The following is a 50,242-nucleotide window of genomic DNA, read 5'->3' as shown; positions in this document are numbered from 1 at the left end:
TCGGGTCCGTCTTCGGATCCGTCGGGTCCGTCTTCGGGTCCGTCGGGTCCGTCTTCGGATCCGTGCCCGGCTCTCCCGGCTTACCGGGCTCCCCAGGCTTGCCCGGCTCCCCAGGCTTACCCGGTTCCCCAGGCTTACCCGGCTCCCCAGGCTTACCGGGCTCCCCAGGCTTACCCGGCTCCCCAGGCTTACCGGGCTCCCCAGGCTTACCCGGTTCCCCAGGCTTGCCGACCTGGCCCTCGTCCTTCCAGTGGTCCTTGTCCTTGGTGTTCCAGTGGTCCTTGTGGTGCTTCCAGTAGTGGTGGTTGTTGTGGGTGTCCCAGAAGTAGTACGCATGGTTGCCCTGCCACACGTAGTAGCACTTGTGGTGGTCGTCCCAGTAGTACTTGTAGTGGTCGCCCCAGCAGTAGTGCTTCTTGTGCTTCTTGTCCCAGTGACCCTTGCCCTTGTTCCAGCAGTAGTGCTTGCCCTTGCCCTTGCCGTGGTGTGCGGCGGCATTGGTCGCCATCGAGGCGTCGGACATCGGGGCCGCCGATGCGGCCGCGGCCGGCAGAACCACACCACCGGCGACCACGACGGACGACGCCACGATCGTGGCGATGTTCAGCCGGCGCTTAGGACGGACGGCGCCGTGCTTTCGGATGATACGGGCCATGATTTGTTTCCTCCTGGCGATGGAATTCGCTTCGTGCGACTCGGAGCCTCGTTTTCTTTCCGGTCTTTCCGGTGAGCTCCGCACCACCAGTAGGCCCGAATCGCGCAGCAGGATCACGTTCCGAGGGTTCGGGACTTGACGAGCGCCAGGACAGCGGGTAAAAGCCACATACGGGGCACTTCCGCAGATCATCGCCACTCCAGAGAACTGGCATCTGAGCTGCGATGATGACCTCGATGGCATGCCGTCCCCGTATTCCGAAACCGCTCGGCACCGAAGCGCACCGCGGAGGACACCGGGGCGATCCGGATCGTGGAGGCACCGCGCAGGGACCGGCCGGGAAAAATCAATCCACTCCAATATCGAAGAAATCCGGAATGGGCTCGGCGATTTCACGGACGCGACCGTCGCCATGCCGTCATCACCACGCCGTTGTCACCGCGTCGCCATCGTCACGTGACAGGAACTCCCGGTCGGGTCAAGGCCGTACGCCGGCCGGACGGCCACTGCTCCGCCCGGTCTCACCCGCGGTGAGTGATGTCCTGACGACGCCAACGCGACGCCCACCATCGTCGGCACCAACCGGGCCGGCCTCCTCGTCGGTACGCCCGGTGACGACGTCGTCCTCGGCCTCAGCGGCACGGCATCGACGCCCTCGACGGCGGGGCCTCGCTCGACGTCTGCGTCCGCCCCCTCAGCGGCCCCGGCTCTGCACCATCTGACGCCCCCGGCACAGCACCGAGCCCCCTACCCGCGGGAGAACCGTCGGTAGGGGGCTTCTTCAGGCGTGCTTGCTTCTTCTTGCCCTGGGTCTGGCGGGCCTGTGTCTTCGACCAGGCCAGCGGGACTCAAACTCTCGCTGACCAGCGTCGAAAGAGGGGAGTCGCCCTACCAGTGGTCGTAGTGATCGCAGTGCTTGTCGTTCTGGTGACGCTTGATCTTGGTGGGGTCGGTGGCGGTGTTCGTGACGGCGCCGGGGCCTTGCAGGAGACGTCCGCCTTGAGGGTGATGGGTGGGTAGCCCCGCACCAAACCGCCACTGTGGCTCTTGCCGATGGCCAAGCTCGGGCCAGGGCGGCCGTAGGAGATGGTCACCTGGCCGTTGTTGTTCGCCGTCCCGATCGTGGACGGCGCATACCGTGTACCGGTGCTCGACGTGGTGGCGAAGCTGCTGCCCCCCACCACCACCGCCACCACCCGCCGAGGTGCCACTGCTGTTGACGGCGCCGCTGCCGCCGCCCCCGCCGGCGAAGTACCCACCCCCGCCGCCCCCACCACCAGCGATGGCAGTGGCGGCGCAGCCGCCGTCGAAGCTGCCCCCGGTGCCACCGGTACCGACCGTGGCACCTGAAAACCTGCCCGGCCCACGTTCACCCCGGATTCATGCGGCGCCGACCAGCCGCAAAGCACCATCAATCCAGGGCCGCTTGGGACGGATGCCAGTCCACTGTCGTGCACCGGTGCACGTGGCTGTTGGTGTCAGGCATTGATGTCCGAGTGTCGTCCCATTCCCGCTGGTCAAGTCGCCGTTAGCGTCTACCTCTGGTCGCTGGGGCGGCACCTCGCCACGGCGCCTACAGGCCTCACTCCGGGGTGCCGTTCGGCATTCGCGAGCGTCAAGGCCGTCAGTGAGTACCTCGGACACTCGGACCCCGGGCTGACTTCGAAGGTGTAGGCGCACCTCATGCCCAGTAGTCGGGACCGGGCCCAAAAGGCTCTCGCTCACGCGCTCCGGCCACAAGATCCGCTTCCTGGCGTGCCCCGCTTGGTTATCCGGGTGGGGATCCAAGCGGGGAGCCGGTAGGCGTGACGGCAGAGCCGGTCAGGGTCTGGAGACCGAGTGCCCAGGAGGGCCGGCAATCATGGGCTTGTGACTACTGCACGTCCACGAAGTCCCCGGTCGCATTGACCGACGGCGTGGTGGAGGTGCCGGCGAAGCTCCAGCGCCAGTAGCCGTCCTCGGCCGCGGTGACCGTGGTCGTCAGGCCGCCGGTGCTGGAGGTGTACACGGTCTTGATGGTGGTGTAGGTGGTCGTGCCCGCCTTACGGAACTGGAGCTTGACGGGCTGGTTGGTGTAGCCCCGGTAGTCAAGCGTGTCCCAGTTGGCCCGGGTGAGTTTGCCGGTGACAGTGAGGGTCCTGCCCTTGGCTATCGGCTCCGGGCCCGCGTTCACCGTCAGTTGGGACTGCCGCTGGAGACGGGCCGTGGTGTAGGCGTTCCGCTGGATCCAGCTGTCGTCGTTGGCCCACGCCGTGACTGCGACTTTCCAGGTTCCGGCATCGGCGTTGGTGAGCCACCAGTCCGGTTCGAAGGTGAAGGTCTTCGAGCAGGTGGAGGTGGTGGCGCTGGAGGCCGCGCAGTCCGCGGGGGTGGTGTTCTCGTTGGGTGTGATGTAGCCGTCGGGGTTGTCGGGGTCGACCCCACGCCACAGGTGGAAATCCGCGTCCCAGATGCCTGACGGATCGGTGGCGGTCACCGAAACGGTGACCGTCTTGTCGGTGGTGCCGACCACGATGTTCTTGCCGCCGTTGACGGAGACGTTGGTGATCTGTACGTCGCCGACAACCTCGTCCGCGTACGCGGAGGGGCTGGTGAATCCGCCCAGCGCGGTAGCAGCGGCCGTTACAGCGAAGATTGCGCGCTTGCGCATGGATCTCCCTTGCAAGGTGAAGACGCGCCCGCCGAATGGACACATGGCGGGCGGATGAAGGCGCTCACCGTAGTGAGAGCACCGCCCGGTCTCAACCAGACGGCGATGTCCCTTATGTTCTGACATCAATCGACTATGTTCTGACATCAATCGACATCCGAGCGAAGCCTGGTGGAAGCGAGCAACGACCCGGCGGACCTCGGGCATGGCGCCTGGAGCCTGGCCAGTGCTCTGACCGGGGATGGTCAGCCGACGACAGTCAGCCACGACGGCGGTGCGCCCCGACCGACCACGCACGCGTATGCCCCGCTCCGCCCCCACGGGCCTCGGCCACACCGTCGGTGCCGTCGACCAGAGCACGCCGTGACGGCCGGCCCGTGACGACAGGGCCCCGGCGTGTTGCGGCCAAGGGGCTCGCATACCTTCACGTCATGGACTTCAACATCACCGCGGGGGAGGAAGCCGTCGTGTTCCACGTGGCGAGCCTCGTCCAGGATGGCCTCTCCCCCACGGACGACGACTTGGCGGGGGAGCTGGGTGAAGAAGTTCGCCCAGTGCTGCAATCGCTCCTGGGCAAGGGTTGGCTCGTGGTTGACGAGGATCGTGAGCTGGCCTTGTCCACGATCGCGCGGCACGTCGTGTCCAGCCGCAGGGATGCCGAGGGGCCGCAGGCATAGCAAAAGAGCTTACGGCCGACCTGGTTCGCCTGTCGCTCTGCCGGCGGGGGTGCCACGACCCGTCATGTGGTGAAGCGACCGGCTGTGGCAACCGCTGCCTTGTAAGGGCGGAAGTGTCGTGCAGCGGGAATGTAGAGGTCACCCCTGTGTAGGCGCAGCCCGGGTGATCAGTGGATCTCAACCGCGGCGAGCCGTCATTGGCCGTGATTGACCGCCCGATGTGGCACGTCTGTGGCACGCGTCGAGTGACCGAGGGCTTGGAGGGCGACGCACCGCACTACAGCGATAACCCCTGAACGCCCGGGTTTGTTCAGGGTGGCCCCTGCGGGCTCAATCACGACCGGCCGTGCGTGCTGCGCTCCAAGGCATTGAGTCTCTCGACAGCTATCTCCACATCGATCAGTGCAGTATGGGCTACGTCCGTCATCTTCTGCAGCCGCTCAAGATCGCTTGAGGCCCCCAGTGCGTATTCTCGCCTCACGCCTTCCCGGACGGGGTCTCCGACGAACCGCACTTTGGCCCGAGGAGCAGGGGCGAGCGCGAAGATTTCATCCCATGCGTCGGCCATACGCGTCATGGCCAGCTTGAGCGTCTCGTCATCGCGGCGTTCAGCGGAGTCTCGCAAGGCCCGAGCGGCCTCACGCCGCTCGTCATGCAAGAACCAGTCCGTGCGACAGTTGCCGGAGGTTACCTCTTCCAAGAGCGCGCGAAACTCAGTGAGTTGCGTGCGCAACTCTTGGGCCTCCGGACCAAGGGCGAGCTGACGCCGACGCGTCCACGTCTTCCGCACCAGCGTGCCCGTGGTCACAAGGAAGGCGAGCCACCCGGGCGCGAACTTGGGCCAGTCAGCCCACCAGGAGGGGGCAGCAGCGGCAATAGTCATGCAAGAGATTCTGACGGGACGGGGAAGGGAGCAGGCTCGCAAGCGGAGATCCGCCCGTTGAACCAACAACCGCTTCGTCCCGAAGCAACTGGGACGGGTGTGCTGCCTTGGGCTGCTGCGCGTCTCACCTGCGCTGATGGTCCACAGACGTTCGCGCTCGTCCGCCGATGTTCGTCGGCGTTGTCACGCAGTTAGACACTCAGTCGGTGCTGCTCTTCCTCCTTCGTATGTCTGAAGCGGACAGCAAGGTGTCCAAAGCCGCTCGGGCCTCGGCAATTCGGTGGCGCCACTCCTCGCCTCGCAGGACCGCAGTGTCCCACTCGACAACCGGTTCGGCGCCAGTCATGCAGTAGCCGTAGACCTGGTGGGCCACCTGGTCGGTGAGGAGTTCGTCGTAGTGGAACGACCCCTCGAAAGCTGCCCAGGCCACTGATCGCGTGTCTGCACAGACACGCTGAAGTACTGCTCGCGTGTACTCGCGCAGATCGAGCGAGACGTCATCGAAGTCGATGTCGTATGACACCAGACCGAGCCGCTCGATGGCTTCGGGTTGCCCCAGCAGGGGGAACGGCAGCATGGCGTCAGGGACCATCCTGGCGAGGTGAAAAGCCTCCTCCGGCAATGGGGTGTTGCCAGAGCCGATGACGAACACGTTCACCGAGACCGGACCTCGCCAGCACAGCAAGTCACGTATGTCACCCGCCATCGTCCTTCCCTCTCTCCTCTGGCCGCCTCCGGGGTGTGCACTGTCGTCGTACCACGCCAGTCACCCGCGGTGTCGCCCGGCCTCGACGCCATCATGCCCGGGGTGATCACTGCCGAGCACCGCTTTAGGAGAGCGGTAGGGCGGTCACGGGACCGAGCTGGGGGTTCCCTGGTCTGGCGCAGTGCGGCCGTACTGCCCGCTGCGTGCCGCGATTCCCCGTGAGCCCCCGCCCGTTCTGGCACGAGAGTGGCACGGTCGGAGATGAGTGGATGGAGTGGCTTGGGCTAAACGCTCATTAGCTGCCACCGTCGTTCATGGTGGGCCGGTCGTCAGGACGGGGCTGTCGTTGGTTGGCCGACCGGAAGCCCGTCACGTGCCCAAAGACGTACGCCGAGAAGATCAGTATTGCAGCCAGCGGGAGCCGCGCCCATGGGTCGTCGATCGCCTTCCATGCCAGCATGATCAACAGGTAGCCCGCCAGTGCCACCTGGATCCACCGCGCAACGCCTCTGCGGTTCCGCTCGGTCATTGAACCCCTCCTCGTTCGGCACAACATGGCGTGGTCGATGGATTTCTAATGCCCGGGTCAATCCTTCGTAGGTCGATCAACGGGGACGTCGACGTCGGCCAACCCGCTTTGTGCCTCGACTGGCTGTCTACTGAGGTCCAGCGTCGACCGCGGCTGTTCGCGCCTGTTGGTGTCAGCTGCTGACGTCGGGAACCGGGGTGTTCGACGAGTTCGGGCTACTTGCACGCCGGATCATCTCCACAACGCGCACCGCCTGCTCCGGGTAGGCCCATAGCCGTACAGGCACCGCAGACGATTCACACTCGATCACCAGCGCTCTGGTCGGGACCCACAACACTTCGCGGAAGGACGGATGGCGTGCGCGGATGTACCGCAGATCTTTCGGGAGTTCACGGAGCCGCGTCCTCGACCAGCGAGGCTTCCATTGGAACTTGCCTCCGGCGCGTACCTGGCCAAGGCTGTATCGGGGCCCCTCGTCCGGCAGGTTGGCCCCGACTTGGAAGAAGACTATTTGCCCCGCTTCGGTCTGAGTGGCTGTTCGCCGCGCTCGCCGCGCAAGGAGAAGCCTCCCGATCACGCCGCCGATGAGGGCACCGCAAAATGCCTGAATCATGCGTGAAGATAACAAGCGGCCAACTCATCGCCAAGGGGTTCGGCGCACCTCGGACCCGGTCAGCGCTTCTGCTTGTAGCGGTCGACGAGTTCTCCGGCGGCGATGGCGATCCCTGCGAGAAGTGCACTCGTGTACCAGCTCTTCGGGCTGCCGAGCACCTGGGCAAGTGCCCGGAACATCACGGTGACAACGATCCAGGCTATGACCCAGACCAAGGGTTCCGGCACGGCCGGGCGATCTTCACGGGGTGAGGCTACGTGCCGCCGGCCCGGCACCCGACCTCTTTCCCCAACCCACTACTTCCCCAGCTCCCATCCCGTCCACCGTCGACCCACACGTCTGTGGAGCGGGCGTGGTTCCTGGCGTCCAGGTGGAGCGCGCCACTGTACGAACGACCTGGACGCCATGGGCCGCGTCTGCTCGGCTCTGCCTGGGGCGATGGTGGACGGGATGGGAGCCCACCACGCTCACCACGATCCGGCCGGCACCCGCGTACGGCGCCCCTCCCATCCCAGAGTCTGAGCGCCCCCGCCGGAGGCATGTTTTGGGCCCGCGGCTGGCGTTCTCGCTTCCGCCCGCACGCACGTAGCGCGCCGCCTGGCGCGGCCAGCCGGGGCGAAGACAGAGGCAGGCCGCGCCGCCGAGGCGGTGTGCGCCCGCGCCGCGCGCGGGTCTTGAACCAGTAGAGAAAGTTGTAACTCAGTAGGTCTGTTGGAGCTTGAAGGACCGTCAGACCGGCGAGATCGCCAAGGACGTCAACAGCGGAGAGGCGCTGATGACGATCGGCGTCGTCTACATCGAGGAGGGGGAGTCATCGCTGATCAAGGTCACGGTTCCGGAGAGCGGGGTGTCTGAGGGGCTCGCGCTCGGGGCGCCGGTCTCGCTGCCGGGGCTCGTGGCCCGTCCGTGGGAGAGAGTGTTCAACGGGCAGCAGCGGCACGGCATCGCCTACCGCTCCGCTGCCGTCACTCCGGCCGCGTTCCCGGCCACCATGGGAGCCACGGCCTGATGACCGATCTGACAACGCTCCTGGAGGTGGGTGGTCCTGCCACCGCGCTCGGCGGCGGGGCTGCCTACGCCCGGGCCAAGCATCCCGGGGTCTACTGGTCGACGTTCGGACTGCCGATATCCACGGCCCGGCTGCTCAGCTCGTACAGCTCGGTCATGGAGGCGTGCGGTCTGACCGTGGCGCCGTCCCGGCTGCGGGCCCTGGCGGTCAAGGCCACCACCCGCCGTGAGGTTCGGCCCGTGCCGCCCCGCCGGGGCATCATCCGCCCCACGTCGACCGGGTTACGCCTTCGTCTTCGGCTTGCTCCAGGGCAGGAGCCAGCGGATGTCGCCGCCTCGGCCGAACGGCGCGGCACGCCTGGGGAGTTCACGCCGTGTACGTCACGACCGTCACCTCATGCCGTTCAGCCAGGAGCGCACCCGAAAAGCTGTGGCTGCCGTCTTCGATGCCGCATACGCTCCCGCTCGCTGAGGCAGGAGGGCGAGATGTCCGACGAAGAGTCCACCGAGTACTACACCCTGCTCTGCGACGACCTGTCCCACGAGGTGGTGCTCATCGACTGCGGCCCCCGCGAGATGGATGTGATCCTGGCAGTGCGCAAGGTGACCGGGCAGAGCTTGTGGCACAGCAGGGTCCTGGCGCGCCAAGCGCCCGTCACCCTCCTTGGGGGGCTGTCTGCGTACAGGGCCCAGTCCGCTGTCGCTTTGCTCCAGAGCGCCGGAGCCAGAGCGGAGTGGAGACAGGAGCCGGAGCCCGGAGACCGCACGGCCCCAATGCCCTGACGGCCCAGAGACGGCCCAGAGGCAGAGAAAAGCCCCCTACCCACGGAGAAACCGCAGGTAGGGGGCATATTCGTCGGCAGTTACTTCTTCTTGCCCTGGTTCTTGACCGCCTCGATGGCGGCCGCGGCGGCATCCGGGTCGAGGTAGGTGCCGCCGGGCTTGACCGGCTTGAAGTCGGCGTCCAGCTCGTAGGCGAGGGGGATGCCGGTCGGGATGTTCAGGCCCGCGATGTCGGCGTCGGAGATGCCGTCGAGGTGCTTGACGAGGGCGCGCAGGCTGTTGCCGTGGGCGGCGACCAGGACCGTGCGGCCGGTGAGGAGGTCCGGGACGATGCCGTCGAACCAGTACGGAAGCATGCGGACGACGACGTCCTTCAGGCACTCCGTCTGCGGGCGCAGCTCCGGCGGGAGCGTCGCGTAGCGCGGGTCGGAGAACTGGGAGTACTCGGCGTCACGCGCGAGCGGCGGGGGCGGGGTGTCGTACGAGCGGCGCCAGAGCATGAACTGCTCCTCGCCGAACTCGGCGAGCGTCTGCGCCTTGTCCTTGCCCTGGAGGGCGCCGTAGTGCCGCTCGTTCAGGCGCCAGGAGCGGTGGACCGGGATCCAGTGGCGGTCGGCGGCCTCCAGCGCGAGCTGCGCCGTGCGGATCGCCCGCTTCTGGAGCGAGGTGTGGACCACATCGGGCAGCAGGCCGGCGTCCTTGAGCAGCTCACCGCCGCGGACTGCCTCCTTCTCGCCCTTCTCGTTGAGATTGACGTCCACCCAACCGGTGAACAGGTTCTTCGCGTTCCATTCGCTCTCGCCGTGGCGGAGGAGGATCAGCTTGTACGGTGCGTCGGCCATGGCCCCGAGCGTAATCGAACCCGCTGATCGCTCGCGCCCTCGCCCGGCAGGCGGACAGTGCGGCCCCGTCGTCGCCGGTCGGTTGACGGCATCTGTTAATCGAGTGGCTTTCCGACTCCCTCTCTTCGTAAGTTGTGCTCACCGCTTGAGCCGCTTACTCACCTTGCCTGACCGGGGGGTCCCGCATGTCACTCGTCTCGCTGAGACGCGCCGCCCGAGAGACCGTCTCGGGGCTCCCCCGCGAGTTCTGGTGGCTGTGGACCAGCACCCTCGTGAACCGGCTCGGCGCCTTCGTCGCCACCTTCATGGCGCTGTACCTCACTCTGGACCGCGGGTACTCCGCCTCGTACGCGGGTCTGGTGGCGTCCCTGCACGGCCTGGGCGGTGTCGTCTCCTCGCTCGGCGGCGGTGTGATGACCGACCGCCTGGGCCGCCGGCCCACCCTGCTGATCTCCCAGCTGTCGACGGCCTTCGCGGTCGCGCTGCTCGGCTTCGCGCACGATCCCGTGGCGATCGCCGCGGTCGCCTTCCTGGTGGGCATGGCCTCGAACGCCTCCCGGCCCGCCGTACAGGCGATGATGGCCGACATCGTCCGCCCGGAAGACCGCGTGCGCGCGTTCTCCCTCAACTACTGGGCGATCAACCTGGGGTTCGCCGTCTCCTCCATGGGGGCCGGATTCATCGCCGAGTTCAGCTACCTGGCGGGCTTCCTGATCGAGGCCGGAATGACGCTCGTCTGCGCCGTCGTCGTCTTCGTGAAGCTGCCGGAGTCCCGGCCGGTCCTCACCGACAAGGCCTCGGCGGAACCGGCTGTCGGTCTCGGGACCGTGCTGCGCGACGGCCGGTTCATGAGCGTCGTCGGGCTGTCCTTCCTCGTCGCCCTCGTCTTCCAGCAGGGGTCCGTGGGGCTTCCGGTCGCGATGGGCGAGGCGGGCTTCACCCCGGCCGACTACGGCATGGCGGTCGCCGTCAACGGCGTCCTCATCGTCGCCCTCCAGCTCCCGGTCACCCGTTTCATCGAGCACCGGGATCCGAAGCGGCTGCTCGTGGTCTCGTCGCTGCTCGCCGGGTACGGCTTCGGCCTCACCGCCTTCGCCGGCTCGGTCGGGGTCTTCGCCCTGACGGTGTGCGTGTGGACGCTCGCGGAGATCGTCAACGCGCCCACCCAGACGGGGCTGGTCGTCCGTCTCTCCCCGGTGCACGGCCGTGGCCGCTACCAGGGCATGTACACCCTGTCCTGGTCCCTCGCCGCGCTCGTCGCTCCGCTGATGTCCGGCCTGGTCATCGACCGGTTCGGCGCGGAGTGGCTGTGGGGGCTGTGCGCCGTGGTCGGCACGGCGGCGGGCCTGGGGTACGCGATGCTGACGCGGAGCCTGCCCGCGGAGGAGCCCTCCTTCACGGAGACGCCGGTCGCGTCCTCCGCCGCGCCGCCGGTCTCCCCGGCGACGGAGGTCGGAGCCGTCTGACGCCGGGCACGGACGCCGAGGCGCGGACGCCAGGACGCCGGTGCGGTGGGGGCCGGGCGGGGACACTCCTGTGCGGCCCGCGCCGGGAGACCCTGTCGGCGCCGGGGGTTGCGGCGTGCACGTCCGCACCGGCGTCCACGTCCGGCCCGCCCGTGCTCAGTGGTGCATCCGCGCGCCCTTCATCACCTTGTCCACCCCGTTCCGCGGCCCGTACACGGCCATCCCCACGAGGTCCAGGTCCGCCGCCGGCACGGCCCGCACGGCCGCCCGGTTGTCCCGGTCGTTGCCGGTGGCGAACAGGTCGGAGGTGAAGACGGCTCGCGGCAGCTGCCGGGACAGCGCACGGCCGTGGGCGGAGGTCAGCGTCTCCTTGGACCCCTCGAAGACGAGGACGGGCTGCCGGAACATGGACAGATAGGCGGTCCCGTCGGCGTCCTCGTAGGGCTCGCCGATCACCTCGGGGACGGCGCTGCCGAGGCCGCTGACGAGGAACGCCGTCACGTTGAGCCGCTGCCAGGGCTCCAGGTCGTCCCGCAACAGGACGGCGATCTTGGTGTCGAAGCGGATGGGTTCGATGTCCGGGCTGCCGGTGCTGCTGCTCATACGTCGAGACTGCCGACCGCCGTACCGCGTCGTCTTGTACGTTCTTTGCATGGCCCCGCATCGGGAGATCACGGCGTGGCGTCCGGGAGTCCCGGGTGTCGTGGAGGTCTTCCACGCCCACTACACCGAGTACGCGTACCCGATGCACGTGCACGAGGCGTGGACGCTGCTGATCGTCGACGACGGGGCGGTGCGGTACGACCTCGACCGGCACGAGCACGGCACCCCGCACGACACGGTCTCGCTGCTCCCGCCGTACGTCCCCCACAACGGTTCGCCGGTCACCGAGGACGGTTTCCGCAAGCGTGTCCTCTACCTCGACCTGAGCATGCTCGACGAGAGCTGGATCGGGCCCGCGACGGACGGGCCGGACCTCGTCGATCCGGTGCTGCGACGCCGCGTCGGGCAGATGCACACCGCGCTCGCGCACCCCGGGGACGAGCTGGAGGCGGAGAGCAGGCTGACGCTGGTCGCGGAGCGGCTGCGCGGCCGGCTGCGCCCCCGGGTGGCCGGCACGCCGGCGCGCCGCGACCGCCCGCTCGCCCGCCGACTGCGCGAACTCCTCGACGAGCGGCTGGTCGCGGGCCTCACCCTCGACGAGGCGGCCGGGCTGGTGCACGCCCATCCCGCCCATCTGGTGCGGGCGTTCAGCGAGGCGTACGGCATCGCCCCGCACCAGTACCTGATGTCCCGTCGCGTCGACCGCGCCCGCCGTCTGCTGCTCGACGGCGGGGCGCCGGGCGAGGTCGCCGCAGCGACCGGCTTCTACGACCAGTCCCATCTCGGCCGCCATTTCAAGCGGTTGGTGGGCGTGACGCCGGGCCGGTACGCGCGCACCGGCATCGGCAGGCCGGCCGCAGGACCGTTCTAGAGGTCGCGCTGGGCCTCGTACAGATTGCGCGGGCGCACCACGTCCGTGGTCCCGTATAGCTCCAGGCGGGAGTGCAGGTCCCCGGTGAAGTCCGCTACGTCGATCTGGTCGAACTCGCTGACCTCGTTGACCCCGACGGTGGCGCTGCGGGGAGCGAGGCCGTCGATCTTCATGAGGCCGGCACGGCCGTTGGTCACGCGGATGTTCCAGTGGGTGAAGCGCGCGCCGAACAGCGGTCCGGCGGAGGCGTCGCCGCCGTGGCGGCCGTTGTTGTTCACCGTGATGTCGGTGCGGACGTTCGCGAACGGCAGCCCGCGGTGGCTGTCGAAGGTGCCCATCTGCATGTCCCCGCGCGACCAGACGTTGTACGAGGACAGGCCTTCGACGTTGATGCCGTGGAGCTGCGTCCCGGCGGGGGCGGGCACCGTGCGCTGCTCGACGGTGAAGTTCTCGACGAGGTTGTCGTGCGAGCCTTCGCGGCAGAAGTACGGGTGGTGCGAGCCGCGGCCGGCGACCGTGGTGCGGCGCAGGGTGCAGGCGGAGGCGGCGACGAGACCGAAGCCGTTGTCCACGTGGCGTACGACGACGTCGTCGGCCCAGCATTCGTAGGCACACTGGAAGACGACGCCGTTGTACCCCTTGTCGAGCAGGTGCGGTGACTGCGGGGTCTCGACGGCCTCCAGGGTGAGTCCCTCGACCCCCGAGCCGGTCAGTTCCGGCACGTGCGTGGTCAGGCGCGGGTCCCATTCGGGCCGGACGTCCAGCGGGAGGGGGCGCTCCAGGGTGACCTTGCGGCCGCGGACGTGCGTGATGCGCACGGGCCACTCGTAGGGGACGTACGACGTGAGTTTCGTCTTGTCGTCCCAGTAGTACGCCTCGGGGCCGGGGCCGCCGCCCGACACGTGCTCCAGGAGCGTGTGGCCGGCGTCGTCGGCGAGGCGGAGCAGGACGAGCCAGCCGGGCCGCAGCCGGGACGCGTCGGCGACCGTCACGGTCCAGGAGCCCTGGCGGGCGGGTTCGACCGTCGTGAGAGTCTCCCACTCGTCGCGCCTGTTGCCGGTCCAGCCCTCGAAGGGCCAGGCCTTCGCCCTGATCGCGGCGATGAGCGACTCCCAACGGGCGGTCGGGGCCAGCCAGATGAGACCGCCCGCCCAGGACCAGGAGGATTTGTCGCCGCCGTAGCGGGAGCCGTAGGCGCCGATCAGCTCGGTGAGATTCCGGGTCGCGTACAGCTTCGTACGGTCGCTGCCGGCACCGCGCAGGACGACGTTCGAGTGCCCGAGGCGAATCAGGTCGTCGATGCGGAAGGTGCCGGGCGGGATGAGAACCGTGCCACCGCCGGCCCTCCCGGCAGCGGCGATGGCACGGTTGATCGCGGGGGCACAGTCGGTGCTGCCGTCGTCCGTCACGTCGCCGTGGTCGCGGATGTCGGCGACGACGGGGCGGCGGGGGAAGCGGGCCGCCCCGCCGCCGCGGCCGGACCGGCCGACGAACGGGATCTGCGGGTGGGTGAACGGCGTGCGGGTGAACTCGTGCCAGAGGGCGGGGACTTGGCCCTGTCCTGCGGCGGGGGCGTGGCCCTGTTGCGCGGGGGACGCGGCGGCCGTCCCCGCCGCGCCGGTCACGGCGACGGCGGCCACGGCGGTGGCGCCGGCGAGCAGGCGCCGTCTGCTGACGGTGCCGCTCCCGATGTTCCCCTCGCCGCGGTCGAGCGCCGCGCTCTCGCCGTTCCCGCCGTTCCCGTTGCTCCCGTTGCTCCCGAAGATCTCGTTACTCATGCCCGTCCGCCCCCCACTATTTCCATGGATGTGAACGATGTTCAGATCTGCGTCGGCGGCGAGCATGCCACGAGGACTCCGGGCGGGGAAGAGGGTGCGCGAGCCCTAATTGCCGAGCGGCGTCGGTCAGTTGGCGGGACGCTGGGTCAGATGACTGAACGCGTCCAGATTGCGGGTCGATTCACCGCGGGACACCCGCCAGGCGTACTCCCGGCGGATCGCGGACGCGAAGCCGAGCTCCAGAAGGGTGTTGAAGGCGCCGTCGGCGGCCTCCAGGACGGAGCCGAGCAGCCGGTCGACCTCCTGCGGGGTGACCGCGGCCAGCGGCAGCTTTCCGACCAGGTAGACGTCCCCGAGCGGGTCGACCGCGTAACCGACCCCGTAGAGCCTCAGGTTGCGCTCCAGCAGCCAGCGGTGGACCGCCTCCGCGTTCTCGTCGGGGTGGCGGATCACGAACGCGTTCAGCGACAGCGAGTGCTTGCCGACGATCAGCGACACGGTCGTGGACAGCTTCCGGGTACCGGGGAGCTTGACCGCGTACGTGCCGGGCTCGGGGCTCTCCCACTCGAGCTCGGCGTCCTTGAAGACCCCCTCGATGACCTGTGCCGCCCGCTGTACGTCCGCCATGCAGGGAGCGTACGTCAGAGCGGGCACGGCCCGGAGGCCGGTGCGGCCGCGGCAGGCGCCGCCGCAGGCCGGTGTCGGCCGGGGCGGGCACACACCCCGTACCGCCGCGGACGAGTGCCGGCCGTGACGGGCACCACCGCGGACCGGAGCGGGTCACGCCGGGCGCGCACCCGCCACCGAACCGGCCAGGTGTCAGCCGGTGCGCGCACGCACCCGGCGCCGGTGGGCCTGCGCCGCGGCCGTGTACACGTCCGCCGTGGCACCGGCGGCGGCGTCCCAGCCGAAGCGCTCCGCGTGACGCGCGGCGGCGGCGCCCATCCGGTCGGTGAGCGCCCGGTCGTCCGCGAAACGGCGCAGCACGCGCGCGTAGGCGGCGGGGTCGTGGCCCTGCACAAGGAAGCCGGTCTTCTGGTCGCACACGGCGACGGGCAGTCCGCCGACCGACGCCGCGAGCACCGGCGTACCGGCTGCCTGCGCCTCGATGGCGACCAGGCCGAAGGACTCGCTGTACGAGGGCATGACCAGCACCGACGCCGCCCGGAACCAGTCCGCCAGCTGCTCCTGGCCGACGGGCGGCCTGAAGCGCACGACGTCGGCGATGCCCAACCGCGCGGCGAGTTTCTGCAGCCCCTCGGGCTTGGCGAGACCGCTGCCGCTGGGGCCGCCGACGACGGGGACGACGATCCTGCCGCGCAGTTCCGGACACTCGTCGAGCAGGACGGCGACCGCGCGCAGCAACACGTCGGGGGCCTTCAGGGGCTGTATGCGGCCCGCGAACAGGGGGATCAGCGCGTCCTGCGGGAGCCCGAGGCGGGCCCGGGCGGCGGCGCGGCCGTCAGCGGGACGGAAGCGGTCGAGGTTGACGCCGGGGTGGACGACGGCGACCTTTCCGGGTTCGGCGTCGTAGTGGCGGACGAGCTCGTCCGCCTCCTCCGCGGTGTTCGCGATGAGGCGGTCGGCCGCGCGCACGATCTGGGTCTCGCCGATGACACGGGCGGCCGGCTCGGGGGTGTCGCCCTCGGCCAGCGCGGCGTTCTTGACCTTCGCCATGGTGTGCATCGCGTGCACCAGGGGCGCACCCCAGCGCTCGGCGGCGAGCCAGCCGACGTGGCCGGAGAGCCAGTAGTGCGAGTGGACCAGGTCGTAGTAGCCGGGGCGGTGGCCGGCCCAGGCCTGCATCACGCCGTGCGTGAAGGCGCACAGCTGGGCGGGCAGATCTTCCTTGGCGAGACCCTCGTAGGGGCCCGCGTCGACGTGCCGGACGAGGACGCCGGGGGCCAGCTCGACGGCCGGCGGCAGGGCGCCGGTGGTGGCGCGCGTGAAGATCTCGACCTCGATGTTGATCGCGGCGAGGCGCTGCGCGAGCTCCACGATGTACACGTTCATGCCGCCCGCGTCGCCCGTGCCGGGCTGGTGCAGCGGCGAGGTGTGCACGGAGAGCATCGCGACGCGACGGGGCCTGCGGTGCAGCCTGAGCCGTGCGGACGCCGTCGGGGAGCGACGCCCGAGCCTGCCGACGTACTGGCTCACGTGGCGTTCCTCCTTGCAGCGGGCATGCCGGTCGGAGGACGCGGTACGCCCTCCGAAGAGGGCAAACGCCGGAGCAGCCTGCTCCATTTCCTCTTTGCCGAATCATTACCCCTGCTCGCTCAACCGTTCGACAGTGGGATGCGTGCACCGCCGCACCCCCGTGACGTACGGGCTTTCGAGGCGGGCCCCGGAGCGGGCATCCTCCGGGGGCGCCCGGGGCGGTGGGCCGGGATGTTGTCCACAGGTGTGGGCGAGGGGCCGGGAGGTTGTCCACAGGTGTGACCGGCCCTCGCCGGACGCGCCTACTCTCGTACGCATGACAACCCGCGCCGCGTCCCGCCCCGTGGGTACGGTGACGCGCGGGACGACCAACCCCAACCGCCTGCGCCGCATGGACCGCTGGATCGCGGCCGTCCACGGCGCCGAACTGCGCAGTTCCGCCGACCCGGTGGCTGTCGATCTGGGGTACGGCGCGGCGCCCTGGACGGCGGTCGAGCTCCTGGCCCGACTGCGCACCACGGCACCGCGCACCCGCGTGGTGGGCGTGGAGATCGAACCGGCCCGCGTCGCGGCCGCCCGTCCGTACGAGCGCGAGGGCCTCACCTTCCGTCACGGCGGCTTCGAGGTGCCCGTGCCCGGCAGCCCGACCCTCATCCGCGCGGCCAACGTGCTGCGCCAGTACGACGAGGAGCAGGTCGCCGAGGTCTGGCGGCGCCTGTGCGCCCGCCTCGCGCCGGCCGGACCCGCCGGCCGGGGCGGGCTGCTCGTCGAGGGCACCTGCGACGAGATCGGCCGCCGGCATGTCTGGGTCGCCCTCGGCCCGGAGGGCCCCCGCACCGTCACCTTCGCCACCCGGCTCGGCTCCCTGGACCGGCCGTCCGACCTCGCCGAGCGCCTGCCGAAGGCCCTCATCCACCGCAATGTCCCGGGCGAGCCCGTCCACGCCTTCCTGCGCGACTTCGACCGCGCCTGGGCGGCCGCCGCGCCCTACGCCTCGTACGGCGCGCGACAGCGCTGGATACGCACGGTCCGCGACCTGAAGGCCGACTGGCCGGTGACCGACGGCATGACGCGCTGGCGGTTGGGCGAAGTCACCCTGCGCTGGGAGGCGTTGGCGCCGGGCACGGTCCAGGAGTCTTCCTCGGCCCGGTTCTGACACCGAAACACCTCGGCCCCGGAGCTCCGCCTCACGGCCGCCCGAGGGCCGCGACCTGCCACGCTCCGGCACCACGGCGCGAGCGGAACGAATCCGGTGACTGATTCGTCACACCGGCGGGGAGATCGTCTTGCGGAAGCGGTTACGGGGGAAGGCAGTTCTTGCCCGCCTCTGTCGCATTGCGCTCCGACATGGCACGATCCCCGATGCATCCGTAAGTTACTGACGGTAAATCAGTTTGGGGGCGGGTACATGGGATCCGGCAAGCGGAGCCTGACCACGGCGGCCATGACCCTGGCCTGCGCATGTGCCTGCGCGGTGCTGGCAACACCGGGCGTGGCGTACGCGAGTCCGACACCGACACCGACCCGGACACCCACCGCGGCCCCCACACCCGCGGCCGACAAGGACCTCGAAGCGGTCCGCGCGAAGCTGGACGAGCTTTACCACGACGCGGCGCTCGCCACGGATGCCTACAACGCGGCCGAGGAGAAGGCGAAGAAGCAGTCCGCCGAACTCGTCGACCTGGCCCGCGAGATCGTCAAGGGCCAGGCGAAACTGGACAAACTGAAGGACCGGGCGGGCGCCGCGGCGCGGGCGCAGTACCGCGGCGGAGGGCTGCCCCCCGAGGCGCGGCTGTGGCTGAGCGACGACCCGCAGGAGTTCCTGGACGGCGCGGGACGCGTGCGGCAGGGCCAGCACGCGACCAAGGGGCTGCTGGGCGAGTTGACGCGCACCCAGCAGGACTTGGAGCAGTACGCGAAGGACGCCTCCGCGCAGTGGCAGAAGCTGGAGGCCAACCGCAAGGCCAAGGCCGCGGCCAAGAAGAAGATCAAGCAGCGCATCTCCGACGCCGAGAAGCTGGAGTCCCAGCTGGAGAAGGAGGAGAAGGAGCGGCTGGCGAAGCTGGAGGAGGAGGCCGCCTATCAGGCGCAGACGGCCTGGCTGAGCTCCGGCGTCCTCGCCGAGATCAACAGCGAGGCGTCCGCGCAGGGCAAGAAGGCCGTGAAGTACGCGACCGGCCAGATCGGCAAGCCCTACGAGTGGGGCGCCGAGGGCCCGAAGTCCTACGACTGCTCGGGACTCACCTCCCAGGCCTGGGCGTCCGCCGGCCACTCCATCCCGCGCACCTCGCAGGAGCAGTGGAAGCAGCTCCACCGCGTCGACATCAAGGACATGCGCCCCGGCGACCTGATCATCTACTTCGACGACGCGAGCCACGTCGGGATGTACATAGGAGACGGCGCGATCGTGCACGCCCCCCGGCCCGGACGGACGGTGACGATCACCGGAGCGGGTTCGATGCCGATCCTCGGAGTCGTCCGGCCCGACGCGTGACCCGGACACCCCTCCCCTGGGCGCCGGGTGACCCGGATCCCACGCCGGGGAGCCGCGTGACCGCGTGACCTGCCCCACGTGACCCACCGCACGGTCGCCCTCGGGAGTCAACCCCGGGGACGTGACCTTCGTCATCCCCGGTGAGGTCGCGTCCTGTCCAAATGCGTTACGGGATGCGGCATATGACACTGGCGGTTTGCCGGACGCCGTGCCGTACGCCATTCCGCTGCGGCACCGGCTGACGCTATGGTCCCCGTCGGTGGGTCGAGGTCCCTTGCCCCACCACGCCCTCGGGGGGAGGGAAGGAACCCACACGATGCCCGTACCCGTACCGCGGCAGAGAGCGATCCCGGCCGTGGAGAGTGGTCAGGCTCAAGCCGTGTTCTCACCCGGCGGCCCATCCGGACATGCGACCGGCGGCCCCTCCGGGTCAGTCCCGGCGCCTCGCGCCACCGCTCCGGTCGACAGCACCACCAATCTGACCCTGCTGGTCATCGAGGACGACCCGGCCGGTTCCCTCAGCGTGCCCGAAATGCTCGACGCGGCCGGCAAGCCGATCCGCGTCCGTACCGCCCGCAACCTCACCGAGGCCGAGCGGCTGCTCACCGACGACGTCCACTGCATCCTGCTGGACCTCGCGCTGCCCGCGCCGGGCCGGGCGGTGGAGGGCGACGACGAGCTGACCGTGCTCAAGCACGTCCTTCAGCTCGCCCCCCGGCATGCCGTCCTCGCGCTCACCGCGTCCGGCGACGCCGAGCGCGGTGCCGAGGCGGTGCGGGTGGGCGCCCAGGACTACCTCCTGCGCGAGGAACTCGACGGGCGGCTGCTGAGCCGCGCCATCCGGTACGCGGTGGAGCGCAAGCGTTCCGACCGGGCCGAGCGCCGGCTCACCGAGTCCAAGCTCCGCGCCCAGGAGAACGCGCGCCTGGAGCGCGGCCTGCTGCCGACCCCGCTGCTGGACGGCTCCCCGCTGCGTTTCGCCGCGCGCTACCGTCCGGGCCGCTCCCGCGCCCTGCTCGGCGGCGACTTCTACGACACCGTGCGCACTGCCGACGGCACTGTGCACGCGATGATCGGCGACGTCTGCGGGCACGGGCCCGACGAGGCGGCGCTCGGGGTGGAGCTGCGCATCGCCTGGCGCGCGCTGACCTTCGCGGGCCTGTGCGGCGACGAGCTCCTCTCGACGCTCCAGCAGGTCCTGGAGCACGAGCGCGAGAACGACGAGATCTTCGCGACGCTGTGCACCGTGGACATCGCTCCGGACGGCCGCCGCGCCGGGCTCTGTCTGGCCGGTCACCCGTCCCCGCTGATCGCCCGCCCCGGCCGCCAGGCCGAGCTGCTGCCGTACGAGAACAACGGCCCCGCGCTCGGTCTGCTGCCGCACGCGCGCTGGCCGCGCATGCAGGTGGAGCTGGGCGCGGCGTGGAGCCTGATGCTGTACACCGACGGCCTGATCGAGGGCCACATCGGTGAGGGCAAGGACCGGCTCGGCCAGGACGGCATGGTGGACATGGTCCGCCGTCAGCTGGCCCAGGGGCTCCAGGGAGAGGAACTGCTGCGCGCCGCGGTGAGCGAGGTGCGCGAACTCAACGGCGGTGAGCTGACGGACGACGTGGCGGTGCTGCTGCTGGACAGGACGCCCTGAGGCCCGCCTGTCCGATCGTGCCCGGGCCACGGGGTCCGCGGCACGCGCACCTGTGCCGTGCGGGGGCGGTGGGACACGGCTGCGGCGGAGTCACCGGCCGCCGCTCATCCGGTCGGCAGGGTCACCGGCCGCCGTTGTACGGGCCGTAGGGGCCGTCGCTGCTGCTTCCGCCGCGGCGGCCGCCGCCGGAGACCTGGCGCAGCGCGGGGCGTACGTCCACGAAGAAGACGATGGTCGCGATCAGACCCGCGATCTGCAGGAACAGCATCGGCACCAGAAGGTTCACGGCGACCGTGACGCCGAGGATGATCAGCCAGAACATCTTGTTCTGCTTGTCGGCGGCGCGATACGCGTCCTCACGGGCGACCGCGGCCATCACCAGCGCCACCACGGCGAGCACCAGCATGGCAGTGAAGATCAGCCACATGAAGCCGCCGAATGCCGTCATCAGCACTATGCCCACCGCCCGGGTCGAGTCGTCTCTACGGCCACCGTACCCGGAGAACGGGCCGGGAACTCCGAGAGTGCCCGGCCCGTGCCCACATCGCGACGTGCCGGCCCGAGCGGGCCGGCACCTCGTGCGCTGGTGACCGCCGAACGGCGGACAGCCGCCTACTTCGCGGGCGGGGTGGTCTTCTTCGCCGTGGCCTTGCGGGCCGCCGGGGCCTTCTTCGCCGCGGGCTTCTTGGCCTCGGCGGGCTCGGCCACGACCGTGACGGTCCTGCCCTCGTCCTTGACCTCGACCGGTTCGGCCTTCGGCTCGACGGCCACCGCGAGGTCCTCGATCTCGTCGGCGACCTCGCCGCGCCAGGTCTTCACGGTCTGCTCGCCGCGCTCGGCGACCTTCTCGTAGGTCTCCCGGGCCTTGACGGCGTACTCGGCGGCGACGCCGACACCGCGCAGGGCGAGGTCCTGGGCGGACTCACCGAGCTTCTTCAGGTCGGTGTCGAGGGTGCTGATGAAATCCGTGACCCGGGTCTGGATCGTCTCCTGCGCCTCCTTGGCGCGGGCGGCGGCCTTCTCCTGGACGGCGTTCGGATCGATGTTGCGGACGGTCTCGATGCGTGCCGGGGCCTCGGCACGGAGCTGCTCCACGATGCCCGGCACCTTCCGGGCCTGCTCCACGGCCAGGTCGGCCGTGCCGGCGAGGAAGTAGAGCGGGGTCGGGTCGGTGGCGGCCTTGCGGATGTCGTCGGTGATGGCCATGACGATGGTCCTCCCGTGTGGCGTTCGGCTGAGGGTTTTGGTTGTCCGCGGCAAGACCGGCCCGCATACGGTCGTTCCGGCGGTGCTCGTGCTGCTCATCTGCGGATCAACTGGCGGTCTGCTGCGGATCGGCACCGCTGCCGTCGGCCGTGCGGGGGCCGCGGGCTGCGTTGTCCGGTCTGTCCTGAGCTGCGGGTATGCCGGTGCCGTCGTGCAGATGGGCACCGGGCATCTCGGGGCTCTGCGCGTCCTCGTCCGGCCGGGCGATCTCGAATCCGTTCTCCTTGCGGAAGGACTCGTAGATCTGGAGCAGCACCTGCTTCTGCCGCTCGTTCAGCGTGGGATCGGCGAGGATGACGGCGCGCGTCTCCACCTCGTCCCGGTCCCGCTCGGCGTCGAGGATGCCGGCCCGCACGTAGAGCGTCTCGGCGGAGATCCGCAGCGCCTTGGCGACCTGCTGCAACACCTCCGCGCTCGGCTTGCGCAGCCCGCGCTCGATCTGGCTCAGGTACGGATTGGACACTCCGGCGGCGTCGGCGAGCTGCCGCAGCGACAGCTGCGCGCTGCGCCGCTGTTCCCGCAGGTACTCACCAAGATTGCCGACGTTGAGCGATGCCATGCCTCCACCTTGCCGCACTCTCGCTAACAATTGCAAGCACCCGCTTGCAAAAGTGCGCCATGTCATGCGGCGACCACCTCGTCACACCGCGATACGACTGTGCGGCCTACACACTGAGCAGCCAGGCGGGGCCGCGGCGGCTGGACGGTGTCGATCTGCCACAGGCCCATGCCCACGACCTTTCGCATCTCGGCGAAACAGTGAACAAGACCCCGGGCCACTCCGAGACTCTGTCGCATGCGCAGCTACCGAACCCTGTTCCGCGTACCGGAGTTCAGACCGTTCCTGCTCTCCTTCGCCGCTTTCGCCGCGGCCCAGACGGTCGGTGCGCTGGCCCTCGGCACGCTGGTCTTCCGGGCCACCGGCTCTCCGCTCCTTTCGGCGGTGAGCATGTTCGGCCCGCAGCTGGCACAGCTCGTGGGGGGCACGTTCCTGCTCTCGGGTGCCGACCGCCTGCCCCCGCGCGCGATCCTGTCCGGTCTCGCCCTCGCCTTCGCGGCCGGCACGGCGGTGCTGGCGCTGCCCGGCCTGTCGGTCGGGGCGCTCCTCGCCGTCGTACTCCTGCAGGGCCTGGTCGCGTCGCTGGGCGGCGGTGTCCGCGGGGGGCTGCTGAACGAGATCCTGCCCAAGGACGGCTACGTCCTGGGCCGTTCGGTCTTCAACATGCTCTGGGGCCTCACGCAGGTGAGCGGTTTCGCGACGGGCGGCGCACTGCTGGCGCTCCTGTCCCCACGGACCTGTCTGCTCCTCGCGGCGGCGCTGTATCTGGCGTCGGCCGTCGTCACCCGCCTGGGCCTCTCCGCCCGCCCGCCGCGCGCCTTTGGCCGCCCCTCCCTGTCGGCGACCTGGCGCACCAACGTCCTCCTGTGGTCCTCACGCCCCCGCCGCCTCACATACCTGGGCCTGTGGGTCCCCAACGGCCTGGTGGTCGGCAGCGATTCGCTCTACGTCTCCTACGCACCCTCGGCCGCCGGCACGCTGTACGCGTGCGGGGCGCTGGGCATGTTCGTGGGCGACATGGCGGTGGGCCGCCTGGTCCCGCCCGCGGTGCGCCCGCGGCTCGCGACCCCGCTGCGCCTGCTGCTCGCGGCTCCCTACCTGTTCTTCGTCCTGCGGCCGGGAGTGGCGCTGTCGGCCGTGGCCTGCACCGTCGCCTCCGTCGGCTTCGCCGCGAGCCTGGTCCTGCAGGAGCGCCTGATGTCCCTCACCCCTGACGACCTCGCGGGCCAGGCCCTCGGCCTGCACGCCACCGGCATGGCCGCCCTCCAGGGCGCCGGCGCCGCCCTCGCGGGCACACTGGCCCAACTGACCTCCCCGGCCACGGCGATGACGCTGATGGCGGCCGGATCGGTCGCCGTGTCCCTGACCCTCGCGGCCCTGGGCCGGCACGAGGAACGACAGCCGGCCGTCCCCGGTGCGGGTCCGGGCGTCCCGTCGGAACCGGCCGCCACGGACTAGCCGGGGCTCTCCGGCGGATGGGGCGACCACGGACCTTGGCGCGCCCGGTCCGTACGGATCAGCGGTGGTGGCACCACATGGCACCGCATGGCGCTGAGTGGCACTGGGTGGCGCCGTGTGACCTTCGGGCGGAACCGCATGACATCGGATGGCGTCACATGGTGCCGCTCGGCATCATGTGGCGCCATCCAGCGCCAGGGCTGGTGCCTGGCCCTGTGCGCACCCGGCTACTTCTGGTCGAAGGCGGTCTTCGACCGCGATCCGAAGTAACCGCGGCGACCGCGCGGGCCGCCTGTCGCGGCCCGCACCGCCCGAGGGCGGCGTACTCCGACTCCGCGTCGGCGTGCGCCGCCCCGTCCGCGTACTCCGACTCCGCGTCGGCGCTGCCCCCCTCGGCCTTCTCAGCCGGCGGCGGCGCCGAACCACTTCGGCAGACGGCCGAGCAGATCCTGCTGGTCCTCACCGACCCACGCCACATGGCCGTCCGGCCGGAGCAGCACCGCGGGCACGTCCAACTCCTCGCCTGCGTCGACGACATGGTCGACCCGGTCCTCCCAGCCCGCGACCGAGAGCCGTCCGGTCCGATCGAGCAGCAGTCCCCGGCCGCCGTGCATCAGCTCGTAGAGACGCCCCTGCGTCAGCTTCACGTCCCGCAGCCGCCGGCCGAGCAGTTCGTGACCCTCGCCGAAGTCGTAGCGGACCCCGACCGCGGTGATCAGGCCGGTCACGTACGCGTTCACCTCCTCGAAGTCCATCAGCTTCGAGAACAGCTCCCGCAGGGCGGTCGCACCCGGATCGGTCCCCAGCAGCGTGATCTGCGCGCGGGTGTTGTCCAGCACGGCGGCACCCACCGGATGGCGTTCGGCGTGGTAGCTGTCCAGCAGCCCCTCCGGCGCCCAGCCGTCCACCTCGGCGGCCAGCTTCCAGCCGAGGTTGAACGCGTCCTGCACGCCGAGGTTGAGCCCCTGCCCGCCGGTCGGCGGGTGGATGTGCGCAGCGTCGCCGGCCAGCAGCACCCGGCCGACCCGGTAGCGCTCGGCCTGCCGGGTGGCATCCCCGAACCGGGACAGCCAGCGCGGCGAGTGCACGCCGAAGTCGGTGCCCGCGACGGCCCGCATCTGCCGCTTGAACTCGTCGAAGGTCGGCGCGGTCGCCCGCCCCTCGGACACGCCCGCGGCGGGGACGACGACGCGGTACGTGCCGTCGTCGTTGGCGATGGTGCCGAACCGCAGCTGGGTCTTGCGGACCTCCGCGACGACGGCCTCGACCCTCGCCGGGTCCTCGGTCATCTCCATGTCGCCCAGCAGCGTCTCGACCGTGGCGGGCACACCGGGGAAACCGACGCCGATCAGCCTGCGGACCACGCTGCGGCCGCCGTCGCAGCCGACGAGGTAGCGCGAACGCAGCCGCGTGCCGTCCGCCGCCTCGACGGTCACCCCGTCCTCGTCCTGGCTCAGCCCGACCACTTCGCAGCCGCGCCTGATCTCGGCACCGAGTTCGAGGGCACGCTCGCGGAGCAGGCGCTCGGTGGCCGGCTGGAGGGTGGAGAGTCCGTACGGGTGCGCCGTGTCCAGCCGGTCCGGCCAGGGCTTGACGATGCCGCCGAAGAGTCCGCCGACCTGGAACGTGTCGCTGACCGCGAGGAACCGGTCCAGCAGGCCGCGCTGATCCATCACCTCGACGCTGCGCGCGTGCAGACCGCGCCCGCGGGTCTCCTTGGTCGGCTCGGTCAGCTTCTCCAGCACGACCACGTTCACGCCGTGCAGCCGCAACTCGCCGGCCAGCATCAGGCCGGTCGGTCCGCCGCCGACCACGATCACGTCCATCATCAGCACGCCCGTTCAACGAGATGGCGCAGGTGCAGGTCCTGGCCTCGGCGGACGATTGTGCGGCACGGACCGGGCCTTGCCGCAAGGCCCCCTGTGCGCTATACGTTGAGAGTGGCAAGGAGCAGGTACTCCTTGCCCTTTGTCGTCTCCGGGCCCCTTCCCGTCCCCGGCGGGTACCCGTCCCCGGGGCACGTGCTCACCCGGGGAACCGTTCCCGCCCCGGGCCCGCCCCTGTCTCCCGGGCCGCGCCCGGCGGGCGGCCTCGCCGGGCGGTTACGCCGTCCACTCCTCCTTCAGGAGTCCGAACAGCACCTCGTCGTGCCAGGTGTCGCCCACGCGTACGGCGGCCCTGCGGCGGCCCTCCTCGACGAAACCGGCCGCGCGGAAGGCACGGATGGCGCGCTCGTTGCCGCTCCAGGTCTCCAGGTCGACGCGGCGCAGACGGCAGGCGCCGAAGAGGTGGCCCAGCAGCAGGCGCAGCGCCTCGGAGCCGTGGCCGCGGCCCCAGCGGTCCCGTTCGCCGATGGTGATGCCGACCGTCGCCCGGCCGGTGAACGGGTTGAGATCGCGGTAGTCGGCCATGCCGATCGCACGGCCGTCGGCCAGGTCCTCCACGGTGAAGGTGTTCTCGGAACGCGGGTCGTCGCGGAGCCGGACCTCGTGGAAGGACGCCAGGGCCTCCCGTGTGACGGGGCCGAACTGCGGATTGCCGCCGGTGGCCCAGTGCACGACCTCCGGGTCGTTCCGCCAGCGCACGTGTGCGTCCAGGTCCTCGGCGCTCAGCGCCCGCAGTCGTACCAACGTGCCTTCGATCATGGGGTGATCATATGGACCGGCGGCCGGGGCCCTGAGCCGTCCGCGAGGCCGGAGAACCGTCCCGGCCGACGTGCTCCGCCAGGAAGTCCTCCCACGTCCGCTTCCCGGTGTCCGCCCCGTCGAGCGTGAGGTTGTCGCCCGCCCGGTAGGCGCGGCCCGCCTTGCCGGGTATACGGACCGGCATCGTCGGACGGCGCTTCCCGGACGCCTTCAGGTATCCGCGGGCCAGGTCGCCGAGGCCGTACACCTCGGGTCCCGCGAGGTCGGGCACCAGCCCCGACGGTCCGCCCAGGGCGAGTTCCGCGATGCGGGCCGCCACGTCACGTGCGTCGACCGGCTGGAGGCGCAGCCCGCCCGGCACCGGGAACACGGGCGACTTCGCCATCGCCCGCACCGTCTTCAGGGTCAGTTCGTGGAACTGGGCCGCCCGCAGAGTCGTCCACGGCAGCCCCGACTCGGCCACCGCCCGTTCGGCGGCCAGTTTCGACCTGAGCCAGGCCAGCGGCACCCGGTCCGCGCCGATGACCGAGATGAGGACGAAGTGCCCTACGTCCGCGGACCGCGCGGCCCGGACCAGGTTGCGGGTCGCGATGTCGTCGCCCTTGGGACCGCCCGCGAGGTGCACGACGGTGCCGACCCCTTCCAGCGCCGTCCCGATCCCCTCGCCGTCGAGCAGGTCCACGGCCACGTGGTCGACGCCGTCGGCGTCCGCACCTCCCGCCCCGCCGGTGGGCCGGCCGTTCCGGCTGAGCACCCGCACCTCGCGCCCCGCCTCGCACAGCAGCGGGACGACGAGCCGTCCGAGCGTGCCGGTGCCGCCCGTGACCAGGGTGATCGACGTGTCGAGAGCCATTGCCACTCCTTGTTCCATGAGGGCCGGGACGATCGAATTCCGGTGCCCTCAGCGGGTTTTCGGTGTTCTACTTCGCTGACACTCCGCGCGAAGGGAATGTGACACGGTGGGCGAGAGCGCATGGCCGGCCGAGTGGTTCGAAGAGCACCGGACGCATCTGCGGGCCGTCGCGTACCGGATGCTCGGGTCGGTGAGCGAGGCGGAGGACGCCGTCCAGGAGACCTGGTTGCGGGCCGACCGCGCCGGCGCCGACGGCGTGGGGAACCCGGCCGGCTGGCTGACCACGATCGTGACGCGGGTGTGCCTCAACATGCTCCGCACCCGTAAGGCGCGGCGCGAGGAGCCCCTCGACCTCCGGGTGGTCGACGCGCCGGTCCCGCCCGAGGACGGCGGCGACCCCGAGGAGGAGGCCGCGCTCGCCGACTCGGTCGGCGTCGCGATGCTCGTGGTCCTGGACACGCTCTCCCCGGCCGAGCGGCTCGCCTTCGTGCTGCACGACATGTTCGCCGTGCCCTTCGACGAGATCGGCCCGATGCTGGAGAAGTCCCCCGCCGCGGTACGGCAGCTCGCCAGTCGCGCCCGGCGCCGGGTGAAAGGGGTCTCGCCCCTGCCGGACACCGATCTGACGCGCCGTCGGCGGGTCGTCGACGCCTTCCTGGCCGCCACCCGCGGCGGGAACTTCGACGCCCTGGTCGCCCTGCTCCACCCGGACGTGGTCCTGCACGCCGACGCGTCCGTCATCCCGACGCCCGGACCGGTCGTCGTCAGCGGTGCCGTCCCCGTCGCCGAGGGCGCGATGGCCGCCACCGGCCGCGCCCGCTTCACCGGCGTCGCGCTCCTCGACGGCTCGGTCGGACTGGCGATGGCTCCCTTCGGCCGCCTCGCCCTGGTCCTCGCCTTCGACTTCGCCGACGACGGTCGCGTCACCGCGATCCGCGTCGTCGCCGACCCGGACCGGCTGCGCGAGGTCGCGGTCGCGGTTCCGTGGGACCCGGCGCATCCGGAAGACCCCACGGCGCGGGAGAAGACCTCGTGATGCCGGGAGGAGCTGACGCGCGGAAATACCGCTCCCGGGAAAGCCGTGCTTGCCCGACCGGAATGCACCGGTGCGGAAATACGGCATTGCGCCGGCGCGGCACGTTCCTTTAATGTGCTCCCATGACTGCCGGGTCGGCCTTGTGCCGTGAGCGAGTTGGTTGCCCGGCCTCCGAGTGAGGCCGGGGCGGGGTAGGGCCCCGCCCTCCCCCCTCTTTTCCGTACGCCGTCCGCGTACGCCCCGCCTGCGGCGGCATCCCCGTACGACGCTGCCGGACCGTGTCTTCACAGGGCGTCTCCGGACCCTCGTGTCTCCGTACGGCCCTTCCGTACGTCTTCCACGCGCGCCCCTGCGCAGGACTCCGTCCCCTTCGGCGCGCGCCTTCACACGCATTTCCACCACCGCGTGCCCGAATGCGCCACGCGGCAATTCGACCTGCTTGAAAAAGGGAGTGGGAAAAGAATGCCAAACGAGTTCAACCAGCGGATCGTCGAGGAATTCCGGGCAGGCGGCGGACGGGTCGGCGGCCCTTTCGAGAAGGCCCGGCTGCTGCTGCTGACGACCACCGGCGTCCGGACGGGCGCCCCGCACACGCCCCCCCTCGGCTACTCCCCCGACGGGGGGGAGCAGGTCCTCGTCATCGCCTCGGCCGGCGGCGCGCCACGCCACCCGGATTGGTACCGCAATCTCCTCGCGCACCCCCACGTCACCGTCGAGGACGGCGTCTTCGTCTACGAGGCAATGGCCCACGTGCTCGAACGCCCGGAACGCGACCGTGTCTTCGCGCGCGCGGTGGAGGCGGACCCGGGGTGGGCGGAGTACCAGGCGAAGACCGACCGGGTGATTCCCGTCGTCGCCCTCCGCGCGATCCCGAAGGACGGTCCCCGGCAGATGAACGCGGGCTCCATGGCCGAGGGGCTGAAGGTGGTCCACGACGCCTTCCGGCGCGAACTCGCCCTGATCCGGGAGGAGGTGACCCGGCAGGGGGCGGCGCTGGGCGCCCAGCTGCGCGTCAACTGCCTCACCCTCTGCCAGGGGCTGCACAACCACCACACCGGTGAGGGCCTCGGCATCTTCCCGATGCTCGGCGAGCGCCATCCGCGGCTCGCCCCCGTCCTGGACCGGCTGCGCCGGGAGCACGAGAGGATCGCGGAGCTCCTCGAAGAGCTGCGCCGGGTCGTCGCTGCGCCCGGCACGGGGCCCGGCCGCGTACGCTCCGACGTGGAACGCCTCACCACCGCACTGGAAGCCCATCTGACCTACGAGGAGGAGCACTTGATTCCCCTCCTGGCCGCACCGGCCGCACCGGGGGCGCCGCGGTGATCGCACTCGTCACCGGCGCCAACCGCGGGATCGGGCGCGAGGTCGCCCGGCAGCTCGCCGCCGCCGGGCACACCGTCCTCGTGACCGCCCGTTCGGCCGAGGCCGCCGCCGAGGCGGCACGGGCCGTCGGCCCGGACGCCCGCCCCCTGCGCCTCGACGTCACCTCCGGGGCCGACATCACCGCCCTCGCCCGGGACCTCGACGCCCTGGACGTCCTCGTCAACAACGCGGCGATCACGTACGACACCTGGCAGCGTGCGACCACCGCCGACCTCGACGTCGTACGGGAGGCCGCCGAGACGAATCTCTACGGTCCCTGGCGGCTGACCCAGGCGCTGCTCCCCCTGCTCCGCGCGAGCGCGCACCCGCGGATCGTGAACGTGTCCAGCGAGGCCGCGTCCCTCGCCGGCATGGGCGGGGGCACGCCCGCCTACTCCGCCTCCAAGGCGGCCCTCAACGCCCTCACCCGCATGCTCGCCGCCGAACTGCGCGGCGACGGCGTGCTGGTGAACGCCGTCTGCCCGGGCTGGGTGGCCACCGACATGGGCGGCCCGGGCGGGCGTCCCGTCGAGGAGGGCGCCGCGAGCGTCGTCTGGGCGGCCACCCTCCCCGACGACGGCCCGACCGGCGGCTTCTTCCGCGACGGCCGCCCCCTGCCCTGGTGAGCTGAACCGGCCGCCCCTCCCCGGTGGCCGCCGCTCGCCGGCGGCGGGCTCACCAGGGCAGGGGCCGCGCGTGGACGACGTCCAGCCGTGACACGGCCCGGGTCAGCACCACGTACAGCCGGTGCAGCCCGCGGGCCTCGGCCTCCGCGACGGCTGCCGGTTCGACGGCCACGACATGGTCGTACTCGAGTCCCTTGGCGAGGCCGGCCGGCACCACCGCGACGCGTGCGCCCAGTTCGTCGGGGCCCGACGCCTCGATGCCCGCGGCGTTCAGCGCCTCCCGCACCCGTCCGGCGTCCTTGTCCGCGGCGATGACCCCGACGGAGCCCTCCTGCGCGAGCGCTGCGCGCACCGCGTCGACGGTCGCGGGCAGCACGTCGGACACGGGCCGGATCGTCACCGCGCCGTCGCGGCGCAGGGCCCGGGCGGGCGGCACCGCCACGTCGAGCCTGCCCAGCAGCCGGTTGGCGATCTCGACGACGGCGCCCGGCACCCGGAAGCCTGTCGTCAGCGGGACGACGGCGGCACCCGGCTTCCCCAGATGGGCGAGGAGGTCATTCCAGTCGCGCGCCGCCCAGGGCGTGGTGCCCTGGGCGAGGTCCCCGAGCACGGTCAGCGATCCGAACGCGGCCCGCCGCGCGATGGCCCGGCACTCCATGGGCGACAGGTCCTGCGCCTCGTCGATGACGACATGGCCGTATCCCTCGGGGTGTTCCACGAGTCCGGCGATCTCGTCGAGCAGGACGAGGTCGGCGGCGGACCAGCATGCGGACCTGTGGGAGCGCGGTGGCTTCGTCCACAGGACCGCCTTCTGTTCGTCGGCGTCGAGGATCCCGTCGGCCGCCTCCGCCAGCGCTTCCGCGTCGGCGAGGATCCGGGTGAGCACCTCCTCGGGGCGCTGCCGGGGCCACACCGCGTCGACGTGGGCGGTGACCGGCCGGGCCCGCGCGATCTTCTGTGCCCACGCGCTGGTCTGCGGTCCTGAGCGCCGCTCGGCCTGTTCCCGTACGTGACGCACGACCCGTGTCCGCACGCGCTCACGGCCGACGGCGTACGGCGGTTCCTCGGCCCGTACGTCGTCCACGATGCGCCGGAGCGCGCCGGCCGGGACGCGCCAACGGTACGAGCCGTCGGGCACCGCCAGCGACTCGGCGGGCCCGCCGACGGCGCCGTACAGGGCCCGGTGCAGCACTCGGGCCATCCGTGCGTCGTGCTTGACGACCGCGGCACGCTCGTCGTCCCGGCCGGTCACCGGGTGCCGGGCGATCTCGTCCCCGAGGGTCGACTGCCGCACCCCCGTCTCACCGAGCGCGGGCAGCACCTCCGAGATGTACGAGAGGAAGGTGCGGTTGGGGCCGAGGATGAGCAGTCCGCCACGGCGGATGCGCTGCGGATGCGTGTAGAGCAGGTACGCGGCCCGGTGCAGTCCGACGGCCGTCTTGCCGGTGCCGGGGGCGCCCTGCACACAGACCGAGTCCGTGAGGTCACCGCGTACGAGATCGTCCTGGTCGGGCTGGATGGTGGCGGCGATGTCGCGCATGGGGCCGATGCGGGGACGCTCGATCTCGCCCGTGAGGATCCGGCTGTCGCGCGTCTGCCCCGCTCCGATGTGCTCGTCCTCCAGCCCCGTGAGGTCGGTGGAGTCGCCCCGGCCGCCGGGGGCCCAGCCGAAGCGGCGCCGGACCGCGACGCCCTGCGGGTCGTGGGCGCCCGCCTGGTAGAAGGCGCGGGAGACGGGCGCGCGCCAGTCGACGACGAGGGGTGGGGAGGCGGGGTGCTCGGTGATCCGCAGGCGCCCGATGTGGTAGCTCTGCCCGGCGTGTTCGCCGGCCTGCGCGCCGGTGTGCTCGAAGTCCAGCTTGCCGAAGAACAGCGGCCCGTGGGGCAGTTCGCGCATCTCCTTCGCCCGGCTGCGCAGTCGGTACCCGAGCACTTCGGCGTCGGCTCCGGAGGCGGAGACGTCCTCGCCGGTGAAGACCTGCTCCTGCGCGCCCTCGACCATGGCGGCGAGGGCGGCGCGGCAGGTGTCGTGGTAGGCGCGCTCGCGGTCGAGGGAGCCGCGGAGGGGCAGGGCGCCGGGCTGTGCGGAGGCAGGGTCGGGTGGCGTCATTCCACCCAGGATAGCGGAATACGTTACCGAGTTAAATTATTTACCTGGTTGTTCAGGCTGGGCCAGCTCGGGCAGCCCTGCCGCCAGCCGCGCGAACGCCCGCTCGGCGGCGGCCACGGCATCCCCCCGCACCCGCGCCGCCGTCTCCCCGCCCGCGATCCGCCGCCAGTTCTCCAGCGCGAGGATGCGCCGCACCGCGGTGATCTGCCCGGCCGCCAGCCGCGCGTCGAGGCCGCCGCCCAGGGCCTCGGCGAGCGCCCCTTCGGACCGCTCCAGGTACTCGTACAGCCGCGCCACCAGCGACGGCGTGCCGTAGAGCAGCCGGAGGTAGGCGAGAACGGCGGGATGGTCGTTGAGCCCGGTGACGGGATCCAGCCGGCCGAGCCCGTCCAGGAAGTGCGCACGCAGCGCGCCGATCACGGACTGCCCCTCCGGGCGTCCGGCGACCACCTGCGCCGCCTCCGTCTCGTGGTCGGCGAACCGGTACAGCACCAGGTCCTCCTTGGACGGGAAGTACCGGAAGAGGGTCGGCTTGGAGATCTCGGCGGCTGCCGCCACCTCGGCCACCGAGACGGCGTCGAACCCCTTCTCCAGGAACATTCCGATCGCGATCTCGGAGACGTCCTCGTACATCCGCTGCCTCTTGCGCTCGCGCAGTCCGGTCTCACCCATGGTCAAGAGCGTACGCACCACCGGGGCCGCCCAGGGACGGCGCTTGACCTCAACCGGACTCGAGGTCGAAGACTGCGGGCAGTGATCGACGGCTCGTCCCGAGTCGGCCCGACGGAAGATCCTGCTGAGGAGTGACCGATGCGAGCAGCTCAGGTGAAGACGTTCGGCGGGCCCGAGGTGCTCGCCCCCGTGGATCTGCCGGACCCGGCGCCCGCGCCCGGCGAGGTCCTGATCGACGTCGCCTACGCGGACACGATCTTCGTGGAGACCCAGATACGGGCGGGCTGGGGCCGCGAGTTCTTCCCGGTGACACCCCCGTACGTGCCCGGGGGCGGCGTCTCCGGGGTCGTCGCCGCCCTCGGAGCGGACGTGCCGGACGAGTGGCTGGGCCGCCGGGTGGTGTCCTTCGTGCGGGGCAGCTACGCGGAACGGGCCGTCGCCCCGGTCTCCGCCCTGACGGTCGTACCGGACTCCTTGGACCTGCTCCGGGCCGCGGCCCTGGTCCACGACGGCGTCACCGCCTCCGGCCTCCTCGAACGGACCGCCGTCAGCGCCGTCGACCGGGTCCTCGTCCTCGGCGCGTCCGGAGGCATGGGCACGCTCCTGATCCAGCTGGCCCAGGCTCGTGAAGCCCGCGTGGTCGCGGTGGCCCGGGGCGCCGCGAAGCTGGCCCTGGTACGGGAGTTGGGGGCGGACGCGGTGGTCGACGCGACGCGTGCGGACTGGGCGGCCGCCGCACGTGAGGCCCTCGGCGGCCCGGAGCCCGCCGCGGACGTCGTCCTCGACGGCGTCGGCGGACCACTCGGCGTCGCCGCCTTCCCGCTGACCGCCGACGGAGGCCGCTTCTCCGCCCACGGCGCCCCGACGGGCGCCTTCTCCCCCGTCGACGCGGCCGAGGCCGCCCGCCGCGGCATCACCCTCTTCGGCATCGCGGACGTCCAGTTCTCCCCCGCCGAACTGCGCCGCTTCACCGCCACCGCCCTGGAGGAAGCCGCGGCGGGGCGTCTCCACCCGGTCGTCGGCGAGGTGTTCCCGCTGGACCGCGCGGCCGAGGCGCACGCGGCCATCGAGGACCGGCGGCTGGTGGGGAAGGCGCTGCTGAAGGTGTGACGACGGGGGCGGACCGGGGCGGTGGCGGGGTTCAGCCTCCCGGCCCGCGCCGCCAGCCCGGCGCGAACGACAGCTTCCACAGGTCGTCGAGATGCTTGTTCCACGTGGCGACCACCGCTTTGGCGTCGTCACCGGCGCCCCGGGACCAGACGCTGAGGTCGGTGCGGTAGCCCTTGGGGTCGTAGAACTCGGGGCCCGCGCTCCGCAGCATGGTGCGGGCCGCCACGTTGTAGAGGCCGTGCAGCACGACTTCCCGGTTGAAGATGCAGATCTTGTCCCGCGGTATGCCGGGGTAGACCCGGTACTCGCACTCGGCGCTGACCCGGCGCAGGCCGTTCAGACGCTCCGCGATGCCCGACAGCGTCTCGTCGTACTCCTTGCACTTCGACTCGATGCGTCTGCGGAAGTCGGGGTCGTCCACCGGCGCGTCGTCCTCGCCCACCCGCGCCGGAACGGTCATCTCCTGCCCGAAGTCCGGGATCAGCACCCTGACGGAGACGTGCCTGGTCGGCCCGGGGTCCTCCAAAAGCTTCTCCAGCCGGTGGAACATCTCGTTGCAGAGCGTCTCACCCGTGTAGCCGAGGAAGGTGATCTCCACCTCGCGCGCCCTGAAGGCGTCGTTGACGAAGATTCCCAGTTCACGCGACTCGACCTGAACGCGCGGAGGCCTGCGGAGCGTCGCGGAGAGGTCTTTGACCGTGTCGTACAGGACGTAGCCGACCAGGCTGAGCAAGGCGCCACCGAGGAACGCCTTGTCCTCCAGGGCGTCTCCCACGGGCTTCACGAACTGCGCCGTCAGACCGATCACGAAGATCGCCAACAGCAGCATCCGCGTGAAGACCGGCTCATAGCGCTCCTGAAACCGTCTCAGGTGCGCGCCCACACCACCGTCGGCCGCCCTGCCCCCCGTTCCGGACATGCGCCGGGCCTCCTCCCGTTCCGAAGGGCCCTGCGGCACCGTTCGGCCCGACGGGCCCATCAGACGTCCGCGGGGACCTCAACTGTCCGTAGGTCTCCATCGTCGCGGGACATCAACGCACGGGCAAGGTAGGGGTTCGCCGGCACCTTCCACTTCTTCGGCAGGCCCAGCGCGGCCGTGGCCGCGGCCAGGGTCATCGCGTAGGCGTCCACGGCGCGGCGGACGTTGGGGGCCTCCAGGCTGTCGCCGGTCAAGAGACGGTCCAGGTCCACGTACGCCGACCGGACGACCTCCATCCACCGGTACACGCGCCAGTCCTGGTTCCAGCCCTTCGTGCAGTCCTCCGGCAGCGACCGGTACCAACGGGAGAACAGGCGCTCGCGGATCTCGGGGCGGGTAGGGGTGAGGTGCATGTGGCGCACCAGGTCGTACAGCGGGTCGCCGCTCATCGCCATCTCCCAGTCGATGAGCGTCAGGCCTCCGTCGTCCCGGCGCACCAGGTTCCACGGGTTGAGGTCGCCGTGCAGCAGCACCGAACGGCGGGGAACCACGGTGTGGCGTTCCAGGATCTGCATCAGTCGGTAGCTGCTGGGCAGTCCCAGCTCGCGCGCCACCTCCTTGGTGGCCCTGGGCAGGTCATCCACCAGGCGCACCATCTCGTACTGGAGCTCCCAGTAGAATTCCTGCCCCCGCATGGAGGGGTCCAGTTCGGTGCAGTCGATCCGGGTCAGTGCGGCGAGCTGGTCCACCAGATCGTCCGCCTCGTGCGGCAGGAGCCCGTTCTCGGGATGGACCGGTGGTCCGAAGTCGTCCGCCGATCCTTCGTACGAGTGGATGGTGAATGGTTCTTTCAGACCGCTGGTGCCGAGAGCGAGCACGCGCGGAGCACGCACCGGCTGCCCGGACCGCTCGATGGCCCTCAGGACCGCGTGCTCGTCGAGGAACCGGCGTTCCCTGGGGTTGGCCGAGCCCACCTTCCGCCGGACCATGACCGGGAACGGGACTCCGGGGACGCGGACCGCCGTGTTCAGATGGGCCGTCCCCTTGAACACGCGGTCCGCGGAGGCCGCGCCCTCCTCGAACAGCGCGTTGTTCACCGCCGTCGCAGAGAAGTCGGGATGCTCCGGTACCCGCGGGTCGGGCTCCCAGACGATCTGGAAGACGGACCTCTCACGGCCGGCCTTGACCCCGTTGGACTCGTTCCACCGGAAGAGGATGCGTTCGATCTCCCCCTCGTCCGGCACCTTCTTGAGGCGCAGCGGTTCCTCGGCGGCAACCAGCGCCCGGTGCACCTCACCCGTCGCCGCGTCCAGGTCCCGCTGGTCGAAGGTGTCGCCGAGCAGGGTGGCGGCCCGCATCACGTCCGGATAGACCGACTGCGCCCGTTCGAAGGCCAGATAGTGCTTCAGGTCCCGGTCGAGGCCGTCGACGGCGTTGCTGCGCCGACTTCCCATGGCCTCACGCCATGCCTCGATCACCTCGGGCCACTGGTAGTCGGGGTACTGCATTCGCACGAGGTGGGTGGCGAGGTCGTGCAGCGGGTCCCCGAAGGACGCCAGCTCCCAGTCGACGCAGATGAGCGGAGGGTCTCCGCGATACGAGACGATCACGTTGTCCCGATGGAGGTCCGTGTGGAGCAGGCTGAAGGGCCGTCTGATCAGCGCGGGCACCCGCTCCGCGAACCGCACCAGCGCGTCGTCCGGGATGCCCAGCATCGCGAACAGGCCGCCGAATTCCTTCCAGTTGCGCTGCCGGATCTGCTCCTCCGCCGCATGTGCCAGAGCCAGCAGGAAGGCCCCGCTGTTCCTGCTGGAGCGGGGCCAGGACAGCGGCAGCTCCGGCAGGTGCTGTCGGCGCACCTGCGTCATGTCGGCGAACAGTCCCGCCAGCGCGGCGATAAGGTCGGCGTCGACCGGCTTGCCGTTCGGGCAGATGCTGGAGAGCGGCACACCCTCCACATAGCTGAGGATGGTCATGTCACCGCGCTTGACCAGGCAGCGCGGCACGTGCGGCAGGAAACGGCGGATCCTGTCGAGGACCTCCGCCTCGTCCTGCCAGGTCCTGATGACGACAGGCAGGGCGGAGGGGATCGGCTCCCGCACGGTGACCGCCGCCCCGTCCTCGCACTCCTCCAGAGCGGAATGGCCTTCGGACAGCGGGCGCACCATGTAGTTCAGGTTGTGGTGCCCCCGGCCGAACGACCCCATGGCCCGGGCGTAGCGCACGAAGGCGTCGTACTTGGCGTCCGCCACCCTTGCCGGGGCGGGCCTGAGAGGCAACGGCGGAACGCCCACGGGTCACTCCTGAATAACTGTGCGTCGCCATTGATGTTCATGCGCCGCGAGAGAGGTGAGCACACCTTAGTGCTCGACGGGGTTTACGGACGCCCGGACGACTGCATTCGATACCGGCCTGAGAGAGATACCACCCGAGAGCCTCACGCCGTTCGAAGTCGGTCTCGTTCCGGTTGCGTTTCAGGGTGTGCCGACCCGCACTCGCGCGGGTCGGATCGCCCCACGGTGTGTCAGGTCGGGTCAGGTCGTCTCGGCGAGGAGGTTCCAGCAGGAGTCGAACCAGCCCTGCATGCTCTCCATGAAGACGGACCCCGGTGAGTCGGGATCGCCCTCGTCATTGACGTGGCGGGTCAGCGTCGAGCCCAGACCGAGGACGTCGAGGGCGTCGACCTCCGTGCCGTCGTCCAGCAGGATGGGACGCTCCACCACCTCGTAGGGGCCGAACAGCGCTTCGGCCCCGGGCCTCAGATACAGCTTGTACGTCGGGACCAGCGGCACATAGCGGATCACCGCGTCGGCGGACGGGACGAGCCCCTCCGCCTGGAGGTCGAGCAGCGCGACGCGCAGCGAGGTCGTGTGCCGTCTTGTGATGCCCCGGAGCCGCTCCTGCAACCGGTTCGGCCGACCTTGCCCCTGGAGCTCCTCCCCCACGCCCGTCACCCGCGCCCGGGGATAGGGGAGGTCGACCGACTCCGCGGGCAGCAGCAAGCGCAGTTCGATGCGCTCGGGCCGGATCTCACCGAGGCGGATGCGCTCGGCCTGGAGACGGATGTGTGCGTCCAGCGACTCCGAGGTGAGGGTGAACACGTCCAATTGGACTACCGGTTGAGCGAAGGCCCGGGCGATGAAGGCGCCGAGCGCCGCACGCACCCTCGGCGGCTCCTGGCTCGACGTACCCGCGTGCGTCGGCCTCTTCACGACGCGCGTGCCGCTGCCCTGGCGGGACCTGATCCACCCTTCGCTGTTGAGCTCCCGTATCACCCGTTGCACGGTGTCCCTCGACACATCGAACATCTCGGCGAGTTCGCGCTGCGGCGGGAGCTGGGAGTCGAGCGGATACCTGCCGTCGGCTATCCGGGTGCGCAGCTCTCCGAGGACACGGTCGAACTCCGTGCCGCCTCCGTCGCCGCGCCCTTCGCCCACAACGCGACCGTACCGCTCTCCGTCCTCGGGCAAACCGCTTTCAGTCACATTGGCGGCCGGATGTGCCGGTCGGCATATCCGGCAGACGCCTGCCCGTTAAGCGATCAGTCAGGCAGGGCATACCACTTTCAATTAAATCAGTCCAATTGGGCGGCTAGTTGCTTGGTTCTCTGAAGCGGACGGGGTGGGGGACGTGGTCTTCTTTCAACTGGTGGGGACGATCATTCAATTCGAGATGGGGCAGGTGGTACAGACACGGCTCGGCGCGATCGGTGGCCTGGGACTGCTCCTGCTGGCCCTCGCGCCCGTGCTCGTACGGCTCTCGCTCAAGGCGATCAGGCGGACGCTCCAGGAACACCCGGGCTGGTGGGCGCTCGGGCTCCTCGTCTGTCTGCTGGCGCTGAGCCTTCAGGCCTGATCCCGGCGAGGGACCGTCAGGGCCGATCCCGGCAACGGGCTGTCGGGTCCGATCCGGCGCCGAGCGCTCAGCCCTGGTCGCGTACCAGCCGCAGCACCGGCTCCAGCGAATCCACCACATGCTCCGCTCCCGCGTCCCGCAGCAGCTTCCCCTTGTCCTCGTTACGCGCGTAGCCGAGAAACGGAACGCCGGCCTGCCGGGCGGCGACGAGGTCCGAGGGGGCGTCGCCGATCATGAGGGCCGCCGACGGGGCGGCGCCCAGGGCGTTCAGGGCACGGTTGAGACAGTGCGGATCGGGCTTGAGGCGGTGCAGGTCGCGCGTACGCCCGTAGATGTTGGGCGCGAAACACTCGGTGAGCCCCCGGCTCGCGAGGTAGCCGGCCGCCGTGCGGGGGGAGTTGTTGGTCGCGATCGCCAGCCGGACACCGACCGCGCTCCAGGTGCGTATCAGCGGGTCCGCGAAGGCGGTGGGCCAGGCGGAGGGCACCGCCTGGAGCTCCTGGTAGGTGAGCCGCTCCTCCAGCTCCGCCACCAGGTCGCTGCGTGGGTCCCGCCGGTTGACCGCGTACAGGACAGCCATCGGGTCGGGGTGGACACGCTCGTCCTCGGTCAGCAGCCCGAGCAGCCCGTGCTGCTCCAGCCACTCCACGAGGTCCTTCGCCACGTCCTCCGCGGAATGGCCCGCGAACAGCCGGCAGATGGGACCGTCGAAATCGAAGAGGACATAGCGGGCGCGGGTGATCACTTCCCGTAGGTTCTCTGTCTCTGTTGCCACCGATTCAGTCTGCGCCGTATCAGAAGTCACTAGGAGAGTGTCAGGTCCGTGGTGATGGTTTCCCAGAGGGCGTCGAACCACTTCTGGGATTGCTCCACGAAGGCGGCGTCCCGCTGGCCGGCCCGCTTCTCGAAGGAGAAGAGAAGGGACGCGGAGCCGAGGGCGTCGTACATCTCCAGGATGCCGCTGTCCACGGCCTCCTCCCGCTTGGTGACCATGTAGTACGCGAAGAGCGCCTCGGTCTCGTTGAGCAGGTAGAGCTTCACCGGTGGGGTGAAGGGCAGGGCGCGGAAGGCCACCCTGACATCGATGCCGTGCGAGGAGCGCAGGGACTGGAGGTTGTGGCGCAGGACGACGACCTGGGCGTTGCGCTGGTCCAGCCAGCGCTTGTGGACGGGGTCGTCCTCGCCCTGGGCCTCGACGGGGACCGGGAAGGCCAGGTTGATGTCCCGTGACGGCAGCAGGATCCGTACGTCGATCGACGCCGGACGGACCCTGCCCTCGTGGATCTGGCGGACCGGATCGCCGAGGGCCAGCATCAGGGTCTCCGCCGTGAGGCAGGCGGCGTCGATGCGGACGTGGGGCACGGAGAACGCGTCGGTCAGACGCGGCGCGAGGCCCACCATCGTCGGCTGCGGTTCGTCCCGCACCGGGGGGACCTCGGCGATCCGCGGCGGGCTGCCCTTGCTGACGTTGCTGAGGAGTCCGTCCTCCTGGAGCGCGCGGAGGGCCTGGCGGACGGTGCCGCGCTCGACACCGAACTCCTCCGCCAACTCCGCCTGAGTGGGCAGGCGGTCGCCCGCCTTGAGGTCTCCGGCGCGGATGCGCTCGCGCAGCACGTCGGCGATCTCCTGGGGCGAGATCTTTCTGCTGCCGTTCACTGCCACGTTCTCCTGGGTCACGACCAAACGTTACAACTTGCGTCCATCTACCGGGAGTTGTTCTGGAGTTGTTTATGGATATCGACCAACTGGGGACAACCTATACATAGTTGGTAGCCAACTCGGCCAAATTGGCGGAAGTTTTGCCTCCCCTCCCGGCCGTGCTCCCGCCGCCCCCACCGGCCACGCACCGGTCTTCCGTGAAAGAAGGACCTGAAGCAGGAGGAACCACCATGCCCGCCATCGCCCTCCTCTCCGCCGTCTTCGTCGTCGGCTTCGAACAGCTCGTCCAGTGGCAGTACGGCCCCATGGGCATCGTGGGACTGCTGCTGCTCACCATCGGACTCAAGGCGAAGAGCCCCGCGTGCAGTTCCATCGGGGCCGTCGTGCTCGCCCTGATGGTCGCCGGCCCCGCCCTGTGAGCTGCGAGGACCGCCGGCCCGACGGCCTTTGCCCGGGAGACCTCAGCTCGTGAGCACCAGCTCCGAGCTGATGGTCTCCCACAGTGCGTTGAACCACAGGTGGGACTGCTCGACGAACGTGGTGTCCCGCAGCCCGGCGCCCTGGGTGAACGGGAAGAGCATGGACTGGGTGCCCTGGACGTCGTACATCTCCAGATGTACATGGTCGATCTCCTCTTCACGCTTGACGAGGGTGTAGTACGCGAAGAGGGCCTCGGCGCCGTTGAGCAGGTACAGCTTCACGGGCGGCGTGAAAGGGAGCGCGCGGAAGGTGACGTTGACGTCGATGCCGTGCGTCGAGCGGAGGGCGAGCAGGTTGTGCCGCAGCACCTGGCCCTGGGCGTTGCGGTTGGCCAGCCAGTTGCGCTGGAGCCGGCCGTCGGACGAGGCGTCGACGGGGGCCGGAAAGGCCAGGTCGATGTCGCTGCTCGGGAGCAGCACCCTGACGTCCACCTTGGCCGGTTTGATACGCCCGGCGTGGATCTGACGCAACGGCTCGCCCATGGCGAGGGTCAGCGAGATCGACGTCAGGCACAGCGCGTCTATCTCCACGTGAGGGGCGGCGAAGGCCGCCGTGATCCGCGCGCCGAGCGCCACCGTGGTGGGCTGCGGTCTGGCCTCGGGGCCGGTCAGGGCCTTCTCCGGCTGGTCGGCGACGGTCGCCGGGCTCCCTTTGGACATGTTCACGAGCAGCCGCTCGGACTGAAGGATGCGCAGGGCCTGACGCACGGCCGCGCGCTCCACGCCGAACTCGTCGGCCAGCTTGGCCTGAGTGGGCATGCGCTGGCCTGCTCGCAGCTGACCGGACCTGATCCGCCTGCGCAGCTCGTCGGCCACCTCATGGTGTGACACGTGTGGCCGTGGTGACCTGTTCCGCCCATTGACGGGGGCATGTTCCGGGTCCACGACCAAACACTACAACTTCCCGCCATCTTTGGGCAGTTACTGGATAGGTGGTTATGAGTCGACCCAACGCGGAGATAAGTAAGAGTGAGTTGGTCGCCAACTTGAGCAACATGGTCAAACTTCCGGGGGGTTGGCCGTCGGAGTCGCACCTGTCAGCCAGGTGGGCCGGACGGACGGTCCTCAGCGGGGTCCCGCCCGCTCCGTCCCGAAGGAGGGATCGTCATGCCGTTCATCGCCCTCGCCGTCGCCGCCCTCGCCATCGGATTCGAGCAGCTCGTCCAGTGGAAGTACGGGCCGATGGGCATCATCGCGTTCGTCGCACTGTCCATCGGGCTCAAGGCCAAGAACACCGCGATCAGCGGCATCGGGGCCGTGATCCTCGTGATGCTGCTCGCTCAGTCCGGCTGACGGACGCCCACCGTCCGGCAGTCCGGCTGACCGGGCTCCCTTCCGGAGGGGAGCCGGGAGCTCGGTCAGTCCGCACCACGGGCACCGCCCGGCACGACAGGGCACCGCCCGGCACGACCACAACTGAATCGCTACGGATCACCGTCGTCGGACACCGGCCCCACGGCCCCGGCCACAAAGGAGGTACGAAGGTACGGAATCAGCTCAGAACAGGTCCGGGCACCACGGTCGCCTGGACGTGCGGAGCAGGGCGTCGGCAACGGAGGCGGCGCCCTCTCGTTCTTCCCGCACCCGTCCCAGCGCGGCGAGCCGCACCGCCGACTCGTCGCCCAGCCACAGGGTCGCCAGTTCGCCCACGTCCAGCGTGAGGTCGGCGGCCCGCGTGGTCGGCGCGCAGGACGCGCCGTCCGGCCCCGCATCGAGCGCGTACCGGCCGGCCGACAGCCCGTCCCGGTCCGTGACCTCCAGGACCAGCGTCCCCGAACCCGCGTAGGTGCGGGCCTCCAGAGCCCGTACGACGTCCAGGACGCGCACCCACAGCCAGTCCGACTGCGTGGTGATGCGCGCGGCGCGCGGATCGGGCAGGAAGTGCGGCAGCAGGTCGTCGGGAGCCCGCCAGCCCGTCTTGACCCGGGCGATCCAGTCGATCGAGCAGAGGTACCGCCACAGGGCGCGCTCGGCCCGCGGGGTGACGGCGATGAGCCAGTTCACGTCGGCGGTGTTCAACGGCTGCTTGGCGTCGCCCCAGTTGTCGTCCGCCTCGTACGAGACCAGGCCCTCGACCTCGCCCTCGGCCGAGCGGTACACCGCGTAGAACGGCTCGGTCCACGGCGAGCGGTCCAGCACGAGCGCGCCGGTGTTGGCCTGCCACCAGCGATCGTCACGGCTGACCGCGCCGGGCTGGGCGCGGCGAAGCCGCTCGTGCAGTTCGGGGCCGGTCCCGCGGACGTCCTCTCCGTCCACCAGGTCGACGCGGCCGCCGTCGTCCGGGCCCGACCAGCGGGGGTCGAGGCCCGTGCGCGCTACGTCGATGGTCCACTGGGCGGTGCTGGTGGCGGGACCGAACCCGTACCGGCCGTAGATCGGGTACTCCGCCGCGATCAGGGTCGCCACGACGTCTCCCCGCTCCTTCGCCGCCGCCAGGTCGGCCGCCATCATGCGGCTGAGCAGACCGCGGCGGCGGTGCGTGGCGGTGACCGTGACGTTCGAGATGGCGTCCGCGGGTACGGCGGCACCGCCGACGACGGTGAGCTCCTGCGGGAAGGACCGGAACGTCGCCACGCACCGGGCGCCGTCGAAGGCGCCCAGGGTGCGCTCGGGCACGATGTAGGTGCTGCGGTCCGCCAGCTCCCGCTCCGACACGGCCGGCGACCGCAGGAACCCCGTGTTCAGCGCGCGGATCCAGTCCGCGGTCTCGGCCTCGGTGATCGCTCGTACGTCTGTGGTGTCGCGGGGGCTCATGACGCCACGCTAGGTGTACGGCGCGGCGGGTGTCGCGGCGTTTTTTCACCGCTCCACCCCGCCGCCCCGGGCCCGCCGCCGGGACGGGGCCCGGAACTGCCCGCACGCGCCGCGAAGGCGGGTTCCCGGGAAACGGCGGCCTCTCCCGGCCCATGGTCGGTTCTCCCGGGAAACGCCCGCCTTCCCCGATCCGGCCCGTGCTCGGCTCCCGGCTCCTGGCTCCCGGCTCCCGGCTCCCGGGACAGCACCACGCTTTCCCGGACCGCGATCGGCTCCCGGGAAAGACCCGCCTCCCCGGCCGGTGATCGAACCCTGGGAAACACCCGCGCCCCCGGACCGCCGTCGGGCCCCGGAAACACCGCGCAGCCCGGACCCTGGTCGGTCCCCGGACCGCGATCAGGCCCCGAAGACGACCCCCCGGGGCCACCCCGCACCCGGCCCCCCCGTGCGGACCGGGTGCACTGCGTCAGAACGCCACCCGGATCTCCCCCACCTCGCGGCCCCCGCCCAGCAGCGGCGAGCGGCCGATGCGTGCGACGACCGGGGCGTCCACGCCGAGCAGGCCGAGCGCGCGGGCCAGCACCGGTCCCAGGGCGCGGCCCCCGCCGTCGTCGATCTTGAAGGCGAGGGCGCGGCCGTCCGGCAGAGCCACCGCCTGGACGGCCTCCGCGCCCATCTTGGACAGGGCGCCCGGGATCTCCCGCATCAGCCAGGTGTCGGGGCGGCGCGTACCGGCGACGTACTCGGGGTGGGCGCGCATCGCGTCGGCGACACGGCGCTCGGCGGAGCCGGGGGCCGCGAGGACGAAGGAGCGGAAGGCGCGGGCGAGGCCGGTGAGGCTGATGGCCATCAGCGGTGCCCCGCAGCCGTCGGTACCGACCGCGGCGACGGGCTCGCCCGCGGCCTCCTCGACCACGGAGTGGATCAGCCGCTGGAGGGGGTGCCCGGGGTCGAGGTACGAATCGGTGGGCCAGCCGCGCTGTGCGCACACCGCGAGCATCGCCGTGTGCTTGCCGGAGCAGTTCATGGTGACGCGGTCGCGGACCTCGCCGGTGGCCAGATAGGTCTCGGCCTCGGCCGGGTCGAGCGGCAGGTCCGGCGGGCACTGGAGCTGAGCGGCCGCGAGCCCGTGCTCGTCCAGCATCTTGTGGACGAGATCGCGGTGGAAGGTCTCGCCGGAGTGGCTGGCGGCGGCGAGGGCGAGCCGCTCTCCGGCCAGGTCGAGTCCGGCGCGCAGCACGCCCGCCGCCTGCATGGGCTTGTTCGACGAGCGGGGGAAGACCGGCGCGGTCACGTCGCCGAGCGCCAGCTCGACCGTCCCGTCCGCGGCGAGCAGCACCAGGCTGCCGCGGTGCCGCCCCTCGACGAATCCGGAGCGCACGATCTCGGCGAGGACGGGGGGCGCGGTCGCCGGGGCGGGCTCGCGGGATATGGCGGGGTCTGCGGTGGTGCGGGCGGGGACGGCGGACATCGGCGGTGGCCTTCCGGGACGGGGACCCGTTCAGGCGGCCGGCCCGGAACGTCGCCGGGTCCGAGGCCGGGCTCTCGCGCCCCGGGCCTTCCGGGCCGGGACACGGTCGCCGCCGCCACGGAACCGGGCACCGGGCCCGGTCGCGGCCGTCGCGGACGCGGACCGGTCCGCCGGGCCGGGCACGGCGCCGCCACCACGTCCCGCATCTCCCGGGACGGGGCTCGGCCACCGTCACCACGGCCCCGGTCACCGGGCCGCGTGCGACCACCACCACCGCGGGCCCGGGTCTTCCCGGACGGCGTCGCGGGAGGCCCCGGACCCGGTCCGGCCGGCCGGGAGGTCCCCGGGCCCCGGCCGGCCCCAAAGGAGCCGCCGCGACCGCCGCACGGCCCCGGGATCACCGGGGCCGCCGCGTCACATGAGCAGGTCGTCTACTTGTGCTTCTCCTTCACGGTACCTGCGGGCGATCTCGGCGCTGCAGTCGTCCGCGGTGTGCTGGAGCTGCTGGCGCCGCCGGGAGACCTGCTGCTCGTAGCGGACGAGCCGTCCCATGCCCGCGCCGAGCTCCTCGTCGGTGCGGGCGTCGAGGTCGGAGAGCTCGACCTCGGCGAGCATGTCGGCGGCCAACCGCCGGTACTCCTCGCCATGGGGTGTGCCCACGGTCACATGCCGGGCCGACGAGCGGTGCCGGGCGGGCGCGTCGGTGAGGATCTCCGGGAGCCGTGCGACGACCGAACCCTCCACGGAGTCGGGGGCCTCGGGCCCGCCCGGCACAGGGGAGGGGAGGCGCAGCCCGCCGCGGCGGGCCAGTTCCGCCCGCAGGATGTCGATGCGCCCCTGGAGGAGCCGCCGCACATAGCTGAGGTCGGCCTCGTCGCGCTGGGCGTCCCGGCGCAGCGTCCGCAGTTCGGGCAGCCGGAGCACGGCCAGGTCGTGCGGGGGCGGGGCGACGGCCAGGGGGCTGTCGGTGCGCTGCGCCGGGGGCCGCGCGGCCACCCTTCCGGCCCGTGGGCTCGTCCGGGTCAATGACACGGCTGCGGGCGGCTGCCCGGTACCAGGTGTGCTCATCTGCCTCTACCGTCCCCTCGACCGGCGGTCCACCCCACGTATGCACCGCAACACACTGCATCGTGCCACCCCAAGTGGTCGCTATGTGACCGAGTGCCCCCGATCGGCCCCAGATGGGGGGTTAGCGCCCCCAGAAATCACGCGAAGGGAGCCGGGCGCGCGCGTCGGTCCGCGCAGCGCCCGCGCGGGGCTCGCACGGCGCCCGTGACAGAACTGCGCGACGTGCGGGACGACCCGCGCGGCACCTCTCGGGCGCGGCCCGAGGCGCGTGACGGGGCCCGTACGGCACGCCTGGAGGCGCCCGGTGAAGGTGGTGCCCACGATGCGCGTGAGGTGCGTGAGGGCCCGCGCGACGTCGCGGCGCGGCGGCACGGCATCATGGGCGGCATGCGTGCGGTGGTGCAGAGGGTGGACGGCGCGAGCGTCGTCGTGGAGGGCGAGACGGTCGGCGAGATCACCGGTGAGGGACTGTGCGTCCTCGTCGGGGTCACGCACGAGGACACCAAGGAGAAGGCTGCCCAACTCGCCCGCAAACTCTGGTCCATCCGGATGCTGACGGACGAGAGGTCCTGCTCCGACGTAGACGCGCCGCTGCTCGTCATCAGCCAGTTCACGCTGTACGGCGACGCTCGCAAGGGCCGCCGCCCCACCTGGAACGCGGCCGCGCCGGGAGACGTGGCGGAACCCCTGGTCGACGAGGTCGTCGCCCGGCTCCGCGCGCTGGGCGCGACGGTGGCGACGGGCCGCTTCGGTGCGCAGATGCGGGTCTCGCTGACGAACGACGGCCCGTTCACCGTGCTGCTGGAGATGTGACCGCGGGGCACCGCCCCGCGGCCGGGAGCCGGGAGCCGGGAGCCGGGCCCTAGGGCTCGACCACGACCTCCTGGGCCGCCGCCGTCGAGTCCGCCATGAGCGGCGCGTCCACCGGCACGTTCCGCTTCACCAGGGCCAGGGCGACGGGGCCCAGTTCGTGGTGGCGTACGGACGTGGTGATGAAGCCGATCTTGCGGCCGTCGGGGCCGTCGGCCGCGAGCCGAAGTTCGGTGCCGTGCGGCGGCAGGTGAACCTCGCTGCCGTCGAGGTGCAGGAAGACGAGGCGGCGCGGGGGCTTGCCCAGGTTCTGCACGCGGGCGACGGTCTCCTGGCCGCGGTAGCAGCCCTTCTGGAGGTGCACCGCGGTGCCGATCCAGCCCAGTTCGTGCGGAATGGTGCGGTGGTCGGTCTCGAAGCCGAGCCGGGGACGGTGGTGCTCCACCCGCAGCGCCTCGTAGGCGAGCAGCCCGGCGGGCGGCCCGTGCTTCGCGGTGTCCTCGGCGTACGGCTCCAGGTCGGCGCGCGGGAGGAAGAGGTCACGGCCGTACGGCGTCTCACGCACCACGACGCCCTCGGGGACCTCGGCGATGGAGCCGGCGGGAAGGTGCACCACCGCGAACTCGGCCGTCGAGTCGGCGACTTCGACGCGGTAGAAGAACTTCATCGACTCCAGGTACGCGATCAGCGCCTCCTGGGTGCCCGGCTCCGTGTGCATCCACACCGTCTCGCCGTCGTCGACGAGGTACAGCGCGTGCTCGATGTGACCGTGCGCGGAGAGGATCAGCGCCTCGGTGGCGCGGCCCACCGGGAGGTCCGTCACGTGTTGTGTGAGCAGCAGGTGCAGCCAGCTGAGCCGGTCCTCCCCGGTGACGGTGACGACACCGCGGTGGGAGAGGTCGACGAAGCCCGCGCCGTCGGCGAGGGCGCGCTGCTCGCGGAACAGATCGCCGTAGTGGGCGGCGACGCCTTCGTCCACGCCCTCGGCGGGGACAGCGCCGGGCAGGGACAGCAGAGGGCTCTTCATGCGCCTAGCCTACGACTTGGTAGTTGAACTCTTGAGGGTGCAGTCACGGCAGCGCCCGAAGATCGCGAAGTGCTTCATGTCCGTCTCGAAGCCGAAGGTCTCGCGCAGTTTCGCGGTGAACTCGGCGGCGACCGACACGTCGGCCTCGATGACGTTCGTGCAGTCGCGGCACACCAGGTGGATGTGGTGGTGCCGGTCCGCGAGGTGGTACGTCGGCGCGCCGTGTCCGAGGTGCGCGTGACTGACAAGCCCCAGCTCCTCGAGGAGTTCGAGGGTCCGGTACACCGTGGAAATGTTGACCCCCGACGCCGTCTTCCTCACTTCCACGAGGATGTCGTCGGGGGTCGCGTGTTCCAGGGTGTCCACGGCTTCGAGCACGAGTTGCCGCTGCGGGGTCAGCCGGTAGCCGCGCTGCCGCAGATCGCTCTTCCAGTCGGTGCTCACCACACCAGAGAGTCTAGGACCACTCCGGGAGACGATGACTACTTGAAGAACGCGATGCCGTCGTCCGGCATGTCGTCGGGCAGGGCCTTCGCCCAGCGCTCGACGTCCTCCGGGGTGACGACCTTCTTCAGGTGCGCGGACATGTAGGGGCGCAGCTCGACCTCGGGGGTCTGCTTCTCGCCGACCCACATGAGGTCGCTGTGCACGTAGCCGTACAGGCGCTTGCCGCCGCTGTACGGACCGGCCGCGGCGGTGCGCGCCACGGCGTCCGTCACCAGGTCGATCTGCGGCTTCTTGTCGGCCAGCTCGCCGTACCAGATCTCGACGACGCCGTCGTCACGGGTCATCACGGCCTCGACCTTGCGGTCGGCGTCGACGCGCCAGAAGCCGGACTCGCTCTCCAGCGGCCTGACCTTGTTCCCGTCGGCGTCGAGCACCCAGGTGCGCGAGTGGTACTCCAGGAAGTCGCGCCCGTCGTGCGTGAACGTGACCTCCTGCCCGAAGTTGCACTTCTCGGAGCCGGGGAAGTCGTGGACGCCCGCGCCGGCCCAGTTGCCGAGCAGGAAGGCGAGGGGGACCAGGTCCTTGTGGAGGTCCGACGGGATCTCGATCATGAGCAGCTCAGAAGTCTCGTAGCGTCAGTTGGGTGACCGCGGTCAGCGCTGGCCCTGGTACAGCTTCTTCACGGTCAGACCGGCGAAAGCGAGAACGCCGACGCAGACCAGGACCAGCAGGGTTTCGAAGAAGATCTCCACAGGGTGCTCCTCGCATGAGCGGACGGCGGTACACAAGGCCGGGCCCCAGCTTACGCGGCTGGGGCCCGGCTCTCTCGGTCAGGTACGCCCTCGCGGGGCCGCCCGGCTCAGCCGAGCAGCTGACTCTGCAGAATCACCGTCTGCTGGAACGGGACCGCCTTCGCAAGGCCCTTGTGGGACTGCACGACGAGGGCGACGGTGTCCCCCGCCGACAGGTACGCCTCCCTGACCTGCTCGGCGCCGTACGGCTTGCTCTCCGTGTACGCGAACCGGGTGATCTCGTCGACCGCGGCGCGCTCCGGGAACTTCTCGTCCCGTTCGGTGCCGGTGACACCGCGCACCGCGAACTGCGCCGAGTCGTAGTTCGCGAGCTGGGTGGAGGCCAGGTCCTCCGCGACGGCCGCGGTGTCGAACTGGAGCAGGTAGATCCGCGTCCGAGTGCCGTCGGCCGCGGTCCAGCCGCGCGCGGCGATGTGCCGCAGGCCGTAGTCGGTCAGCAGCTGGCCGACGGTGTCCCGGTCCGTCTCCTCGGCGTACTCGGCCAGGAACGCCTTCCGCGTCAGCCAGCCGTCCTCGCCGCGCAGCGCCGCGTCGGCCTTCGCGCCCTTCGGCGCGGGCAGCACGAGCTTGCGCAGGTCGGCGTAATGGCTGCCGCTCGTGTTCGCCTCGGCGAACGGGCCCGGGCTGCCGGACGGCAGCGGCGGCTTGCTGATCGTCGGGTAGTCCCAGCGTCCGTCGGCCTGCGTCGCCAGACCCGGTACGTCGGTGCGCTCCATCCGCGTGATGCCGTACGCGGCGGCCGTGCCGACCGCCGCGAAGACCACGGTGGCGGCCGTCCAGCGCAGCACGGCGCGCAGGACGCGGCGGTCCTTCTTGACGCGCGGAGTCGGCTCGGCGACCAGGACGGGCGGGGCCGCCTCGGGCATCGGCGGCACCGGTGGCAG

The 50,242-nt window shown here is 70.9% G+C and carries 51 protein-coding genes and 1 pseudogene (1 of these 52 running past the window's edge); 20 read left to right on the top strand and 32 right to left on the bottom strand.

Annotation, left to right across the window (positions count from 1 at the left end; translation table 11 throughout):
* A partial coding sequence (locus H305_RS54150) for a collagen-like triple helix repeat-containing protein (protein WP_028804392.1) occupies positions 1 to 655 on the bottom strand: 655 nt, incomplete at its 3' end.
* Between the two features lie 1,086 nt (positions 656 to 1,741).
* Between H305_RS54150 and H305_RS53620 the strand changes: the two genes are divergently transcribed.
* Positions 1,742 to 2,005 carry a hypothetical protein gene (locus H305_RS53620; protein WP_158690615.1) on the top strand — a complete coding sequence of 88 codons (264 nt, stop codon included), beginning with the start codon at positions 1,742 to 1,744 and terminating at the stop codon, positions 2,003 to 2,005.
* 523 nt (positions 2,006 to 2,528) lie between these two features.
* On the opposite strand, the gene H305_RS0133945 is transcribed toward H305_RS53620, so the two are convergent.
* A complete protein-coding gene (locus H305_RS0133945; RefSeq protein ID WP_028804390.1) occupies positions 2,529 to 3,305 on the bottom strand; it encodes a DUF5707 domain-containing protein in 777 nt (258 codons plus the stop codon).
* A 431-nt stretch (positions 3,306 to 3,736) separates the two neighbouring features.
* Between H305_RS0133945 and H305_RS0133940 the strand changes: the two genes are divergently transcribed.
* On the top strand, positions 3,737 to 3,982 hold the full coding sequence (locus H305_RS0133940; protein ID WP_028804389.1) for a hypothetical protein: 246 nt from the start codon (positions 3,737 to 3,739) through the stop codon (positions 3,980 to 3,982).
* A 334-nt stretch (positions 3,983 to 4,316) separates the two neighbouring features.
* Here H305_RS0133940 and H305_RS0133935 read toward each other — a convergent pair whose 3' ends face one another.
* The 4 genes from H305_RS0133935 to H305_RS53615 all read right to left on the bottom strand — a co-directional run bounded on the left by H305_RS0133935 (position 4,317) and on the right by H305_RS53615 (position 6,940).
* Positions 4,317 to 4,865, bottom strand: coding sequence for a hypothetical protein (locus H305_RS0133935; protein WP_028804388.1), 549 nt, complete (start codon positions 4,863 to 4,865; stop codon positions 4,317 to 4,319).
* 199 nt (positions 4,866 to 5,064) lie between these two features.
* Positions 5,065 to 5,523 carry a hypothetical protein gene (locus H305_RS0133930; protein ID WP_158690614.1) on the bottom strand — a complete coding sequence of 153 codons (459 nt, stop codon included), beginning with the start codon at positions 5,521 to 5,523 and terminating at the stop codon, positions 5,065 to 5,067.
* Positions 5,524 to 5,866: 343 nt separating this feature from the next.
* A complete protein-coding gene (locus tag H305_RS0133925) occupies positions 5,867 to 6,100 on the bottom strand; it encodes a hypothetical protein (protein WP_028804386.1) in 234 nt (77 codons plus the stop codon).
* 672 nt (positions 6,101 to 6,772) lie between these two features.
* Positions 6,773 to 6,940: a hypothetical protein gene (locus tag H305_RS53615; RefSeq protein WP_158690613.1), complete on the bottom strand. Its 168-nt coding sequence runs from the start codon at positions 6,938 to 6,940 to the stop codon at positions 6,773 to 6,775.
* 491 nt (positions 6,941 to 7,431) lie between these two features.
* On the opposite strand from H305_RS53615, the gene H305_RS47775 reads away from it, so the two are divergent.
* From H305_RS47775 to H305_RS0133905, 3 genes and pseudogenes are all read left to right on the top strand, one after another.
* The gene (locus H305_RS47775) at positions 7,432 to 7,722 is read left to right on the top strand and encodes a hypothetical protein (RefSeq protein ID WP_051371239.1); all 291 of its coding nucleotides are present in this window, start codon (positions 7,432 to 7,434) and stop codon (positions 7,720 to 7,722) included.
* Positions 7,722 to 8,113, top strand: a pseudogene (locus tag H305_RS55220) (conjugal transfer protein TraS); the annotation flags it as partial. The gene H305_RS47775 and the pseudogene H305_RS55220, both read left to right, overlap by 1 nt.
* A gap of 94 nt (positions 8,114 to 8,207) precedes the next feature.
* Complete coding sequence (locus H305_RS0133905; protein ID WP_028804385.1) at positions 8,208 to 8,504, top strand: ribosomal protein L7/L12; 297 nt, start codon at positions 8,208 to 8,210, stop codon at positions 8,502 to 8,504.
* An 80-nt stretch (positions 8,505 to 8,584) separates the two neighbouring features.
* Here H305_RS0133905 and H305_RS0133900 read toward each other — a convergent pair whose 3' ends face one another.
* On the bottom strand, positions 8,585 to 9,346 hold the full coding sequence (locus H305_RS0133900; protein ID WP_028804384.1) for a phosphoglyceromutase: 762 nt from the start codon (positions 9,344 to 9,346) through the stop codon (positions 8,585 to 8,587).
* A gap of 185 nt (positions 9,347 to 9,531) precedes the next feature.
* Here H305_RS0133900 and H305_RS0133895 point away from each other — a divergent pair, with 185 nt between their 5' ends.
* Positions 9,532 to 10,812 (top strand): MDR family MFS transporter, encoded by a 1,281-nt coding sequence (locus tag H305_RS0133895; protein ID WP_028804383.1) that lies wholly within the window; start codon positions 9,532 to 9,534, stop codon positions 10,810 to 10,812.
* 156 nt (positions 10,813 to 10,968) lie between these two features.
* On the opposite strand, the gene H305_RS0133890 is transcribed toward H305_RS0133895, so the two are convergent.
* On the bottom strand, positions 10,969 to 11,415 hold the full coding sequence (locus H305_RS0133890; protein WP_028804382.1) for a DUF2000 family protein: 447 nt from the start codon (positions 11,413 to 11,415) through the stop codon (positions 10,969 to 10,971).
* Between the two features lie 49 nt (positions 11,416 to 11,464).
* On the opposite strand from H305_RS0133890, the gene H305_RS0133885 reads away from it, so the two are divergent.
* The gene (locus tag H305_RS0133885; RefSeq protein ID WP_028804381.1) at positions 11,465 to 12,286 is read left to right on the top strand and encodes a helix-turn-helix transcriptional regulator; all 822 of its coding nucleotides are present in this window, start codon (positions 11,465 to 11,467) and stop codon (positions 12,284 to 12,286) included.
* Here the strand turns inward: H305_RS0133885 and H305_RS0133880 are convergent.
* From H305_RS0133880 to mshA, 3 genes are all read right to left on the bottom strand, one after another.
* A complete protein-coding gene (locus tag H305_RS0133880) occupies positions 12,283 to 14,064 on the bottom strand; it encodes a glycosyl hydrolase family 28-related protein (protein ID WP_078629380.1) in 1,782 nt (593 codons plus the stop codon). The genes H305_RS0133885 and H305_RS0133880 overlap by 4 nt on opposite strands.
* A gap of 126 nt (positions 14,065 to 14,190) precedes the next feature.
* Positions 14,191 to 14,691 carry a YbjN domain-containing protein gene (locus tag H305_RS0133875; protein WP_028804379.1) on the bottom strand — a complete coding sequence of 167 codons (501 nt, stop codon included), beginning with the start codon at positions 14,689 to 14,691 and terminating at the stop codon, positions 14,191 to 14,193.
* A gap of 192 nt (positions 14,692 to 14,883) precedes the next feature.
* Positions 14,884 to 16,221 (bottom strand): D-inositol-3-phosphate glycosyltransferase, encoded by a 1,338-nt coding sequence (mshA, locus tag H305_RS0133870; RefSeq protein WP_028804378.1) that lies wholly within the window; start codon positions 16,219 to 16,221, stop codon positions 14,884 to 14,886.
* Positions 16,222 to 16,537: 316 nt separating this feature from the next.
* Here mshA and H305_RS0133865 point away from each other — a divergent pair, with 316 nt between their 5' ends.
* From H305_RS0133865 to H305_RS0133855, 3 genes are all read left to right on the top strand, one after another.
* Entirely contained in the window at positions 16,538 to 17,377 is an 840-nt protein-coding gene (locus tag H305_RS0133865) for an SAM-dependent methyltransferase (protein ID WP_107440153.1), read from the top strand.
* Between the two features lie 252 nt (positions 17,378 to 17,629).
* Complete coding sequence (locus H305_RS0133860) at positions 17,630 to 18,715, top strand: C40 family peptidase (RefSeq protein WP_028804376.1); 1,086 nt, start codon at positions 17,630 to 17,632, stop codon at positions 18,713 to 18,715.
* A 316-nt stretch (positions 18,716 to 19,031) separates the two neighbouring features.
* Positions 19,032 to 20,360, top strand: coding sequence for a PP2C family protein-serine/threonine phosphatase (locus H305_RS0133855; protein ID WP_028804375.1), 1,329 nt, complete (start codon positions 19,032 to 19,034; stop codon positions 20,358 to 20,360).
* 121 nt (positions 20,361 to 20,481) lie between these two features.
* On the opposite strand, the gene H305_RS0133850 is transcribed toward H305_RS0133855, so the two are convergent.
* From H305_RS0133850 to H305_RS0133840, 3 genes are all read right to left on the bottom strand, one after another.
* Positions 20,482 to 20,808, bottom strand: coding sequence for a DUF2516 family protein (locus H305_RS0133850; RefSeq protein ID WP_373557557.1), 327 nt, complete (start codon positions 20,806 to 20,808; stop codon positions 20,482 to 20,484).
* 164 nt (positions 20,809 to 20,972) lie between these two features.
* The gene (locus H305_RS0133845) at positions 20,973 to 21,566 is read right to left on the bottom strand and encodes a hypothetical protein (protein ID WP_028804373.1); all 594 of its coding nucleotides are present in this window, start codon (positions 21,564 to 21,566) and stop codon (positions 20,973 to 20,975) included.
* Between the two features lie 106 nt (positions 21,567 to 21,672).
* The gene (locus tag H305_RS0133840) at positions 21,673 to 22,185 is read right to left on the bottom strand and encodes a helix-turn-helix domain-containing protein (RefSeq protein WP_028804372.1); all 513 of its coding nucleotides are present in this window, start codon (positions 22,183 to 22,185) and stop codon (positions 21,673 to 21,675) included.
* 237 nt (positions 22,186 to 22,422) lie between these two features.
* On the opposite strand from H305_RS0133840, the gene H305_RS0133835 reads away from it, so the two are divergent.
* Positions 22,423 to 23,643: an MFS transporter gene (locus H305_RS0133835; RefSeq protein WP_028804371.1), complete on the top strand. Its 1,221-nt coding sequence runs from the start codon at positions 22,423 to 22,425 to the stop codon at positions 23,641 to 23,643.
* Between the two features lie 138 nt (positions 23,644 to 23,781).
* The gene (locus H305_RS55845; protein ID WP_267880809.1) at positions 23,782 to 23,913 is read left to right on the top strand and encodes a hypothetical protein; all 132 of its coding nucleotides are present in this window, start codon (positions 23,782 to 23,784) and stop codon (positions 23,911 to 23,913) included.
* A gap of 131 nt (positions 23,914 to 24,044) precedes the next feature.
* Here the strand turns inward: H305_RS55845 and rox are convergent, their stop codons facing one another.
* From rox to H305_RS47770, 3 genes are all read right to left on the bottom strand, one after another.
* The gene (gene rox / locus H305_RS0133830; RefSeq protein WP_028804370.1) at positions 24,045 to 25,472 is read right to left on the bottom strand and encodes a rifampin monooxygenase; all 1,428 of its coding nucleotides are present in this window, start codon (positions 25,470 to 25,472) and stop codon (positions 24,045 to 24,047) included.
* 273 nt (positions 25,473 to 25,745) lie between these two features.
* Positions 25,746 to 26,288, bottom strand: coding sequence for a GNAT family N-acetyltransferase (locus H305_RS0133825; protein ID WP_028804369.1), 543 nt, complete (start codon positions 26,286 to 26,288; stop codon positions 25,746 to 25,748).
* Between the two features lie 7 nt (positions 26,289 to 26,295).
* Positions 26,296 to 27,141: an SDR family oxidoreductase gene (locus H305_RS47770; RefSeq protein WP_051371236.1), complete on the bottom strand. Its 846-nt coding sequence runs from the start codon at positions 27,139 to 27,141 to the stop codon at positions 26,296 to 26,298.
* A gap of 106 nt (positions 27,142 to 27,247) precedes the next feature.
* Here H305_RS47770 and H305_RS47765 point away from each other — a divergent pair, with 106 nt between their 5' ends.
* From H305_RS47765 to H305_RS0133805, 3 genes are all read left to right on the top strand, one after another.
* Complete coding sequence (locus H305_RS47765) at positions 27,248 to 28,177, top strand: sigma-70 family RNA polymerase sigma factor (RefSeq protein ID WP_051371234.1); 930 nt, start codon at positions 27,248 to 27,250, stop codon at positions 28,175 to 28,177.
* A 462-nt stretch (positions 28,178 to 28,639) separates the two neighbouring features.
* Positions 28,640 to 29,500 carry a nitroreductase/quinone reductase family protein gene (locus H305_RS0133810; RefSeq protein WP_028804368.1) on the top strand — a complete coding sequence of 287 codons (861 nt, stop codon included), beginning with the start codon at positions 28,640 to 28,642 and terminating at the stop codon, positions 29,498 to 29,500.
* The gene (locus tag H305_RS0133805; RefSeq protein ID WP_028804367.1) at positions 29,497 to 30,165 is read left to right on the top strand and encodes an SDR family NAD(P)-dependent oxidoreductase; all 669 of its coding nucleotides are present in this window, start codon (positions 29,497 to 29,499) and stop codon (positions 30,163 to 30,165) included. The genes H305_RS0133810 and H305_RS0133805 overlap by 4 nt, the downstream gene beginning before the upstream one ends.
* 49 nt (positions 30,166 to 30,214) lie before the next feature.
* On the opposite strand, the gene H305_RS0133800 is transcribed toward H305_RS0133805, so the two are convergent.
* Positions 30,215 to 32,275, bottom strand: a complete 2,061-nt coding sequence (locus H305_RS0133800; protein WP_028804366.1) for a HelD family protein — start codon at positions 32,273 to 32,275, stop codon at positions 30,215 to 30,217.
* A 36-nt stretch (positions 32,276 to 32,311) separates the two neighbouring features.
* Positions 32,312 to 32,947, bottom strand: a complete 636-nt coding sequence (locus H305_RS0133795; RefSeq protein ID WP_028804365.1) for a TetR/AcrR family transcriptional regulator — start codon at positions 32,945 to 32,947, stop codon at positions 32,312 to 32,314.
* Between the two features lie 138 nt (positions 32,948 to 33,085).
* On the opposite strand from H305_RS0133795, the gene H305_RS0133790 reads away from it, so the two are divergent.
* A complete protein-coding gene (locus H305_RS0133790; protein WP_028804364.1) occupies positions 33,086 to 34,057 on the top strand; it encodes a zinc-binding dehydrogenase in 972 nt (323 codons plus the stop codon).
* A gap of 31 nt (positions 34,058 to 34,088) precedes the next feature.
* Here H305_RS0133790 and H305_RS0133785 read toward each other — a convergent pair whose 3' ends face one another.
* From H305_RS0133785 to H305_RS0133775, 3 genes are all read right to left on the bottom strand, one after another.
* The gene (locus H305_RS0133785) at positions 34,089 to 34,976 is read right to left on the bottom strand and encodes a hypothetical protein (protein ID WP_028804363.1); all 888 of its coding nucleotides are present in this window, start codon (positions 34,974 to 34,976) and stop codon (positions 34,089 to 34,091) included.
* 59 nt (positions 34,977 to 35,035) lie between these two features.
* On the bottom strand, positions 35,036 to 37,270 hold the full coding sequence (locus H305_RS47760; protein ID WP_051371232.1) for an aminoglycoside phosphotransferase family protein: 2,235 nt from the start codon (positions 37,268 to 37,270) through the stop codon (positions 35,036 to 35,038).
* 240 nt (positions 37,271 to 37,510) lie between these two features.
* Positions 37,511 to 38,413 carry a winged helix-turn-helix domain-containing protein gene (locus H305_RS0133775; RefSeq protein WP_037766148.1) on the bottom strand — a complete coding sequence of 301 codons (903 nt, stop codon included), beginning with the start codon at positions 38,411 to 38,413 and terminating at the stop codon, positions 37,511 to 37,513.
* 193 nt (positions 38,414 to 38,606) lie between these two features.
* On the opposite strand from H305_RS0133775, the gene H305_RS0133770 reads away from it, so the two are divergent.
* Positions 38,607 to 38,831, top strand: a complete 225-nt coding sequence (locus H305_RS0133770) for a hypothetical protein (RefSeq protein ID WP_158690612.1) — start codon at positions 38,607 to 38,609, stop codon at positions 38,829 to 38,831.
* 67 nt (positions 38,832 to 38,898) lie between these two features.
* Here the strand turns inward: H305_RS0133770 and H305_RS0133765 are convergent, their stop codons facing one another.
* Positions 38,899 to 39,636, bottom strand: coding sequence for an HAD family hydrolase (locus H305_RS0133765; RefSeq protein ID WP_234021348.1), 738 nt, complete (start codon positions 39,634 to 39,636; stop codon positions 38,899 to 38,901).
* Positions 39,636 to 40,514: a GntR family transcriptional regulator gene (locus H305_RS0133760; RefSeq protein ID WP_037766145.1), complete on the bottom strand. Its 879-nt coding sequence runs from the start codon at positions 40,512 to 40,514 to the stop codon at positions 39,636 to 39,638. The genes H305_RS0133765 and H305_RS0133760 overlap by 1 nt, the downstream gene beginning before the upstream one ends.
* Before the next feature lie 206 nt (positions 40,515 to 40,720).
* On the opposite strand from H305_RS0133760, the gene H305_RS0133755 reads away from it, so the two are divergent.
* A complete protein-coding gene (locus tag H305_RS0133755; RefSeq protein ID WP_028804358.1) occupies positions 40,721 to 40,909 on the top strand; it encodes a hypothetical protein in 189 nt (62 codons plus the stop codon).
* A 42-nt stretch (positions 40,910 to 40,951) separates the two neighbouring features.
* Here H305_RS0133755 and H305_RS0133750 read toward each other — a convergent pair whose 3' ends face one another.
* Entirely contained in the window at positions 40,952 to 41,860 is a 909-nt protein-coding gene (locus H305_RS0133750; protein ID WP_078629377.1) for a winged helix-turn-helix domain-containing protein, read from the bottom strand.
* 216 nt (positions 41,861 to 42,076) lie between these two features.
* On the opposite strand from H305_RS0133750, the gene H305_RS0133745 reads away from it, so the two are divergent.
* Positions 42,077 to 42,262, top strand: a complete 186-nt coding sequence (locus H305_RS0133745) for a hypothetical protein (protein WP_028804356.1) — start codon at positions 42,077 to 42,079, stop codon at positions 42,260 to 42,262.
* 204 nt (positions 42,263 to 42,466) lie between these two features.
* Here H305_RS0133745 and H305_RS0133740 read toward each other — a convergent pair whose 3' ends face one another.
* The 3 genes from H305_RS0133740 to H305_RS0133730 all read right to left on the bottom strand — a co-directional run bounded on the left by H305_RS0133740 (position 42,467) and on the right by H305_RS0133730 (position 46,262).
* Complete coding sequence (locus tag H305_RS0133740) at positions 42,467 to 43,723, bottom strand: GNAT family N-acetyltransferase (RefSeq protein WP_028804355.1); 1,257 nt, start codon at positions 43,721 to 43,723, stop codon at positions 42,467 to 42,469.
* Between the two features lie 466 nt (positions 43,724 to 44,189).
* On the bottom strand, positions 44,190 to 45,194 hold the full coding sequence (locus H305_RS0133735) for an asparaginase (protein ID WP_037766143.1): 1,005 nt from the start codon (positions 45,192 to 45,194) through the stop codon (positions 44,190 to 44,192).
* A 414-nt stretch (positions 45,195 to 45,608) separates the two neighbouring features.
* On the bottom strand, positions 45,609 to 46,262 hold the full coding sequence (locus H305_RS0133730; protein WP_028804353.1) for a hypothetical protein: 654 nt from the start codon (positions 46,260 to 46,262) through the stop codon (positions 45,609 to 45,611).
* Positions 46,263 to 46,649: 387 nt separating this feature from the next.
* Here H305_RS0133730 and dtd point away from each other — a divergent pair, with 387 nt between their 5' ends.
* Positions 46,650 to 47,075, top strand: a complete 426-nt coding sequence (gene dtd / locus H305_RS0133725) for a D-aminoacyl-tRNA deacylase (RefSeq protein WP_028804352.1) — start codon at positions 46,650 to 46,652, stop codon at positions 47,073 to 47,075.
* A gap of 49 nt (positions 47,076 to 47,124) precedes the next feature.
* On the opposite strand, the gene H305_RS0133720 is transcribed toward dtd, so the two are convergent.
* The 4 genes from H305_RS0133720 to H305_RS0133700 all read right to left on the bottom strand — a co-directional run.
* Positions 47,125 to 48,099, bottom strand: a complete 975-nt coding sequence (locus tag H305_RS0133720) for a YgfZ/GcvT domain-containing protein (protein ID WP_028804351.1) — start codon at positions 48,097 to 48,099, stop codon at positions 47,125 to 47,127.
* A gap of 9 nt (positions 48,100 to 48,108) precedes the next feature.
* Positions 48,109 to 48,546, bottom strand: coding sequence for a Fur family transcriptional regulator (locus H305_RS0133715; RefSeq protein WP_028804350.1), 438 nt, complete (start codon positions 48,544 to 48,546; stop codon positions 48,109 to 48,111).
* Between the two features lie 35 nt (positions 48,547 to 48,581).
* Complete coding sequence (locus tag H305_RS0133710) at positions 48,582 to 49,157, bottom strand: FABP family protein (RefSeq protein WP_028804349.1); 576 nt, start codon at positions 49,155 to 49,157, stop codon at positions 48,582 to 48,584.
* A gap of 248 nt (positions 49,158 to 49,405) precedes the next feature.
* Positions 49,406 to 50,242, bottom strand: partial view of a hypothetical protein gene (locus H305_RS0133700; protein WP_028804348.1) — the 3' portion only. Its footprint extends 39 nt past the window's final position; only the last 837 of its 876 coding nucleotides appear in the window; the start codon falls outside the window, past its right edge; the stop codon is at positions 49,406 to 49,408.

The sequence above is a fragment of the Streptomyces sp. 142MFCol3.1 genome (assembly GCF_000424945.1).
Classification (GTDB): domain Bacteria; phylum Actinomycetota; class Actinomycetes; order Streptomycetales; family Streptomycetaceae; genus Streptomyces; species Streptomyces siamensis.
Note: the sequence above shows the minus strand (reverse complement) of the source record. Positions and strands in the feature narration are given on the sequence as shown.

Bases quoted from the DNA above. Each gene is read 5' to 3' on its own strand.
- H305_RS53620 (WP_158690615.1), top strand. From the start codon at position 1,742: ATGGTCACCTGGCCGTTGTTGTTCGCCGTCCCGATCGTGGACGGCGCA.
- H305_RS0133945 (WP_028804390.1), bottom strand. From the start codon at position 3,305: ATGCGCAAGCGCGCAATCTTCGCTGTAACGGCCGCTGCTACCGCGCTG.
- H305_RS0133940 (WP_028804389.1), top strand. From the start codon at position 3,737: ATGGACTTCAACATCACCGCGGGGGAGGAAGCCGTCGTGTTCCACGTG.
- H305_RS0133935 (WP_028804388.1), bottom strand. From the start codon at position 4,865: ATGACTATTGCCGCTGCTGCCCCCTCCTGGTGGGCTGACTGGCCCAAG.
- H305_RS0133925 (WP_028804386.1), bottom strand. From the start codon at position 6,100: ATGACCGAGCGGAACCGCAGAGGCGTTGCGCGGTGGATCCAGGTGGCA.
- H305_RS0133905 (WP_028804385.1), top strand. From the start codon at position 8,208: ATGTCCGACGAAGAGTCCACCGAGTACTACACCCTGCTCTGCGACGAC.
- H305_RS0133900 (WP_028804384.1), bottom strand. From the start codon at position 9,346: ATGGCCGACGCACCGTACAAGCTGATCCTCCTCCGCCACGGCGAGAGC.
- H305_RS0133895 (WP_028804383.1), top strand. From the start codon at position 9,532: ATGTCACTCGTCTCGCTGAGACGCGCCGCCCGAGAGACCGTCTCGGGG.
- H305_RS0133890 (WP_028804382.1), bottom strand. From the start codon at position 11,415: ATGAGCAGCAGCACCGGCAGCCCGGACATCGAACCCATCCGCTTCGAC.
- H305_RS0133885 (WP_028804381.1), top strand. From the start codon at position 11,465: ATGGCCCCGCATCGGGAGATCACGGCGTGGCGTCCGGGAGTCCCGGGT.
- H305_RS0133880 (WP_078629380.1), bottom strand. From the start codon at position 14,064: ATGAGTAACGAGATCTTCGGGAGCAACGGGAGCAACGGGAACGGCGGG.
- H305_RS0133875 (WP_028804379.1), bottom strand. From the start codon at position 14,691: ATGGCGGACGTACAGCGGGCGGCACAGGTCATCGAGGGGGTCTTCAAG.
- H305_RS0133865 (WP_107440153.1), top strand. From the start codon at position 16,538: ATGACAACCCGCGCCGCGTCCCGCCCCGTGGGTACGGTGACGCGCGGG.
- H305_RS0133860 (WP_028804376.1), top strand. From the start codon at position 17,630: ATGGGATCCGGCAAGCGGAGCCTGACCACGGCGGCCATGACCCTGGCC.
- H305_RS0133855 (WP_028804375.1), top strand. From the start codon at position 19,032: ATGCCCGTACCCGTACCGCGGCAGAGAGCGATCCCGGCCGTGGAGAGT.
- H305_RS0133850 (WP_373557557.1), bottom strand. From the start codon at position 20,808: ATGACGGCATTCGGCGGCTTCATGTGGCTGATCTTCACTGCCATGCTG.
- H305_RS0133845 (WP_028804373.1), bottom strand. From the start codon at position 21,566: ATGGCCATCACCGACGACATCCGCAAGGCCGCCACCGACCCGACCCCG.
- H305_RS0133840 (WP_028804372.1), bottom strand. From the start codon at position 22,185: ATGGCATCGCTCAACGTCGGCAATCTTGGTGAGTACCTGCGGGAACAG.
- H305_RS0133835 (WP_028804371.1), top strand. From the start codon at position 22,423: ATGCGCAGCTACCGAACCCTGTTCCGCGTACCGGAGTTCAGACCGTTC.
- H305_RS55845 (WP_267880809.1), top strand. From the start codon at position 23,782: ATGACATCGGATGGCGTCACATGGTGCCGCTCGGCATCATGTGGCGCC.
- rox (WP_028804370.1), bottom strand. From the start codon at position 25,472: ATGATGGACGTGATCGTGGTCGGCGGCGGACCGACCGGCCTGATGCTG.
- H305_RS0133825 (WP_028804369.1), bottom strand. From the start codon at position 26,288: ATGATCGAAGGCACGTTGGTACGACTGCGGGCGCTGAGCGCCGAGGAC.
- H305_RS47770 (WP_051371236.1), bottom strand. From the start codon at position 27,141: ATGGCTCTCGACACGTCGATCACCCTGGTCACGGGCGGCACCGGCACG.
- H305_RS0133810 (WP_028804368.1), top strand. From the start codon at position 28,640: ATGCCAAACGAGTTCAACCAGCGGATCGTCGAGGAATTCCGGGCAGGC.
- H305_RS0133800 (WP_028804366.1), bottom strand. From the start codon at position 32,275: ATGACGCCACCCGACCCTGCCTCCGCACAGCCCGGCGCCCTGCCCCTC.
- H305_RS0133795 (WP_028804365.1), bottom strand. From the start codon at position 32,947: ATGGGTGAGACCGGACTGCGCGAGCGCAAGAGGCAGCGGATGTACGAG.
- H305_RS0133790 (WP_028804364.1), top strand. From the start codon at position 33,086: ATGCGAGCAGCTCAGGTGAAGACGTTCGGCGGGCCCGAGGTGCTCGCC.
- H305_RS0133785 (WP_028804363.1), bottom strand. From the start codon at position 34,976: ATGTCCGGAACGGGGGGCAGGGCGGCCGACGGTGGTGTGGGCGCGCAC.
- H305_RS0133755 (WP_028804358.1), top strand. From the start codon at position 40,721: ATGCCCGCCATCGCCCTCCTCTCCGCCGTCTTCGTCGTCGGCTTCGAA.
- H305_RS0133745 (WP_028804356.1), top strand. From the start codon at position 42,077: ATGCCGTTCATCGCCCTCGCCGTCGCCGCCCTCGCCATCGGATTCGAG.
- H305_RS0133740 (WP_028804355.1), bottom strand. From the start codon at position 43,723: ATGAGCCCCCGCGACACCACAGACGTACGAGCGATCACCGAGGCCGAG.
- H305_RS0133735 (WP_037766143.1), bottom strand. From the start codon at position 45,194: ATGTCCGCCGTCCCCGCCCGCACCACCGCAGACCCCGCCATATCCCGC.
- H305_RS0133730 (WP_028804353.1), bottom strand. From the start codon at position 46,262: ATGAGCACACCTGGTACCGGGCAGCCGCCCGCAGCCGTGTCATTGACC.
- dtd (WP_028804352.1), top strand. From the start codon at position 46,650: ATGCGTGCGGTGGTGCAGAGGGTGGACGGCGCGAGCGTCGTCGTGGAG.
- H305_RS0133720 (WP_028804351.1), bottom strand. From the start codon at position 48,099: ATGAAGAGCCCTCTGCTGTCCCTGCCCGGCGCTGTCCCCGCCGAGGGC.
- H305_RS0133710 (WP_028804349.1), bottom strand. From the start codon at position 49,157: ATGATCGAGATCCCGTCGGACCTCCACAAGGACCTGGTCCCCCTCGCC.